The 55,022-nt window shown below is 42.3% G+C and carries 71 protein-coding genes, 1 tRNA gene, 4 pseudogenes and 1 riboswitch (1 of these 77 running past the window's edge); of the genes and pseudogenes, 46 read left to right on the top strand and 30 right to left on the bottom strand.

What is annotated here, in order from left to right; translation table 11 throughout:
* Together MKP07_RS36950 and rimO are read right to left on the bottom strand one after the other, a co-directional pair.
* A protein-coding gene (locus MKP07_RS36950; protein WP_240853022.1) for a DinB family protein crosses the window boundary here: on the bottom strand, positions 1–192 show its 5' end (the start). 270 nt of this gene lie to the left of the window's left edge; only the first 192 of its 462 coding nucleotides appear in the window; it begins with the start codon at positions 190–192; its stop codon lies off the left edge, out of view.
* Positions 193–337: 145 nt separating this feature from the next.
* Positions 338–1,648, bottom strand: coding sequence for a 30S ribosomal protein S12 methylthiotransferase RimO (gene rimO / locus MKP07_RS36945; RefSeq protein ID WP_240853021.1), 1,311 nt, complete (start codon positions 1,646–1,648; stop codon positions 338–340).
* A gap of 214 nt (positions 1,649–1,862) precedes the next feature.
* Between rimO and MKP07_RS36940 the strand changes: the two genes are divergently transcribed.
* From MKP07_RS36940 to MKP07_RS41825, 6 genes are all read left to right on the top strand, one after another.
* Positions 1,863–2,486 carry an ABC transporter ATP-binding protein gene (locus MKP07_RS36940; protein WP_240853020.1) on the top strand — a complete coding sequence of 208 codons (624 nt, stop codon included), beginning with the start codon at positions 1,863–1,865 and terminating at the stop codon, positions 2,484–2,486.
* Positions 2,479–3,597 carry a hypothetical protein gene (locus MKP07_RS36935; RefSeq protein WP_240853019.1) on the top strand — a complete coding sequence of 373 codons (1,119 nt, stop codon included), beginning with the start codon at positions 2,479–2,481 and terminating at the stop codon, positions 3,595–3,597. The genes MKP07_RS36940 and MKP07_RS36935 overlap by 8 nt, the downstream gene beginning before the upstream one ends.
* A gap of 75 nt (positions 3,598–3,672) precedes the next feature.
* On the top strand, positions 3,673–4,311 hold the full coding sequence (locus MKP07_RS36930) for a FadR/GntR family transcriptional regulator (RefSeq protein WP_240853018.1): 639 nt from the start codon (positions 3,673–3,675) through the stop codon (positions 4,309–4,311).
* Between the two features lie 56 nt (positions 4,312–4,367).
* Positions 4,368–4,628: a hypothetical protein gene (locus tag MKP07_RS41835; RefSeq protein WP_317236274.1), complete on the top strand. Its 261-nt coding sequence runs from the start codon at positions 4,368–4,370 to the stop codon at positions 4,626–4,628.
* 160 nt (positions 4,629–4,788) lie between these two features.
* A complete protein-coding gene (locus MKP07_RS41830) occupies positions 4,789–5,058 on the top strand; it encodes a hypothetical protein (protein ID WP_317236273.1) in 270 nt (89 codons plus the stop codon).
* 26 nt (positions 5,059–5,084) lie between these two features.
* Positions 5,085–5,681, top strand: coding sequence for an MFS transporter (locus tag MKP07_RS41825; RefSeq protein WP_317236272.1), 597 nt, complete (start codon positions 5,085–5,087; stop codon positions 5,679–5,681).
* A 4-nt stretch (positions 5,682–5,685) separates the two neighbouring features.
* Here the strand turns inward: MKP07_RS41825 and ftsY are convergent, their stop codons facing one another.
* From ftsY to rpmB, 4 genes are all read right to left on the bottom strand, one after another.
* Positions 5,686–6,651, bottom strand: a complete 966-nt coding sequence (gene ftsY / locus MKP07_RS36920) for a signal recognition particle-docking protein FtsY (protein ID WP_240853017.1) — start codon at positions 6,649–6,651, stop codon at positions 5,686–5,688.
* A 141-nt stretch (positions 6,652–6,792) separates the two neighbouring features.
* Positions 6,793–6,966 carry a DUF4295 domain-containing protein gene (locus MKP07_RS36915; protein ID WP_114788942.1) on the bottom strand — a complete coding sequence of 58 codons (174 nt, stop codon included), beginning with the start codon at positions 6,964–6,966 and terminating at the stop codon, positions 6,793–6,795.
* Between the two features lie 85 nt (positions 6,967–7,051).
* The gene (gene rpmG, locus MKP07_RS36910; RefSeq protein ID WP_114788943.1) at positions 7,052–7,240 is read right to left on the bottom strand and encodes a 50S ribosomal protein L33; all 189 of its coding nucleotides are present in this window, start codon (positions 7,238–7,240) and stop codon (positions 7,052–7,054) included.
* 20 nt (positions 7,241–7,260) lie between these two features.
* A complete protein-coding gene (rpmB, locus tag MKP07_RS36905; protein ID WP_114789674.1) occupies positions 7,261–7,497 on the bottom strand; it encodes a 50S ribosomal protein L28 in 237 nt (78 codons plus the stop codon).
* Positions 7,498–8,269: 772 nt separating this feature from the next.
* Here rpmB and MKP07_RS36900 point away from each other — a divergent pair.
* The 3 genes from MKP07_RS36900 to MKP07_RS36890 are packed head-to-tail and all read left to right on the top strand — an operon-like array spanning position 8,270 to position 9,624.
* Positions 8,270–8,779, top strand: a complete 510-nt coding sequence (locus tag MKP07_RS36900) for a DinB family protein (RefSeq protein ID WP_240853016.1) — start codon at positions 8,270–8,272, stop codon at positions 8,777–8,779.
* Positions 8,780–8,788: 9 nt separating this feature from the next.
* Complete coding sequence (locus tag MKP07_RS36895) at positions 8,789–9,244, top strand: hypothetical protein (protein WP_240853015.1); 456 nt, start codon at positions 8,789–8,791, stop codon at positions 9,242–9,244.
* 17 nt (positions 9,245–9,261) lie between these two features.
* Positions 9,262–9,624, top strand: coding sequence for a sugar phosphate isomerase/epimerase family protein (locus tag MKP07_RS36890; protein ID WP_240853014.1), 363 nt, complete (start codon positions 9,262–9,264; stop codon positions 9,622–9,624).
* A gap of 90 nt (positions 9,625–9,714) precedes the next feature.
* On the opposite strand, the gene MKP07_RS36885 is transcribed toward MKP07_RS36890, so the two are convergent.
* Together MKP07_RS36885 and MKP07_RS36880 are read right to left on the bottom strand one after the other, a co-directional pair.
* Complete coding sequence (locus tag MKP07_RS36885) at positions 9,715–10,509, bottom strand: PhzF family phenazine biosynthesis protein (protein WP_240853013.1); 795 nt, start codon at positions 10,507–10,509, stop codon at positions 9,715–9,717.
* Positions 10,510–10,570: 61 nt separating this feature from the next.
* Entirely contained in the window at positions 10,571–11,524 is a 954-nt protein-coding gene (locus MKP07_RS36880) for a bifunctional helix-turn-helix transcriptional regulator/GNAT family N-acetyltransferase (protein ID WP_240853012.1), read from the bottom strand.
* A gap of 337 nt (positions 11,525–11,861) precedes the next feature.
* Here MKP07_RS36880 and lpdA point away from each other — a divergent pair, with 337 nt between their 5' ends.
* The 7 genes from lpdA (at position 11,862) to MKP07_RS36845 (ending at position 19,205) form a co-directional block, all read left to right on the top strand.
* Positions 11,862–13,265 carry a dihydrolipoyl dehydrogenase gene (gene lpdA, locus MKP07_RS36875; RefSeq protein WP_240853011.1) on the top strand — a complete coding sequence of 468 codons (1,404 nt, stop codon included), beginning with the start codon at positions 11,862–11,864 and terminating at the stop codon, positions 13,263–13,265.
* Positions 13,266–13,391: 126 nt separating this feature from the next.
* Entirely contained in the window at positions 13,392–14,093 is a 702-nt protein-coding gene (locus MKP07_RS36870; protein ID WP_240853010.1) for an alpha/beta hydrolase, read from the top strand.
* Positions 14,081–14,218, top strand: a complete 138-nt coding sequence (locus tag MKP07_RS36865; protein ID WP_240853009.1) for a hypothetical protein — start codon at positions 14,081–14,083, stop codon at positions 14,216–14,218. The genes MKP07_RS36870 and MKP07_RS36865 overlap by 13 nt, the downstream gene beginning before the upstream one ends.
* A gap of 99 nt (positions 14,219–14,317) precedes the next feature.
* Positions 14,318–14,710 carry an energy transducer TonB gene (locus MKP07_RS36860; RefSeq protein ID WP_240853008.1) on the top strand — a complete coding sequence of 131 codons (393 nt, stop codon included), beginning with the start codon at positions 14,318–14,320 and terminating at the stop codon, positions 14,708–14,710.
* A gap of 148 nt (positions 14,711–14,858) precedes the next feature.
* Entirely contained in the window at positions 14,859–16,412 is a 1,554-nt protein-coding gene (gene lepB, locus MKP07_RS36855; protein WP_240853007.1) for a signal peptidase I, read from the top strand.
* A gap of 364 nt (positions 16,413–16,776) precedes the next feature.
* A riboswitch (TPP riboswitch) is annotated at positions 16,777–16,883 on the top strand.
* 49 nt (positions 16,884–16,932) lie between these two features.
* Positions 16,933–18,405 (top strand): TonB-dependent receptor plug domain-containing protein, encoded by a 1,473-nt coding sequence (locus tag MKP07_RS36850; protein WP_240853006.1) that lies wholly within the window; start codon positions 16,933–16,935, stop codon positions 18,403–18,405.
* Positions 18,402–19,205: an outer membrane beta-barrel protein gene (locus MKP07_RS36845; protein ID WP_240853005.1), complete on the top strand. Its 804-nt coding sequence runs from the start codon at positions 18,402–18,404 to the stop codon at positions 19,203–19,205. Before MKP07_RS36850 ends, MKP07_RS36845 begins: the two co-directional genes overlap by 4 nt.
* A 61-nt stretch (positions 19,206–19,266) precedes the next feature.
* On the opposite strand, the gene MKP07_RS36840 is transcribed toward MKP07_RS36845, so the two are convergent.
* The 4 genes from MKP07_RS36840 to MKP07_RS36825 all read right to left on the bottom strand — a co-directional run bounded on the left by MKP07_RS36840 (position 19,267) and on the right by MKP07_RS36825 (position 21,998).
* Entirely contained in the window at positions 19,267–19,461 is a 195-nt protein-coding gene (locus MKP07_RS36840) for a rhodanese-like domain-containing protein (RefSeq protein WP_240853082.1), read from the bottom strand.
* A 195-nt stretch (positions 19,462–19,656) separates the two neighbouring features.
* Positions 19,657–20,433: a PASTA domain-containing protein gene (locus MKP07_RS36835; RefSeq protein ID WP_240853004.1), complete on the bottom strand. Its 777-nt coding sequence runs from the start codon at positions 20,431–20,433 to the stop codon at positions 19,657–19,659.
* A 100-nt stretch (positions 20,434–20,533) separates the two neighbouring features.
* Positions 20,534–21,520, bottom strand: coding sequence for a D-alanine--D-alanine ligase (locus MKP07_RS36830; RefSeq protein WP_240853003.1), 987 nt, complete (start codon positions 21,518–21,520; stop codon positions 20,534–20,536).
* A gap of 130 nt (positions 21,521–21,650) precedes the next feature.
* Positions 21,651–21,998: a 4Fe-4S dicluster domain-containing protein gene (locus MKP07_RS36825; RefSeq protein ID WP_240853002.1), complete on the bottom strand. Its 348-nt coding sequence runs from the start codon at positions 21,996–21,998 to the stop codon at positions 21,651–21,653.
* A 161-nt stretch (positions 21,999–22,159) separates the two neighbouring features.
* On the opposite strand from MKP07_RS36825, the gene MKP07_RS36820 reads away from it, so the two are divergent.
* From MKP07_RS36820 to MKP07_RS36810, 3 genes are all read left to right on the top strand, one after another.
* On the top strand, positions 22,160–23,164 hold the full coding sequence (locus tag MKP07_RS36820; RefSeq protein ID WP_240853001.1) for an acyl-CoA reductase: 1,005 nt from the start codon (positions 22,160–22,162) through the stop codon (positions 23,162–23,164).
* Positions 23,165–23,371: 207 nt separating this feature from the next.
* Positions 23,372–23,785, top strand: a complete 414-nt coding sequence (locus MKP07_RS36815) for a hypothetical protein (RefSeq protein ID WP_240853000.1) — start codon at positions 23,372–23,374, stop codon at positions 23,783–23,785.
* Positions 23,710–24,933: a trypsin-like peptidase domain-containing protein gene (locus tag MKP07_RS36810; RefSeq protein ID WP_240852999.1), complete on the top strand. Its 1,224-nt coding sequence runs from the start codon at positions 23,710–23,712 to the stop codon at positions 24,931–24,933. The genes MKP07_RS36815 and MKP07_RS36810 overlap by 76 nt, the downstream gene beginning before the upstream one ends.
* Here the strand turns inward: MKP07_RS36810 and MKP07_RS36805 are convergent.
* The 3 genes from MKP07_RS36805 to MKP07_RS43985 form a co-directional block, all read right to left on the bottom strand.
* A complete protein-coding gene (locus MKP07_RS36805; RefSeq protein WP_240852998.1) occupies positions 24,930–25,853 on the bottom strand; it encodes a DUF4886 domain-containing protein in 924 nt (307 codons plus the stop codon). The two genes, MKP07_RS36810 and MKP07_RS36805, sit on opposite strands and share 4 nt — an antisense overlap.
* A 163-nt stretch (positions 25,854–26,016) precedes the next feature.
* Positions 26,017–27,027, bottom strand: a complete 1,011-nt coding sequence (locus MKP07_RS36800; protein WP_449589542.1) for an alpha-amylase family glycosyl hydrolase — start codon at positions 27,025–27,027, stop codon at positions 26,017–26,019.
* Entirely contained in the window at positions 26,994–27,467 is a 474-nt protein-coding gene (locus tag MKP07_RS43985) for an alpha-amylase family glycosyl hydrolase (RefSeq protein WP_449589541.1), read from the bottom strand. Before MKP07_RS43985 ends, MKP07_RS36800 begins: the two co-directional genes overlap by 34 nt.
* 195 nt (positions 27,468–27,662) lie before the next feature.
* Between MKP07_RS43985 and MKP07_RS36790 the strand changes: the two are divergent.
* A pseudogene (locus tag MKP07_RS36790) lies at positions 27,663–28,723 on the top strand (4-hydroxy-3-methylbut-2-enyl diphosphate reductase).
* A 20-nt stretch (positions 28,724–28,743) separates the two neighbouring features.
* On the opposite strand, the gene MKP07_RS36785 reads toward MKP07_RS36790, so the two are convergent.
* From MKP07_RS36785 to MKP07_RS36765, 5 genes are all read right to left on the bottom strand, one after another.
* Positions 28,744–29,001, bottom strand: a complete 258-nt coding sequence (locus MKP07_RS36785; RefSeq protein ID WP_240852995.1) for a hypothetical protein — start codon at positions 28,999–29,001, stop codon at positions 28,744–28,746.
* Positions 29,002–29,071: 70 nt separating this feature from the next.
* On the bottom strand, positions 29,072–30,121 hold the full coding sequence (locus MKP07_RS36780) for a response regulator (RefSeq protein ID WP_240852994.1): 1,050 nt from the start codon (positions 30,119–30,121) through the stop codon (positions 29,072–29,074).
* 2 nt (positions 30,122–30,123) lie between these two features.
* Complete coding sequence (locus tag MKP07_RS36775; RefSeq protein WP_240852993.1) at positions 30,124–30,315, bottom strand: histidine kinase dimerization/phospho-acceptor domain-containing protein; 192 nt, start codon at positions 30,313–30,315, stop codon at positions 30,124–30,126.
* Positions 30,312–30,821, bottom strand: coding sequence for a hypothetical protein (locus tag MKP07_RS36770; protein WP_240852992.1), 510 nt, complete (start codon positions 30,819–30,821; stop codon positions 30,312–30,314). Before MKP07_RS36770 ends, MKP07_RS36775 begins: the two co-directional genes overlap by 4 nt.
* Positions 30,815–31,375: a CHASE3 domain-containing protein gene (locus MKP07_RS36765; protein WP_240852991.1), complete on the bottom strand. Its 561-nt coding sequence runs from the start codon at positions 31,373–31,375 to the stop codon at positions 30,815–30,817. Before MKP07_RS36765 ends, MKP07_RS36770 begins: the two co-directional genes overlap by 7 nt.
* Before the next feature lie 187 nt (positions 31,376–31,562).
* On the opposite strand from MKP07_RS36765, the gene MKP07_RS36760 reads away from it, so the two are divergent.
* The 9 genes from MKP07_RS36760 to MKP07_RS36720 all read left to right on the top strand — a co-directional run bounded on the left by MKP07_RS36760 (position 31,563) and on the right by MKP07_RS36720 (position 37,698).
* Positions 31,563–31,724 carry a hypothetical protein gene (locus tag MKP07_RS36760; RefSeq protein WP_240852990.1) on the top strand — a complete coding sequence of 54 codons (162 nt, stop codon included), beginning with the start codon at positions 31,563–31,565 and terminating at the stop codon, positions 31,722–31,724.
* Positions 31,725–31,861: 137 nt separating this feature from the next.
* Positions 31,862–31,935: transfer RNA gene (locus MKP07_RS36755), tRNA-Arg, on the top strand.
* Between the two features lie 406 nt (positions 31,936–32,341).
* The gene (locus tag MKP07_RS36750) at positions 32,342–33,691 is read left to right on the top strand and encodes a serine hydrolase domain-containing protein (RefSeq protein ID WP_240852989.1); all 1,350 of its coding nucleotides are present in this window, start codon (positions 32,342–32,344) and stop codon (positions 33,689–33,691) included.
* A 152-nt stretch (positions 33,692–33,843) separates the two neighbouring features.
* On the top strand, positions 33,844–34,134 hold the full coding sequence (locus MKP07_RS40775) for an NAD(P)H-hydrate epimerase (RefSeq protein WP_262920248.1): 291 nt from the start codon (positions 33,844–33,846) through the stop codon (positions 34,132–34,134).
* A 23-nt stretch (positions 34,135–34,157) separates the two neighbouring features.
* A complete protein-coding gene (locus MKP07_RS36740) occupies positions 34,158–35,339 on the top strand; it encodes an NAD(P)H-hydrate dehydratase (RefSeq protein WP_317236279.1) in 1,182 nt (393 codons plus the stop codon).
* A 175-nt stretch (positions 35,340–35,514) separates the two neighbouring features.
* Positions 35,515–36,315, top strand: coding sequence for an NAD(P)/FAD-dependent oxidoreductase (locus tag MKP07_RS36735; protein WP_240852988.1), 801 nt, complete (start codon positions 35,515–35,517; stop codon positions 36,313–36,315).
* A 238-nt stretch (positions 36,316–36,553) separates the two neighbouring features.
* The gene (locus MKP07_RS36730; protein WP_240852987.1) at positions 36,554–37,186 is read left to right on the top strand and encodes a peroxiredoxin; all 633 of its coding nucleotides are present in this window, start codon (positions 36,554–36,556) and stop codon (positions 37,184–37,186) included.
* Between the two features lie 10 nt (positions 37,187–37,196).
* On the top strand, positions 37,197–37,511 hold the full coding sequence (locus MKP07_RS36725; protein ID WP_240852986.1) for a thioredoxin family protein: 315 nt from the start codon (positions 37,197–37,199) through the stop codon (positions 37,509–37,511).
* The gene (locus tag MKP07_RS36720; protein ID WP_240852985.1) at positions 37,492–37,698 is read left to right on the top strand and encodes a DUF6952 family protein; all 207 of its coding nucleotides are present in this window, start codon (positions 37,492–37,494) and stop codon (positions 37,696–37,698) included. Before MKP07_RS36725 ends, MKP07_RS36720 begins: the two co-directional genes overlap by 20 nt.
* A 98-nt stretch (positions 37,699–37,796) precedes the next feature.
* Here MKP07_RS36720 and MKP07_RS36715 read toward each other — a convergent pair whose 3' ends face one another.
* Positions 37,797–38,297: a phosphoribosyltransferase family protein gene (locus MKP07_RS36715; RefSeq protein ID WP_240852984.1), complete on the bottom strand. Its 501-nt coding sequence runs from the start codon at positions 38,295–38,297 to the stop codon at positions 37,797–37,799.
* A 175-nt stretch (positions 38,298–38,472) separates the two neighbouring features.
* Between MKP07_RS36715 and MKP07_RS36710 the strand changes: the two genes are divergently transcribed.
* The 4 genes from MKP07_RS36710 to MKP07_RS36695 are packed head-to-tail and all read left to right on the top strand — an operon-like array spanning position 38,473 to position 39,912.
* The gene (locus MKP07_RS36710) at positions 38,473–38,877 is read left to right on the top strand and encodes a hypothetical protein (protein ID WP_240852983.1); all 405 of its coding nucleotides are present in this window, start codon (positions 38,473–38,475) and stop codon (positions 38,875–38,877) included.
* Positions 38,814–39,476: a hypothetical protein gene (locus MKP07_RS36705; protein ID WP_240852982.1), complete on the top strand. Its 663-nt coding sequence runs from the start codon at positions 38,814–38,816 to the stop codon at positions 39,474–39,476. The genes MKP07_RS36710 and MKP07_RS36705 overlap by 64 nt, the downstream gene beginning before the upstream one ends.
* Positions 39,476–39,688: a 4Fe-4S binding protein gene (locus MKP07_RS36700; RefSeq protein WP_240852981.1), complete on the top strand. Its 213-nt coding sequence runs from the start codon at positions 39,476–39,478 to the stop codon at positions 39,686–39,688. The genes MKP07_RS36705 and MKP07_RS36700 overlap by 1 nt, the downstream gene beginning before the upstream one ends.
* The gene (locus MKP07_RS36695) at positions 39,673–39,912 is read left to right on the top strand and encodes a (Fe-S)-binding protein (RefSeq protein ID WP_240852980.1); all 240 of its coding nucleotides are present in this window, start codon (positions 39,673–39,675) and stop codon (positions 39,910–39,912) included. The genes MKP07_RS36700 and MKP07_RS36695 overlap by 16 nt, the downstream gene beginning before the upstream one ends.
* Before the next feature lie 7 nt (positions 39,913–39,919).
* On the opposite strand, the gene MKP07_RS36690 is transcribed toward MKP07_RS36695, so the two are convergent.
* The 3 genes and pseudogenes from MKP07_RS36690 to MKP07_RS36685 all read right to left on the bottom strand — a co-directional run bounded on the left by MKP07_RS36690 (position 39,920) and on the right by MKP07_RS36685 (position 41,271).
* Positions 39,920–40,576 carry a LysE family translocator gene (locus MKP07_RS36690; protein WP_240852979.1) on the bottom strand — a complete coding sequence of 219 codons (657 nt, stop codon included), beginning with the start codon at positions 40,574–40,576 and terminating at the stop codon, positions 39,920–39,922.
* Positions 40,577–40,617: 41 nt separating this feature from the next.
* A pseudogene (locus tag MKP07_RS40770) lies at positions 40,618–40,813 on the bottom strand (protein-L-isoaspartate O-methyltransferase family protein); the annotation flags it as partial.
* Positions 40,810–41,271 (bottom strand): protein-L-isoaspartate O-methyltransferase family protein, encoded by a 462-nt coding sequence (locus tag MKP07_RS36685; RefSeq protein ID WP_262920246.1) that lies wholly within the window; start codon positions 41,269–41,271, stop codon positions 40,810–40,812. The gene MKP07_RS36685 and the pseudogene MKP07_RS40770, both read right to left, overlap by 4 nt.
* A 159-nt stretch (positions 41,272–41,430) precedes the next feature.
* Between MKP07_RS36685 and MKP07_RS36680 the strand changes: the two genes are divergently transcribed.
* The 13 genes and pseudogenes from MKP07_RS36680 (at position 41,431) to purU (ending at position 48,469) form a co-directional block, all read left to right on the top strand.
* Positions 41,431–41,895: a glycosyltransferase family 4 protein gene (locus MKP07_RS36680; protein ID WP_240852978.1), complete on the top strand. Its 465-nt coding sequence runs from the start codon at positions 41,431–41,433 to the stop codon at positions 41,893–41,895.
* An 11-nt stretch (positions 41,896–41,906) separates the two neighbouring features.
* Positions 41,907–42,560, top strand: a complete 654-nt coding sequence (locus MKP07_RS36675; protein ID WP_240852977.1) for a glycosyltransferase — start codon at positions 41,907–41,909, stop codon at positions 42,558–42,560.
* 23 nt (positions 42,561–42,583) lie between these two features.
* Positions 42,584–43,000 (top strand): GxxExxY protein, encoded by a 417-nt coding sequence (locus MKP07_RS36670; RefSeq protein ID WP_240852976.1) that lies wholly within the window; start codon positions 42,584–42,586, stop codon positions 42,998–43,000.
* Between the two features lie 9 nt (positions 43,001–43,009).
* On the top strand, positions 43,010–43,309 hold the full coding sequence (locus MKP07_RS36665; protein WP_240852975.1) for a hypothetical protein: 300 nt from the start codon (positions 43,010–43,012) through the stop codon (positions 43,307–43,309).
* 47 nt (positions 43,310–43,356) lie between these two features.
* Positions 43,357–43,710, top strand: a pseudogene (locus MKP07_RS36660) (GHMP family kinase ATP-binding protein); the annotation flags it as partial.
* The gene (locus tag MKP07_RS36655) at positions 43,698–43,913 is read left to right on the top strand and encodes a hypothetical protein (RefSeq protein ID WP_240852973.1); all 216 of its coding nucleotides are present in this window, start codon (positions 43,698–43,700) and stop codon (positions 43,911–43,913) included. The pseudogene MKP07_RS36660 and the gene MKP07_RS36655, both read left to right, overlap by 13 nt.
* 119 nt (positions 43,914–44,032) lie before the next feature.
* Positions 44,033–44,611, top strand: coding sequence for a D-sedoheptulose-7-phosphate isomerase (locus MKP07_RS36650; RefSeq protein ID WP_240852972.1), 579 nt, complete (start codon positions 44,033–44,035; stop codon positions 44,609–44,611).
* 60 nt (positions 44,612–44,671) lie between these two features.
* Entirely contained in the window at positions 44,672–45,631 is a 960-nt protein-coding gene (locus MKP07_RS41820; protein WP_317236271.1) for a glycoside hydrolase family 32 protein, read from the top strand.
* 163 nt (positions 45,632–45,794) lie between these two features.
* Entirely contained in the window at positions 45,795–46,319 is a 525-nt protein-coding gene (locus MKP07_RS36640) for a hypothetical protein (RefSeq protein ID WP_240852971.1), read from the top strand.
* A gap of 14 nt (positions 46,320–46,333) precedes the next feature.
* Positions 46,334–46,495 carry a hypothetical protein gene (locus tag MKP07_RS36635; RefSeq protein ID WP_240852970.1) on the top strand — a complete coding sequence of 54 codons (162 nt, stop codon included), beginning with the start codon at positions 46,334–46,336 and terminating at the stop codon, positions 46,493–46,495.
* The gene (locus MKP07_RS36630) at positions 46,464–47,624 is read left to right on the top strand and encodes an HAD-IIIA family hydrolase (RefSeq protein WP_240852969.1); all 1,161 of its coding nucleotides are present in this window, start codon (positions 46,464–46,466) and stop codon (positions 47,622–47,624) included. Before MKP07_RS36635 ends, MKP07_RS36630 begins: the two co-directional genes overlap by 32 nt.
* 15 nt (positions 47,625–47,639) lie before the next feature.
* Positions 47,640–47,882: an ACT domain-containing protein gene (locus tag MKP07_RS36625; RefSeq protein WP_240852968.1), complete on the top strand. Its 243-nt coding sequence runs from the start codon at positions 47,640–47,642 to the stop codon at positions 47,880–47,882.
* Positions 47,879–48,469 (top strand): formyltetrahydrofolate deformylase, encoded by a 591-nt coding sequence (purU, locus tag MKP07_RS36620; protein WP_317236278.1) that lies wholly within the window; start codon positions 47,879–47,881, stop codon positions 48,467–48,469. The genes MKP07_RS36625 and purU overlap by 4 nt, the downstream gene beginning before the upstream one ends.
* A gap of 20 nt (positions 48,470–48,489) precedes the next feature.
* Here purU and MKP07_RS36615 read toward each other — a convergent pair whose 3' ends face one another.
* The 6 genes and pseudogenes from MKP07_RS36615 to MKP07_RS36600 form a co-directional block, all read right to left on the bottom strand.
* Positions 48,490–49,023, bottom strand: a complete 534-nt coding sequence (locus MKP07_RS36615; protein ID WP_240852967.1) for a GNAT family N-acetyltransferase — start codon at positions 49,021–49,023, stop codon at positions 48,490–48,492.
* A gap of 254 nt (positions 49,024–49,277) precedes the next feature.
* Positions 49,278–49,907, bottom strand: a complete 630-nt coding sequence (locus MKP07_RS40765) for an efflux RND transporter permease subunit (protein ID WP_262920245.1) — start codon at positions 49,905–49,907, stop codon at positions 49,278–49,280.
* 20 nt (positions 49,908–49,927) lie between these two features.
* Entirely contained in the window at positions 49,928–50,362 is a 435-nt protein-coding gene (locus MKP07_RS40760) for an efflux RND transporter permease subunit (RefSeq protein ID WP_262920244.1), read from the bottom strand.
* Positions 50,344–52,317, bottom strand: a pseudogene (locus tag MKP07_RS40755) (efflux RND transporter permease subunit). Before MKP07_RS40755 ends, MKP07_RS40760 begins: the two are co-directional and overlap by 19 nt.
* A 47-nt stretch (positions 52,318–52,364) precedes the next feature.
* Positions 52,365–53,390 carry an efflux RND transporter periplasmic adaptor subunit gene (locus MKP07_RS36605; protein ID WP_240852966.1) on the bottom strand — a complete coding sequence of 342 codons (1,026 nt, stop codon included), beginning with the start codon at positions 53,388–53,390 and terminating at the stop codon, positions 52,365–52,367.
* 77 nt (positions 53,391–53,467) lie between these two features.
* Positions 53,468–54,829 (bottom strand): TolC family protein, encoded by a 1,362-nt coding sequence (locus tag MKP07_RS36600; RefSeq protein ID WP_240852965.1) that lies wholly within the window; start codon positions 54,827–54,829, stop codon positions 53,468–53,470.
* Positions 54,830–55,022: the final 193 nt, after the last annotated feature.

Below are 55,022 nucleotides of genomic sequence, written 5' to 3'. Positions count from 1 at the left end.
ATGGAGAATCCCTTCCAGGTAGTAGTTAATATGAAAGGTTAGCGCAGCTATGGTATTTAGATCACCCACCTGCTTAATCGCTTGTTCGCGGTTTACCGATAGCAACTGGTCTTTATAATTGGTATTAGCAATCCAGCGGCCGTTTAAATAAACTTCTCTCAGCCGGTTGGCCAGGAAAACAGCTCTTTCCATTCTTGTATTATTTCATGCAAAGTACGTAAAGAAAAAGACGTGGTATACACGTCTGTCATTTATTGAAACTTAATTAGTAAAAACCCCTACTTACTACTTACTACTTACTACTTACTACTTACCACTTGCTATTCCCTACTTACCATTACGGCACTACCACGCCCTCCAGATCATAATCGTAAGCCTTTTCTATCTTCACGTTGTAAAACTCACCGATCTTCAGTCTCTGGCTGCTGGTGATGATCACCTCATTATCTACCTCCACGCTATCAAACTCGGTACGGCCAATATAACGGCCCGCTTCCTTTTTATCGATGATGGTTTTAAAAACCTTGCCTATTTTTTCCTGGTTCAGCTCGTAAGATATTTCCTGCTGGTGCTCCATTACTTCCTGGGCTCTGCGCTCCTTCTCTTCCTGTGGCACATCATCTTCAAACTGGTAGGCACCTGTATTTTCTTCATGCGAATAAGTAAATACGCCAACCCGGTCAAAGCGATGTTTATCAAGGAAAGATTTTAACCCGTCAATATCTTCCTGTGTTTCGCCAGGGAAACCAGCTATTAAAGTAGTACGCAAACAAATACCGGGAACTTTTTCACGGATAGTAGCAATTAATTCGTCCATCTCCGCTTGTTTGATCTGGCGCTTCATGGCATCCAGCATCCTGTCAGAAGCATGTTGTAATGGAATATCGAGGTAATTACAGATATTATCCCGCTCCCGCATTACATCCAGTATTTCCAATGGGAATTTAGTAGGATAAGCATAATGCAGCCTGATCCACTCCAACCCTTTTACATCTGCCAGGCGGTGCAACAATTCTGACAACATCCGCTTTTTATAAATATCCAGGCCATAATAGGTCAGCTCCTGGGCAATAAGCATTACTTCCTTTACGCCCATACGCACCAGTTTCTCCGCTTCCATTACCAGTTCATCAATCGGCTTGCTGACGTGTTTTCCGCGCATCAGCGGGATGGCGCAAAAAGTGCAGGTACGGTTACAACCTTCAGAAATTTTCAGGTATGCATAATGTTTGGGAGTAGCCAGCAGGCGCTCTCCCACCAATTCTGTTTTGTAGTCTGCCTCAAACTGCTTCAATATAGAAGGCAGCTCCATGGTGCCAAAAAAAGCATCCACTTCCGGTATCTCTTCCTCCAGGTTGTTTTTATAACGCTCACTCAGGCAACCGGTTACATATACTTTATCCAGCCGACCGCGTTTTTTCAGCTCCACCTGCTCTAATATTGTGTTGATACTTTCTTCTTTGGCTTTATCAATAAAACCACAAGTATTGACAACCACTATATTATGATCCTTTTTCCTGTTCTCATGCACTACATCAATATCATTAGCCAGTAGCTGACCACTCAGCACCTCGCTATCCACCATGTTTTTGCTACAACCCAGTGTAATGATGTTAACCTTATCCTTTTTTAGCGTTCTTACTTTCAATATCTGTTTTTTAAGGACTGCAAAGGTACAGCATTTATCCAACTCGCTGACCAACGGCGCGGTTAGCTCCAATCAATAACCGGGGCTCTCCTCGCAGAGTCAATTTTAGTTTGTTCAGGCCCATCAGAATAAAGTTATTATTCTTCAGCCGGCGCTCTCACCATTTCTCTCAAAAAGTAGCACTGAATTGTATATTTACATCTAAAGTTGAGATATGCTGCTTATCCATTCTTTACATAAGTCATACGGCAATTACGAAGTGCTCAATATCGGCTCCTTCCGTTTCGATAAAGCTATTTACTGGATCAAGGGTGCTAATGGCAGCGGAAAATCTACTTTTTTAAAAGCCATTGCCGGTCTTATTCCTTTTAAAGGTGATGTGCTTTTGAATCAAAAGATCTCATTAAAGAAAAATCCTGCTGCTTACAGGGCCGCTGTTAATCATGCACCCGCCGAACCGGCCTACCCATCTTTTTTAAAAGGTGAAGAGCTGGTTCGATATTATATGCAGACAAAAGGTGGAAACCGGGAACAGGTAGACGCCATTAAATCCGTATTAGGTATTGATCATTACCTGGATAATCCCTGTGGCAGCTATTCAAGCGGTATGCTAAAGAAACTATCCTTATTACTGGCATTTATGGGCAACAGCAAATGGATTTTCCTCGATGAACCTTTCACAACCCTGGATATAGCAACACAACAAGCCCTTCAGGCACTCATACAAAACAGTACGGATAAGGGTTTTATTATTACTTCCCACCATAATATACCTGGTGAAGCTATCACCTTCAAAGGCATCTATGGCATTCAAAATAAGACGCTTGAAATTGAATAGCATATCTTATCTATTATACCGGTCTGTTGTCACGCCGTTTTACAGGCAAATTGCGGGCGCCATTTATTTTTTATTCTTTGTTCTGTTTGGCATACAACCCAATTTTAAGCAGGCCCTGGATACGCATTATTATATCATAAAAAGCATAGCCTACACCCCCGCCGCCTTTAGCCTGTTTATACTAATGTGCTCGTTGTACTCCATCAAGTGTATTTCTTTTTATGCCAGCAGGAGCACCAAAAATGAATACCAGTTTCTACAGCTTATTAATAGCATCACTTTTCGCAAACGGCTACCTCATTTTGTTTTTACGGCCTCCGCATTATTACTTCCTTCCATCCTGTATACCTTATGCATTGTGGTAGTTTGTATAGCGCACCAACGATGGTATGCGCTCATAGCACCCGTTACTTTTCTGGTATCGCTTATAACGCTGGTAACACTTTCCTTTGTTATGCTTAACAGGAACCCAGCTATATGGAAAGAAATTGCGTTCCCAAAAATCATCAACCTCCCCTCCAGGCTATGGCAGTTTATGCTTCGCTATATTTTCCGGGAACAAATCTTTTCATTAGTCATCCTTAAGCTGATCAGCTTTTGCTGCCTGTATTTTTTCGTTATCACCGATCCTTCGGTTTTTGAAAGCCGCATGTTATGGCTCATTTACACGCTTTGTCTTGCCGGGCATTGTGTCATCATTTATAAAACCTTTTATTTTTTAGAAAACAAATTATCGTTTTACCGCACATTGCCCATGCAACCGTTTCGCATATTAGCCGCTTTTTTCCTGTGTTACCTGGTGCTGCTGCTACCTGAGTGCTGGGCTTTAAGAGCCCTCGCGGTACAACACCACCAGGAGTATGAATATAGCTGCATGATCATTGCAGGGCCGGCTATTCTCTGCTTGTTGCATGTACTGCTATATACGGATGATTTCAAAATGGATGGCTACCTGTCCTTGGTATTCCTGGTATGGATCCTATTTTTCTTTTTAAGCTTTTCTGAAAACAAATGGCTCCTACCCGCTACAGCGATCGCAGGTGTACTAATCGTATTTTACACTTCATTCAGGAGCTTTGAGAAAAAAGCCACTGTAGAAAAACTGGAGTAATTCAGACAAGATACTGATGGCTGATATAAAAAGAGTATTATATTTGCAGTCATCTGATGATATGATGATATAATAATGGAACCCATTCAACGAAAATCGCTGGCACAGGAAGTAGCGGATGCTATCAGGGAAAAGATCCAAACAGGTTTCTTCGCCCTGAACGCAAAGCTTCCAACGGAACCGGAGCTAATGAGAAGCTTTTCGGTGGGAAGATCTACTATAAGAGAGGCAACAAGGTATCTGGCACAGTCAGGATTTGTACAGGTAAAGCAGGGCATTGGAAGTTTCGTAATCAGTGCTTCGGGTAACCAGGGATTAGATGATAAAATTGAGAAGGCAGGATTTGCTGCTATATTCGAAGTAAGACAACTCATCGAAATGCAGATTATTGAAAAAGCAGTCAGCAACCGAACGCAACGACATTTAACGGCTATGCGAAAAAGCCTGAAAGAGCGGGCCGCATTTGCTGCAGCCGGCGACCTCGAAGCTTGTATAAAGGCCGATATAGCCTTTCACACGATAGTCGCCGAAAGTTGTGGCAACTCTATACTAACCGAGCTCTACAAAACCCTCTCGGGCCATGTATCCAGGTCCTTTTCCGAATCCTACTCCAATACTCAACCATTTGTACATTCTCAAAAGGAGCACGAAATGCTTTTAAAACATATAGAAAGCGGTAATAAAATCAAAGCGCTCGACTCCGCTAAAAAATAATCGGCCATTTATAATTTTTTTAACTTAAGTCATCAGATGACCTGATGTTTAAAATCATGAAAGCAACAAATTCCACTTCAGCAACTTTAACAGCAACTCAAACGGTTTATCCTATTCTTTTTGCTATCAGCCTGTCACATTTACTGAACGATCTGATTCAATCGGTGATACCGGCAGTGTACCCGCTGCTTAAAACTAATTATGCGCTCAACTTTACACAAATTGGTATCATTACCCTGGTGTTTCAGCTTACCGCTTCTATACTTCAACCTTTTGTAGGTTCGTATACAGATAAAAACCCAACCCCAGGTCACTAGTGATCGGAATGATCTTTTCGCTGGTAGGGCTCTTATTCATTGCATTCGCCAGCAACTTTTACTACATTCTCGTGTCGGTGTGCCTTATAGGGATGGGCTCCTCTGTATTTCATCCCGAAGCCTCAAGAGTGGCGCACCTGGCCTCCGGTGGTAAAAAGGATTGGCGCAATCTATTTTCCAGGTAGGCGGTAATGCAGGAAGCGCCGCAGGGCCATTACTTGCAGCGTTGATCGTTATTCCTTTCGGCCAAAAATATATCAGCTGGTTTGGTTTGTTAGCCCTCCTGGCAATCGCTGTACTAAGTTTTGTAGGTAAGTGGTATCAGCAAAATATACAGCCAAGGGCTGAAAAAAGACGGTGCTCACTGGGCCGGGTGCTCCTCAGGCAATTTCAAAGAACAGGGTTATTATATCTATCATTATTTTATTAGTATTGATCTTTTCAAAATATTTCTATATGGCTTCCATGACCAGCTACTTTACATTCTACCTGATAGATAAGTTTCATGTGAGCGTACAACATTCGCAGATATACCTGTTCATCTTCCTGGCGTCAGTTGCAGCGGGCACTATTCTGGGTGGACCCTTGGGTGATCGTTACGGTCGTAAGCTGATCATATGGATTTCCATATTAGGCGCTGCACCTTTTACTTTATTACTCCCCCATGTAGGCCTTACGGCCACCATCTTACTTTCGGTATTGATCGGGCTGATCATTTCTTCGGCATTCTCAGCCATACTGGTTTATGCTACTGAACTGATCCCCGGTAAAGTGGGAATGGTAGCCGGGCTGTTCTTTGGTTTTGCTTTTGGCATGGGAGGTATTGGTTCAGCGGTACTGGGCTCGCTGGCAGACAAAACCAGTATCGAATATGTATTTTCCATTTGCGCCTATTTACCGCTGATAGGAATCATTACCGCTTTCTGCCCAATATTGAGGGAAAGAAATCCAGGTAACAAAACCATTCGAAGACCAGTAATCATCCGTTCTTCTCCTATAAAAAAAGTGGCTGCCCGTGTTTACGAGACAGCCACTTTGCTATTGTATAGATAATTTATTACTGTTCTTTCAGGCTGAACAAGCTATCCACAAATTCATGTTTATCAAATACCAGCAGGTCTTCAGCCTTCTCTCCTACACCGATAAACTTAACCGGTATTTTAAACTGGTCTGCAATAGCCAGTACTACGCCACCTTTAGCTGTACCATCCAGCTTGGTAATAGCCATCGCCGTAACATCTGTAGCAGCTGTAAAATGCTTGGCTTGTTCCAGTGCGTTTTGTCCTGTAGAGCCATCCAATACTAAAAGTACCTCGTGAGGCGCTTCTGGTATAAATTTCTGGATCACCCTTTTGATCTTATTCAGCTCGTCCATTAAATGCGCTTTATTATGTAAACGACCGGCTGTATCGATCAATACCACATCGCTTTGGCGGCTTACAGCGCTTTGCGCTGTATCGAAAGCAACAGCCGCCGGATCGCTGCCCATGGCCTGTTTTACGATCGGCACTCCTACTCTTTCGCTCCAGATGGTTAGCTGATCCACTGCGGCAGCACGGAATGTATCCGCAGCTCCCAGCAATACCGATTTACCGGCCTTCTTAAAATTATGTGCCAGCTTTCCAATGGTAGTGGTTTTACCTACCCCGTTTACTCCTACCACCAAAACAATATAAGGTTTCGCTGGCATAGGACTGTCGAAAGTGTAGCTGTCTGCGCTGGGGGCATCCACCAGTATATTTTCGATCTCCTCCTGCAGCATTTTATTCAGTTCAGATGTGCCCAGGTATTTATCACGGGCTACTCTTTCCTCAATCTTTTTAATAATGCGTACAGTAGTTTCTACTCCTACATCTGCGCTCACCAATGCCTCTTCCAGGTTATCCAGTACTTCCTCATCTACCGTACTTTTTCCCGCAATAGCTTTGGTGATCTTACTGAAAAAGCCTTCCTTGGTTTTTTGCAAACCCTGGTCCAGCGACTCTTTTTCTTTTTTCCCAAACAGCTTTTTTAAGAAACTCATGCTAAAAGTTTAAAGTTTTCTATTTAAAGTTCAATATACAAAACCCAATTTGAAATATTAAACCCAATAACCTGCTACCCAAAACAACAAAAGCCATCCGCATTCACGAATAGCCTTGCTAAATATTATGATCAGCCAAAATTACTTTTGAGCTAAAAAGTCTTTTACTTTCTCTTTGTGAACAATCTGCTCTTTAAAAGTGTAAGCACCTGTTTTAGGGCTACGCACAGCACGGATCACTTTAGTCCAGTTCTTACTTTCTGCTGCTGCTTTGGCGTCTTTTACCTTCGAGTTTTTAGAAGCTGCTTTTGCCATTTTGTGTTAAATTGAAAAGTTAAATATGTTGATATGTTGATAAGGTATAGCGTTAACTTGTTAACCTGTTAACTTATCAACTAAATTACTTGATCTCTTTATGAACAGTCACTTTCTTCAAAATCGGGTTGAATTTTTTCAACTCCAATCTTTCAGGATTGTTCTTTTTATTTTTTACGGTAATATAACGGCTTGTACCAGGCTGTCCGCTGGTTTTGTGCTCGGTGCACTCCAATATTACCTGAACTCTGTTGCCTTTCGCTTTCTTTGCCATGGTATGTTGCTTTTAAAAAATTAGATTTTCTCGCCTTTCGCGCGCAGTTGTTTTACTACAGAGTAGAGGCCGTTTTTGTTAATGGTGCGGATAGCATCAGTAGACAATTTCAACGTAATCCATTTATCTTCCTCAACCAGGTAAAACTTCTTAGTCTGTAAATTTGGTAAGAATCTACGCTTAGTTTTAATGTTTGAGTGAGATACTTTATGACCACTCACTGGCGTCTTACCCGTAACCTGACATACTCTTGCCATAATAAAAAATTTTTGGATTGCAAAGGTAAGGGATTTCCGGGGTAATGAAATCTATTTTAGAAAGATTTTTTTCATCCAGTTATTTAGCTCTTGAAAGTAACTAAGTAGCTAGTCGCAAAACTAGAAATATTATTCTCGATACTAAAATATTAAGCTGATCCAAATATCAGGAAATAAATAATTTCGAACGTATATTTGGTGCGTTGCTTGAAAAACATGCAGCATAAAAAGTAGAAAGCTAAAGTTTTATGAAAAAATATCAACACTGACCTTCCTAATACTAACTATTATAGCGTGCGATAAAAAAATGAGAAAGATTCTCTTGAAAGCACTGGTCCACTTACAGGCAAATGGTTATACGTAGAAAATTATAGATCGTCCGGACCTCCAGGAAGCTGGAACAAAGTAGAGAACGGCGCTATTATGAATATTTATGCCGACTCTACCTACGAGATTCTAGCTGCTACAAACATCAATTATCCTCTTTTAAAGACATTCGCAACGGCCCATAAAGGTTCTCTAAGTAATAAACCAATTGGAAATAGTCAATTCACGTCTTTTGGCCATCTTATTAGAAAGAAACAACAGATACAATGTATCTACTTCGAAAAATAGTTAATAACGGCGGTGTTATAGAAATTTCTCTGCCATGTTATGAGGGCTGTATTTACCGATTTGCAAAGCAAAAAAATTAATTACTCTGTTTGTAATAGTTTGCCATATTGTCAATGATTTACAATTCAGGGCTTATCCTGTTATATTTACCCAAAAAATGCGTCCACAAACCGGCGACTACCCTGCCTTTTACGATACTTATATCAGTCTTGCGGCTGGTACCGATGTGCAAAGCGTTCTTTCCCGGTCATTAAAAAGCCTGGAAGGTTTTCTCCACACAATCCCCGACACCTTGTCTGATTTTGCCTATGCCGAAGGTAAATGGACGGTAAAAGAGGTTTTACAGCATTGTATTGATACTGAGCGCATTTTTGCTTACCGGGCCTTATCTCATGCGCGTGGTGAGCAACAGTCATTACCAGGTTTTGAGCAGGATGATTACGCGGCTACCGTAGCAGTCAATCGCAGAACATTGGCAAGCCTGGTAGAAGAGTTTTTACTGGTAAGGCGTACTACCCTCCTATTATTTGAAGGCCTTACCCGGGAGGACCTTGAACGAACCGGTATCATTAACAGGAATCCTATTAAAACGCTTTGCTGGGGATTTATTATCGAAGGCCACTGGCTTCATCATCAACGAATTTTAAAAGAAAAATACGGCCTCTAAACCATCATTATGATCCAAAAGATTGCCTGCCTTATTGCCAGCTTGCTGGCTTTACCCTGTTATATATTTGCGCAGGAGGTTCCGCTATTGGGTGTTTGCGCCAACCTCGACAAATCAGCAGTGGTTAATAAATACGACTATGCCTTCATACAGCCAACGGTGTCTGATGCTTTGCAGCCTTTACAGGCGGATAGTATTTTTAATAACGGCGAAAAAATTAAAAAGTCTGATGTTAAAGTTTTAGCAGCCAATGTATTCATTCCGGGCTCTATTAAAACCACAGGCCCCGAGGTGAATGAGCAAAGAATTATCGCTTATGCCACAACTGTTTTTAAAAGAGCCCAAAGCCAGGGTATTCCCATCATTGTTTTCGGCAGCGGTGCCTCCCGCATGATCCCTGAAGGCTTTTCAAAAGACTCCGCTTTTAAACAGTTTGTGTCCATCGGAAAAAGCTGGCACCCATAGCTGCCCGCCATAATATTGTGCTGACGCTGGAAAGCCAGAACAGGGAAGAATGTAATTTCCTGAATACAATAAAAGAGTGTATCGAGGTAGCCAGGGCTGTTAATCATCCTAATTATAAAATTTGCGTGGATATTTATCACATGATGCGTGAAAATGAACCGGCATCTATTATCCTGGAAGGCGGCTCCCTCGTTTATCATTGCGATATCGGCGAAAAAGCCACCCGTTCGGCCCCGGGCATAGCCGGCGATGACTTTACTCCTTACTTCTACGCTTTACAAAGAATTGGATACAAAGGAATGATTGCCCTAGAATGTCGTTTTACCGATCTGGACAAGGAGCTTCCCCTGGCCCAAAAACGATCAGGGAACAATGGATAAGGGCGCTAAAACGCTAACTCTTCAGTGGCTTTAGCGAGATTTGCAAAGGAGCAATAACCTTTAAACGATAGGTTTACCAGGTTATAGGAGTTAGTGATCTCCCAAAAATATTTCTCCTTTCATGTACAGCACAGCTTCGCCAGAGAGTTCTACCCTGTCTCCTTCTAAACGACATGCTATTTCCCCGCCCCGTTTAGAAAGCTGACAGGCTTTCAACCCGGTTTTATGAAGCTCGCCTGCCCAATAGGGTGTCAATGTAGTATGAGCAGAACCTGTAACAGGGTCTTCATTTACGCCAACTGCGGGTGCAAAAAAGCGGGAAACAAAATCATGGATTGTACCTTTTGCAGTTACAATGATCCCTCTTGCATCTAAACCTGCTATCGCTGGCAAATTGGGTTGCATCATCTCAATATCTTCCTGTTTTTCAAATACCAGCATGTAGTCAGTTTTCCCCTTGAAGGCCGCTATAGGTCTGCCGTTGGTCATAGCTGCGAATTCTTCTGTTACTGCTATTTCCACAAATGCATCTGCCGGAAAGTTCAGCACGAACTTATTTTGACAAACGGTTACGGGTAATGAACCACTTCTCGGAGAATAAAAGTTAATGGTATTTTCCCGGTAGTTTTCGCAATGGTGCAAAACAAATGCAGCAGCCAGGGTAGCATGTCCGCAAAGATCAACTTCGGTAGAAGGCGTAAACCAGCGTATTTCAAAACCGTTTTCATTCGGAACATAAAAGGTGGTTTCAGCCAGATTGTTTTCTGCTGCAATTTCCAACATAAGATCATCCGGCAACCACTCTGTAAGCGGGCATACTGCAGCCGGATTTCCTTTAAATACGGCATCGGTAAATGCATCAACCTGGTAAATAGTTAATTTCATGATTTTTATTTTTGCTGATTCAACCGTATACTCCCACAGCGCTAATGTACTACCTGTGTTACTATTTAAGCGCTAACACCATCTGAATATTGCAACGCTTGTAAGGCGTAGGGAGACCCATAACTTTTTTGAATCCCATTTTATAATACAGGTTAATAGCTGGCTTCAACATCGTATTGCTCTCCAGGTAAATGGTAGAAGCCCCCATTTCCCTGGCACTATGTATAACAGCCTGACCCAGTAACCAACCAATATTTTTCCCCTGCGCCTTAGGCGATACCGCCATTTTGGCCATCTCGAAATCATAGGCCGAATCCTTCATTTTGATTAGGGCACATACACCCACTGGTTCACCTTGGTAGAGCGCTACCAGTATTTGTCCGCCCGGATCCAATATGTATTCCTTGGGGTTATCCAAAGCCTTATGGTCGGCCTCTTCCATTTCAAAGTACCTCGATATCCATTCTTCATTCAATGCTTTAAAAGCAGACTGATACCCGGGTTGATACGGAACGATGGCTACATCTTTACTTTCCCTCAGCTTCTTCTGCTCCTGCACTCTGCTAAGCAGCGATTTTCGATCCAGCAGCTCCTCCCACTCTGCCAACGCCTGCCAGAGATCGTGAGTGGCTTCTGCCATCATATTCTCAATAGCGAGGTCTATATCACCTCCCTGTACTTCAATTTTAGCAGCCAGTTTTTTACCTTTTTCACTCAGCCCCGTAATATTTCTGCGTTTATCATCTGATTTAAGGTTATCCTTTACCAGGCCGGCCTTAGCCATTTCCTTAATAATTTTCGTTACCGAAGGTTGTGAATGACCAATTTCTACAGCAATTTCCGTGATGGTCTTTCCTCCATCTTCAGCCAGGATAAAAACACACGGAAACCACTTGGGCGAAAAATCAACCCCGTACAATTGATAAATGCCCTCGGCATCCGCTGTAACCTTACCGGCCAGTAAACGCAAGCGGCTCCCTAAAGCCATTTTACCTGTTCTTTCAAAAAAATCCATAACTATATAATTAATTACATAACCAGTTATACAAAAATAGGTTTTTTCTTTTTCCCGGCTTTAATTTCTGTACAGAGGATGTAGTTTCCCCTTTTCTGATGGTATTTATCACTAAGATTCCAGCCACTGTTGTACCCCTTTGTCATTTACTCTAATTCAGCTAAATTCGCAGGGTTTAATACTCGTTGTTCAGGCCGCCAATTGTTCGAAACCGGGTCTGTGACAAAAAGGGTTCGGAAAACGCCTTTGAAGAGTTCTTAAACAAAAAGGGCCGGTTTTAAACTGCCGGTACTAAAAAATTGTTCTTACTATCAAATTAAAATAAAATTAATAACACATGGCATACGATGTAGTAGTGTTGGGAAGCGGTCCGGGCGGTTACGTAGCGGCTATCAGGGCATCTCAACTGGGTTTAAAAACCGCAATTATTGAAAAGGAAAGCCTGGGAGGTATTTGCTTAAACTGGGGTTGTATTCCTACTAAAGCTTTATTAAAGAGTGCGCAGGTGTACAACGACATTAAGCATGCGCAGGATTTTGGAATTGAAGCGACGGGTAAACCCAACTTCGAAGCTATTGTAAAACGTAGCCGTGGTGTAGCAGATAAAATGAGCAAAGGTGTTCAGTTTTTGATGCGTAAAAATAAAATTGACGTGGTAATGGGCTTTGGTAGCTTAAAAACCAAAGGCCAGGTAGAAGTAAAAGGCGCTGACGGGAAAACACAGATTGTAGAAGGTAAACATATCGTTATTGCAACAGGTGGCCGCAGCCGTGAGTTACCTGCTTTAAAGCAGGACGGTAAAAAGATCATTGGTTACCGCGAGGCAATGGTGTTACCCCAGCAACCTAAAAGTATTATTGTAGTAGGTAGTGGCGCGATAGGTATTGAGTTTGGTTATTTCTATAACAGCATTGGTTCTAAAGTGACCGTGGTAGAATTTTTACCGCGCATTGTTCCGGTTGAAGATGAAGACATTTCAAAAGAACTGGAGAAAAACCTGAAAAAACAAGGTATTGATATCTTAACCAGCAGCGAAGTTACTTCGGTAGATACCAGCGGTAGCGGTGTAAAAGCTAAAGTAAAAACGGCTAATGGTGAAGTAGTGCTGGAAGCAGATGTGGTATTGAGCGCTGTGGGCGTTGCTGCAAATATTGAAGGTATTGGTTTGGAAACTGTAGGTGTTAAAACCGAAAAAGGAAAAATCAACGTAGATAAATTTTATAAAACCAATGTAGCGGGCGTATATGCTATCGGGGATTGTGTTCCCGGCCAGGCGCTGGCACACGTAGCGAGTAAAGAAGCGATCATTTGTGTTGAGGCGATTGCGCATGCTGAAGGCAAGTACAAACATCAGCCTGAAGCCATAGATTATAACAATGTACCAGGTTGTACTTATTGCTATCCCGAAGTAGCAAGCGTAGGCTTTACAGAAGCAAAAGCGAAAGAAGCTGGTTATGAAATTAAAGTAGGTAAATTCCCGTTAAGCGCCAGCGGTAAAGCCAGCGCCGCGGGTCATGCTGAAGGTTTTGTAAAAGTGATCTTTGACGCCAAATACGGCGAATGGTTAGGTACACACATGATCGGTTACAATGTTACAGAGATCATTTCTGAAACAGTGGTAGGCCGTAAACTGGAAACTACTTACCATGAAGTATTAAACGCCATTCACCCGCACCCCACTATCAGTGAGAGTGTGAAAGATGCTATTGAAGTAGCTTACGGTGAAGCAATACACTTATAATAATTGAATTGGGTTAATAAGTAAGCCTCCCTTCCGGGAGGTTTTTTATGCCCGGCAGATCCTTATCTTTAAACTATTCTGACTCATTCATGCAATCGTTTTGGTAAAGTGATTAAAAAAGCAATAATGAAAAAATCAGTGATTCTGACCGTGTTGTTGGGTATAGCATTTTTCTCGCATGCCGCCACCGTTGATACGGTTAATATATACAGTGATGCTATGAACAAAAGTGCGGCCTGCGTAGTGATCAAGCCCCAAAGCTATGCGAAGGCCAGCGCGTTCCCTGTTGTGTACCTGCTGCATGGAGCTGGTGGAAAATACGCCACCTGGATCATCCGGGTGCCCGAATTGCAGGCTTATGCCGACCAGTACCAATTGATGATAGTATGCCCTGACGGAAGTGCTGACAGCTGGTATTTTGATAGTAAAATAAACCCCGCTATTCGGTACGAAACCTATATCAACAAAGAAGTACCAGCTTACATTGACGCCCATTATAAAACACAGCAAAACCGGCATGGCAGAGCTATTACTGGTTTGAGCATGGGTGGGCATGGAGGCTTATTCCTGGGCTTTCGTCATGCGGATACTTTTGGAGCCTGCGGCAGTATGAGCGGCGGCGTGGATATAAGGCCGTTTGCTAATAAATGGAATATACAGCATCTTATCGGCAATCCTGACTCGGCGGGCTTTGACTGGAAAGATTATACAGTAGCTGAAGCCATTGAAAACTATCCGAAAGATTCCATTGCTATTATTTTCGATTGTGGTGTGGATGATTTTTTTATGAAACCAATAAAGCCCTGCATCAAAAAATGCTGGCGCTAAAAATTCCGCATGACTATACGGAGCGGCCCGGCGGCCATGCCTGGCCATACTGGAAAAATTCGATCAAACATCAATTGTTATTCTTCAGAAGCTATTTTGATGAAATGAAAATCAGGAAACCATAAATAAAAACAGGTTGCTGTGATGCAGTTTTACTATATTAGTCTTCTATATTAAAATCTTATGAGTAAAAAACACCATTGTGTACTTCAATATTTTTGTTGATGAGTTTGTTGTATTATGCAAACCTAACCGCACAAGTTTCAAAGGCAGACACTACTGTTTTTAAGGCTGACTCTACCATTTATGAGAAGGTGGATCAAAAAGCGGCTTACCGGGGCTCCTGGCTAAACCATGTGCAAAGGAACCTCAACATGCGGGTACCCGTAAATAATGGAGCACCTTATGGAACTTATACTGTGGTAATTGGTTTTGTTATCAATACTGACGGCTCTTTGACTGATTTCTCGAAACTTACTGATATGGGCTATGGTATGGAGGAAGAAACTATTCGGGTTATCAAAAAGTCCGGCAGATGGATTCCAGCTTTGCTTAATGAAAAAGCGGTTAGATCTTATAGAAAGCAACCGCTTACTTTTCTAATTAACCGAATGTAAATTCACTCAGTGAGGAGAAAGATTCTCATTTCGGATAGTCGCTAACCATTGCGAGAAACTCGATATGCCTTATCAGTAATGTTAATTAAGCTGGTTCGCACCTCAATATCATTACTTTCCAATAAATTTGCCGCTAAAATTCTGGCCGATGCCTTTCAATCAATTATTAGTTGTATACCTGATTAGTTTACTGCTTGTTTTACTACCGTCGTTTGGTTTATCTAAATTATTCAAGAAAGCCGGTCACGAGTCGTGGAAAGCCTATGTACCTTTTTACAATACCTGGATCATGCAGGAGATTGCGCAACGGCCCAAACACTGGGTGTTCTGGCAGTTTATACCCGTTGTCGGCTGGTTTATCACTCCCGGCATCTTTATTGAATTTGCAAAGGTATTCTGCCGTTTTTCTTTTGGCGATCACGCTGCTGCATCTTTACTGGCGCCCTTTTATTTTCCCTGGTTAGCTAATAATAAAGATGCGCGTTTTATAGGCGCGGAAGGAGTGCGAAAGCATAAAAAGCCAGGCTGGCGCGAATGGGTAGATGCGGCTATTTTTGCGGTAATTGCAGCTACCCTCATCCGTACTTTTATTTTCGAAGCCTATACCATCCCTTCCAGCTCCATGGAGAAAACCCTGCTGGTAAGAGATTTTCTTTTTGTAAGTAAGTTCAGTTATGGTCCGAGAATACCCAATACACCACTGTCGGTTCCATTTGTACACAACTATTTACCCGTTACCAATGGTAAATCATATACTACTTTAATTGAGTTACCTTATATCCGTTGGTTTGCAGCACCTGTAAAAAGAAATGACTGCGTAGTATTTAACTTCCCCGCGGGAGACTCGGTGATACATCGTCCTGAATTTGAATCGGCCAATCCTTATTATGATATCAAAAGAAGAGCGGCAGCAGGATCAGAGACAGATCAATACATATTGAGCAACCCCGATGAATTCCCTGTTGTTTCTCACCCACTGGATAAAACAGATAACTATATCAAACGTTGCGTAGGTATTGCCGGCGACTCATTAAAGATTGTAGAAGGTATTGTTTACATCAACAACAAACCTGGCTACGTATCTCCTACCTCGGCAACCTACTACACTTTTAAAACCAAGAACAACCTGCAGGTTGATGAAGATTTCCTGAGAGATGCGGGTATTGCGTTGAATATGGAAAGCGGCAGCCCCGACTTCAGCGCATGGCAGGACGGTATTTATCATATCAACCTCACTTTACCAGAGTTGGAAATATTAAAAAAGCTACCCGCTGTAGATGCTGCCAGCATTACCAAAGAAGTAGCTCGTGGTGATGCCAGCTCAGAAAGTCTTTTCCCCTATTATGATGTAGCTCATGCCTGGACCGTAGATAATTATGGCTCCATCTGGATCCCTAAAAAAGGAGGCACCGTAACTTTAAATGCGGAGACCTACCCCGTGTATGAGCGGGCCATCCGCACTTATGAGGGCAATACCCTGGAGAACAGGAACGGCGCTTATTTCATCAACGGCCAACAAACCAATACCTATACCTTTAAAATGGATTATTACTGGATGATGGGCGATAACCGCCACAAAAGCCAGGATAGCCGCTTCTGGGGCTTTGTACCCGAGAGCGCTGTGGTAGGTAAGGCATGGATGATCTGGTTCAGTTATGATAATGGCCCCAGATGGAAGAGACTGTTTAATATTATTAAGTAGGGAGACAGATGACAGATCACAGATGACGGTTGACAGCTCTAATCATTCTGGATGTATTTAGAAATGCTCAGCTTTTCCATGTACAGTTGAATCTCCAATGTCTATTAAAGAGCCCGCTTTCATTTAACCGCCAGGAGGCAAGGACGCTATGTATCGGATAAACTGAGTACTGGTACCTCTGCTTTTATTGAGTATGTAAACAAGCATATCTGTTAAACGAGCTGAAAAGTAGGTAGTATCGGTTACCATTATATGCTCTTCCCCCTGTCAACTTATCAACCAGTCAACTTATCAACCTATCAACAAGTCAACTATCTAACTATTCAACTAAAACAACTACCTTCGCACCGCTTTTAACAAAGCACAGCGTTTCCCGGGTGCCGATCCGCCAGACTGGCGGCTAAGCTGAGATAATACCCGTAAAACCTGATCAGGGTAATGCCTGCGCAGGGAAGGAAGAACTTTCTAATCCTTTCTCATTTCAGCATTTCCCTCTCATTAATTTTTTAACCCGCCTGCCTTGAGGTATGGCAAAACAGAAAAAACAAATGAAGAGGATTTTCATGTTCATTGGCTTGTCATGTACAGCCGGTTCATCTCTTTTCGCTCAAGGGACAGTATCCCGTCAGACAGTGTTCAACTCTTAACTCCTGTTGAGGTGCGTTCTACCCGGCTCAACGAAAAATCGCCCTTTGCTGTAAGCAATATTGGCAAAAAGGAAATCGCCAAACAGAACCTGGGGCAAAATTTTCCTTACCTGCTCAACCAGATACCTTCGGTGGTAACCAGCTCCGATGATGGTGTAGGCGTAGGCTATTCGTCTATGCGGATCAGGGGTACGGATATAGCCCGTACCAACGTAACGTTCAATGGCATTCCGGTTAACGATCCCGAATCACAGGGCGCCTTCTTTGTAAACTTCGGCGATATCGCCTCCTCCTCCAGTTCGATTCAGCTGCAACGCGGCGTGGGCTCTTCTACTAACGGCGCCGGTGCCTTTGGCGCGTCTTTAAACATTTACAATATTGAACAAAATAAACAGGCATTTGCCACCATCAGTAATGCTTATGGCTCCTTCAATACCTGGAAACACACCCTGCAAGCCGGTACAGGCCTGTTACGGGGCGGGTTCCAGTTTGATGTACGTTTGTCCAAGATCAACTCAAGCGGTTATATACAACGATCTAACAGCGATTTAAAATCATTGCAGTTTTTAGCCGGCTGGACCTCTAAAGACGAAATGACCAATATCAAATTCAACCTCTTATCGGGTAAAGAAAAAACCGGTCAGGCATGGAACGGTATTGGCACTATTTTCTTTGAAGGGCAGGGTGCTGAGGGGCTGAATTATAGTGAACAATTAGACCTCGCCGGAAGACGCACCAACACGCTTGGTAAAATGGCCGATGGAAATTATTATGATGACCAGACAGATAACTATCAGCAGGACTATTACCAGTTGTTCCTGAATCACAAATTCAATCAATACTGGTCGTCTAACTTAAGCTTCTTCTTAACCCGGGGTAAAGGCTACTATAACGAATACAGAAAAGGCGATCCGTTTTCTGATTACGGATTACAAAATCCCGTGATCGGCGATTCTGTAATCACCACCACCAATCTTACCCGCCAGCTTTGGCTGGACAATCATTATTATGGAACCGTTTTTTCATTAAACTATAGCAGGAATAATACAGACATCAATATAGGCGGTGCTTATACCCAATACGACGCCAGGCATTATGGATTTATACGATGGGCCGATGTTGGGGTTCCGGTAAACTACCAATGGTATAATCTTCCTGCATCTAAAAATGATTTTAATATTTATGCCAAACTGCAACAGCAACTCTTTACTAACTTTTACGGGTTTGTAGACGTACAGCTAAGATCAGTAGATTATGTCATTAATGGCTTCAGGAAAAACCAGGGATTAAAATCAGGGGACAATACACTTTCTTTAACCCTAAAGCCGGTGTCAGCTACATTATGAAGCACGCCAACACAGCCCAGAGCAAAGTTTATGGATCGGTAGCGATTGCCAACAAGGAACCCAACCGGAACGACTTTGAAGCAGGTGCAACCCAGGTGCCCAAACACGAGCAATTAACCGATATCGAATTGGGCTACCAGTTTAATTCGAGAAAGTTGGAAGCCGGCATTAACGGCTATTATATGAAGTATAAAAACCAACTCATTGCTACAGGAAAGATCAATGATGTAGGCGCTGATGCCCGTATTAATGTAGACAACAGCTACCGTGCGGGTATTGAGCTAACCACAGCGTATCGACCTGCTTACTGGCTGCAAGCCAGTGCTAATGCCACTTTCAGCCGTAATAAAATAAAAAACCTGGTGCAATATAATGTTGATTATGACAATGACGGTCAGCTCAGCGAATCTTATAACAATACGGATATTTCGTTCTCCCCTAATATTGTAGCAGGAGCTTCGGTAACATTTGAGCCTTTTACAAAGCCGGAAAGCAAACAGCACTTCTACCTGGATCTGCTTGAAAAATATGTAGGCAGACAATACCTGGATAATGCACAAAACAAGCTCAGGAGCATTAACCCCTACGCGTTAACGGATGCAAGGGTTCGCTACCAGTTTTCATCCAATACTTTTAAAGACATCAGCATCATATTGATGGTGAATAATGTTTTCGATAAAAAGTATGAAAACAATGGTTATACCTATAGTTATTTGTACGATGGTGTAATGACTACGGAAAACTATTACTTTACACAGGCAGGCACTAACTGGAATATTGGACTAACGTTCGGTTTCTAAAAATATAAAGACCAGCAGAACTAATAGCTCTGCTGGTCTTTACTATATCAAATATCACTACTTATTCTGCCTCAAACGCATCCCTCCAAGCCAAAACACCACCTTCTACATTCACTGTTTTTTTGAAGCCCTGCGAATCGAGGTACAAACAGGCAGCAGCACTTCTTTTGCCACTACGGCAGTGTATAATAATTTCTTCGTCCTCTTTACCCTCTAGCGGCCCCAGGTCTCCATTTTGTATATTTCCCAGGGGAATTAATGTTCCTCCTATATTATACTCTTCGTATTCGGCCGGTTCCCGGCAATCGATGAGGTTTTACTTTTTCACCATTGTCAATTTTTTCTTTTAATTGCTGAACGGTAATGGTTTCCATAATATTTAATGTTTGCTTTTATATTTATTCAATTTCTACGCTATCGGGGCGAGCCGGGGTTTGCCCTCCTAAAGAGTCTACAACCGCGCTGTAGCACTTACCCAGATATCCATCACCTGCCCGGCCCTGATGCTGATGATATGCCCCTCGTCATCGAAACGCTCGGGGCTCTGCCTGTAAACATACGCATTGGCAGTGTCGCGCACTCCCGGATCAGGAATAATAGAAGCCAGCTCAATGCCTTTTTCTTTTAATAATGCCCTTGCCTGCGCCATGGTAAGTCCGATTAAATTAGGTATGGCATATGCAGTATTACTTAATTCAGAACCAATCACAAGATCAACCTTGCTTCCCATGCGGATCTGAGCTCCCGGTTGAATCAATACACCATTATATAATTGTTCGAGTACAGAATTTTTTGCAAAATCCGGTCTGAAAGTGGTGTCTCCCAATTTCAACCCTGCCGCTTCCAGCTCTCTTAGGGCATTGCGAAAACTTCGGCCTACAATATTGGGCATCTGTGTATAAGGAGGCTGCGACATATTATAAGTAATATAAACCGTACGACTCGATTTTACCACTTCCAGCTCATCGGGCACCTGCCTGATCACCTGCAGCGGCGCAATGGTATCCTGGTACACGCTGTCCTGTATTTCTACGGTAAACCCGGCTGCAGTTAAAATTCTTTGTGCTTCTGCCAACGACTTACCCGTTACCCCAGGTACGGTTTTGGCATCATCATGATTGGTGAACCAACCTAAAGAACTGATTAACGCAACAAATAAGATCACCGCTAAAAGAAATCCAACCAACAGGTTTACCCAAAGAGGCCTGCCCGTAATAAATCTAAACATTCGACAAATTTATATAGTAAACGTACATAATTTTTTGTTGCCAATTTCAATTACCTCTTCCCGCAGAAAATTTTATGCCAGTTATATCCTCGTCATTCTGCTATACGAAACATTCTTCTACCAACAGGCTGTAAAAGTCTTTTAAATTACCGCCGGCTGCAGCTACCTGTTGCGGTATTAAGCTGGCAGCGCTCTGGCCGGGAATGGTATTTATTTCCAGCATAAAAGGCGCCCCAATCGCTTCACTATAAATAAAATCGACACGAATCACTCCCCTGCAATTAAATGTAGCATATACCTGTCGGGCTGCCGCTCTTATTTTCTCAGCAATCGCCTCATCTACCCGGGCAGGTGTCACTTCGGTAGACTTACCTTCATATTTCGCTTCAAAATCAAAAAACACTTTGGAGGCATCTGCCTGCACTTCTGTCATCGGAAGGGTAATAATTTCGCCCTTAGACTTATAAACACCAATGGTAAACTCACGTCCTACAATCATCTCCTCTACCAACACCTGGCTATCTTCTTTAAAAGCCTTTTCTATTGCCGGCTGCAATTCTTCCGGCTGCAATACCTTACTCATGCCAATGCTCGATCCGCCACTATTGGGCTTTACAAACAATGGTAACTGCAGTTGCTGCAAAATTTCAGCTGCTTCAACGGGAGAATGATCAAATAACAAGACAGATTTTGCCACATTAATGCCCGATTTGCCCGCCACACCTGTTGTGTAGCTTTTATTCATGGTAAGGGCCGATGTAGCAGCGCTGCACCCGGTGTAAGGAATGTTAAGCATGTCGAAATACCCCTGAAGTTTACCATCTTCACCCGGCGTGCCATGTAAAGCAATGAGCACCGCATCAAACCGGATCTTTTGACCTTCCTGCTGTATGGTGAAATCATTTTTATCGACAGCTACCGGATCACCCTGGCCGGGCTCATAATACCAGCCTTCACGCGTAATATTTATTTTATAAACATTATACTGTTCCTTGTCCAGGTTGTTTTGGATGGTGGTGGCGCTTTTATAAGAGATCACGGCTTCGCCGGAATACCCACCTGTAACCAATGCAATATTCTTTTTCATGCTGAATTATGTATTTAAGGTTTGCGGACCTCCCAATAGCAGGCCTGACTTTTTTGTTATGAAAAACCTCACAGGCGGTATACCCTGTGAGGTTTTAAGCGTAGCTCGATAAAGAACACGCTATAATTTCTTAAACGTGTAATTTATCTTTCTTCTCCATCAGCTGATCTACTGTTTCCTGGTACATTTCGTCAGGCACACAGCAGTCTACCGGGCAAACCGAGGCACATTGAGGCTCTTCATGAAATCCCTGGCATTCTGTGCATTTATCGGGAGTAATATAATAAGTATCTACTGCAAAGGGTTCATTTTTAAAATGTGCATCCACCACGTTTCCATTCATTAAAGTAAATGCTCCGTTTACCGATGTACCGTCTGAAATAGCCCATTCTACCCCACCCTCATAAATTGCATTATTTGGGCACTCAGGTTCGCACGCTCCACAGTTTATACACTCATCTGTAATTTTTATTGCCATATCCTATTGTTTGTTTTATGAAACTATATTTGTTCTTATAATCTGCAAAATTACTGAATGGACTTGAAATAGGCGTTACCAACCATCAAACAAAATTCATATAAGCGGCTCATGACCGCTAAATTCGCTTTTTGAAGAGCGAATCAACAAAAAACAAAACAATGATTCTACAAAAACGTATTGAAATATTAGTGCAGCTAGGACAGTATATGCAGGAGAACAGCGAAGAGTGGCAACAGGTAAAGCAAAAGGCTTATGTGCATAACGGGTGGTTCCTGCCCGAATTTATTGATCTGAGTGTTAATAATATCGTCAGCTACTTCCTGCAGCAAGAGGCATTAGAAAACTGGGTCAGCCAGTACCCGGGTTTGGCGCAGGAGCCTGCATCGCCCCAATTGGTGGGCATTGTTATGGCTGGTAATATCCCTTTGGTTGGTTTTCACGACTTCCTATGTGTATTTATCAGCGGACACCGCAGTCTTATTAAACCATCGTCGAAAGATGAGGTGCTGATTAAGCACCTGGTGGCTAAAATGATTGAATGGGTGCCGGAGCTGGATGAATGCATAGCTTTTGCTGAGCTGCTCAAAAACTGCGATGCCTATATTGCCACAGGCAGCAACAGTACGGCCGGGCATTTTGAATACTATTTTGGCCGTTTCCCTCATATTATCCGTCGTAACCGCACTTCTGTGGCTATTCTTACCGGCAATGAAACGAAAGAAGAGCTGGAGCAGCTGGCTGATGACGTTTACCTGTACTTCGGCATGGGTTGTCGCAATATCACTAAAATATATGTGCCCGGAGACTATGATTTTGAAACGCTCATCAATATTTTTAAGAAGTATGAATACCTGGCAGATCATCACAAATACAAAAATAATTACGATTACAACCTGGCCCTGCACCTGCTGAACCATAACTTTTACATGAGTAATGCTTCACTGCTGTTAATTGAATCAGGCAGCCTTTTTTCACCCGTGAGCCAGTTAAATTATGAAATTTATGACGATATCGAAAAAGTAAAAGAGTCACTCAGCAGTAACAGCGATGTACAATGTATAGTAGGCAGTGGCTTTATACCTTTTGGCCGTGCTCAATACCCGTCACTGACCGATTATGCCGATGGAGTGGATACTATGCAGTGGGTGGCCACCCTTGGCTAAGTTGGGACCTTTAACATATAATTGATGATAGAAGCGAAATAAATGCTTATCATTCAGCGTCAAACAAAACAATTCACAAAGTACGAAGACTTTAGTAAAACTTTGTTAAACTCAAATCTGACAAAAAGAAATACATCTGACAATTTGTTATTTTGTGAAGGAATAGGAATAGTTTTTGAATAACTCATTAAAAAAGTGAACAAGAGTATGAAAGTTAAACAGTTAGTATTGGTAGTGCTAGTTAGCGTACTATCAGCTTTTGCGGGAGTTTACATTTATGGAAAATTTTTCAGGGGCGGTTCTGCCGGACTAGGATTGCCCGTTGATGGAAAACTACCCGTTAATTATGCCAGTTTTTTTGACAATAAGGGAAATGCTGCCGAGCCCACAGATTTCACCAAGGCTTCGCAGTCTGCGGTTCCGGCGGTAGTACATATTAAAACCAAAATACCGGCTAAGCAGGTTACCAATGATCTGCCTAACAGCAGGGGCGGTGGCCGCGATCCGTTTGAAGATTTTTTGGAGATTTCTTTGGCGGCGGTGGTATGGGCCCGCAAATCATTCCTGAGCAAAGAGCTTCCGGTAGCGGGGTTATTATTAGCCAGGACGGGTATATTGTAACCAATAACCACGTTATTTCTGACAGAGATGGCAAGGGCATTGCACCTGAGATCAAGGTAACATTAAATGAAGGAAGAAAAACCTATACGGCGAAAGTTGTGGGTCGTGATCCAAGTACCGACCTGGCTGTTTTGAAAATTGAGGCTACCAGTCTGCCTTATCTTATTTATGGTAATTCTGACAACCTTCAGTTAGGACAATGGGTATTAGCAGTGGGCTATCCATTTAACCTGGAAGCTACTGTGACAGCAGGTATTATCAGCGCAAAAGGCAGAAGCATTGGTATTAACAGCCAGCAAAGCCAATCACCGGTAGAATCATTTATTCAAACCGATGCTGCTGTAAACTCCGGTAACAGTGGTGGTGCTTTAATTAATACCAACGGGGAACTGATCGGTATCAACTCAGCAATATTGGCTCCTGGTGGTACCTATGCAGGATATTCTTTTGCGATACCTTCTACCATTGTTAGAAAAATAGTAAATGACATTGTGAAATTTGGTGATGTGAAGCGTGGCTACCTGGGTGTTACCTATTCCCCTCAGTCTGCCCAGAACGAAGAATACCTGAAAAGAGCAGGTTTACAGGATGGTGTGTATGTATTGGGTACCGATCCTGACGGAGGTGCCGGTAAAGCGGGTATTAAGAAAGGTGATATCATCACCAAAGTAAATGGAAGGGATATTGTTTCGGGACTGGAAATAAGCGGAGCTATTGCAAGTGCACAACCTGGCGATAAAGTAAAGCTTACTTATGTTCGCGCCGGCAAAGAATCTACTGTTGATGTAACCTTATCGGCTCAATCGAAAATGGTACAGATTACTTCAGCTGAGGCTATTGGCGATCGCCTGGGCGTGGATCTGAAAAATGTTGAAACGCAAAGAGCTACCCAATTGAAAATAAAAGGTGGTGTAGAAGTAACCAATATTAAATCTGATGGTCCTTTGAGAAGAACACGTATGGAAAAAGGATTTATTATTACTTCGGTAAACGGAAGAGAAATCAAGAACGTAGATGAGTTTGCTCAGATGCTGGGACAGGCTAAGGGAAGTACCATCGAACTGGTGGGTATCTACCCGGGCTATAGCGGAAGGTATAGCTACCAGATAAATTTATCGGGAGATGAAGCCGATGGTGGAGCATTCTAAAGAATGTTATTAAAAATATCAAAGAGCCCGTGGTTTGCAACCACGGGCTCTTTTTGTATTACTGCGCCAATAATTAAAGGTTTACTTGAAACACGAAAAGGCTTTTTAACTGCTTTATGTGCTGCTGTTTTAGCAATGGTAGCCTGCAGGTCAGAAAGCTTTTCAGGCTTGTAGCTATTTTTGCGAACATCGGCATTAAACAACTTTTCATACCACGTGCAGGCCGCTGTAAAACGCCCATAATCCAGGTTTAAATGATAGCCGTCCCTGGTGTAATGATCACCAATGCTTGAGGTTCGCCCGTTTTGAACCGCAGTACCGGAGGGCACAATAAATTTAAACCAGCCTGACTTACTGAGCTTCTTTGAAACATCCACTATCTGTTCGTACATTATTTTCTGCTGCCTGTTATAATTGGCGAATCCTGTGTGCTTAGAATCCTGCTGATAGGCCCAGGTTTGGTGATAGATGAGGGCCACACCGGGAGCTTTGGATTTTACATAATTGATCAGCAAGGGTAAGTGCTTCATAATAACATCGTACTTTCCCGAAAGCGGGCTGGCCTGTTGTAAGCTGATATAATCCCAATTCTCATCAGCAATAGCTTCTTCTATGCTAACATTCCTCCTGGTTATCTTTTCTCCATCCAACTGCGTCTTACGGTAGTCATAGGCTCTTTTATTACTATCAGCATTTTTTACATGCAGATCAATAGGTGCACCGCCAATATACATATTACCGATAACTATTTTTTTATTATTGGCTTTCGCCAGATCATATAAATAGTTCTCCAGCGCATCCTGCGAAAAGCTGTTCCCAATAGCTAAAACTTTTAAAACATCAGGATCTTTTGCTGGTTGAGCTGCTAAAGAATAAACCTGAAAAACAATAAGGGCAATTAAAACAATACATTTTTTCATAGGGTTAAAAGTATAACTTTTATACAGTTAACAAACATCGGCCGGCCACTCCTGTACCAGACAAGGAAATGATACGGTTTGCTACCCGCCCCATTATTACTGAGCAGACATGAAAAAACCCGGCGTTACCGGGTTTCTACTATCAGCTTGCTAACTTATTTTTTCACGTAAACCAGGTATTCCCAGGGCTGCATATCAAAGCTTTTGGAGGAACTGAAATCATTGGATGCTTTCGAAAAAGCATTTTCAAATGAGCCATTGATGGCATTATCGGTAATATCAAATCTCGCTCCTCTCTTGACAGGTTGAGTACTACCAGCACTTCATCGGCTCCATTCTTTCGCAGGTAGGCAAAAATTTTATCGTCTGCCGTAGTAGACAATTTATGCGTTTGCACGGCAGGGTCGCCTCCTCTTAAAGCTGTATGAGTAGCATGCAAGGTCAACAAGGTTTTATAGAAATCGTGCAGCTCGTATTTCCCGGTCCAGGGAATAGGGTCTTTATCAAAAAACTTTAACCGTTTGTCTTTCAACGGCAGTTCCTGTCCACTATAGATGAGCGGCACACCATTCCAGGTACAGCTAAATACGGCAAGCGCTTTAGCCATATCACCATATTTTTCATACTCTGTTCCGTTCCAGCTGTTTTCATCGTGGTTAGTGGTAAACCAGGCTCTCATGCTGCTGTCGCCGATATGGCTATATTGCTGCAACAGATCCAGCAATTCATGTAAAGGCTGGTGTTGCTGATAGAAATCTTTGGTCTTATGCATCCATTTCCACGAATAGCTGGCATCGAACACCTTACCATAGTCGGGGCCTTCTAATTCATCAAACTCGCCCAGCCAGAATAAAGGCTTTACTGCATCTACCTGCGGTCTTGCTTCCTGCCAGAAATCCACTTCCACCCAGGATGCCAGGTCACACCTGAAACCGTCAATATCACATTCCTGAACCCAGTATTTCATCGCATCGATCATAGCCTTGCGCAGTTCAGGGTTTTGAAAATTCAACTCAATAATATCATCCATACCGCTGGCTACATGAAAAGTGCCGGTAACAGAGTCATGCAGGTAATAATCGGGGTGAGATTTGGTCCAAACATGGTCCCAGCCCGTATGATTAGCCACCCAATCGATAATTACTTTAAAACCCAGTTCATGAGCCGTATCCACCAGTTTTTAAAATCTTGCAGTGTACCAAATTCAGGATTGATAGACGTATAGTCGGAGCATGCATAATAGCTACCCAGCGAGCCCTTCATTTTCTCTTTCGCAATAGGTGTTATAGGCATAAACCATAAAACCTGCACGCCCATATCCTTAAGCCTTGGAAGCTCTTTTAAAAAAGCGTTAAAAGTACCTTCCGCTGTATACTGCCTCACATTTACTTCATAAATATTGGTTGCATGTTTCCAGTCTGTATTCGTTGTTGTTACTGCCATTGTACCGGTTTTATTTTGTTGTTTGTCTTTTTCTTCTTTAGGCATTAGCTTACAAGCGCTTAACAACATCATACCTACTGCTAAAACTGCGAGTTTGCTCATAAAGAAATCTTTGAAATTGAAGATAGGGAAATATTTGTATTGAGTGGTATTGCTTTTATACCGGTTCATTTATCTTGTTTTCCTGTTTATCTTTGCATTTATGAAGCAGTTTGACGTACCGGTTTTTTACAGGAGTTCTCTTATATCTACTATTAAAAAGCTACGGAAGGAAAGAGATAAGTTGAAAAAGATTTTGCTCCCACCCTGCTTGACTTCGGACCCGTACAAATATATCTTGCCCGGCATTTTGGCTTTTGTTATGGCGTGGAAAATGCCATAGAAATTGCTTTTAAAACAGTAGAGGAAAACCCCGGGAAACGCATCTTTTTGTTAAGCGAAATGATCCATAACCCACAGGTAAATGCAGATCTAAGCCAGCATGGTGTTCAGTTTCTGCAGGACACCTATGGCAAAGAACTGATTCCTTTCGATACCCTTACCGGTGATGATATTGTGCTGATACCCGCATTCGGAACCACCCTGGCAATAGAAAAGAAGTTAAATGATATTGGTATTCCCACCGAAAAGTATAATACTACCTGCCCTTTTGTAGAGAAGGTATGGAACCGGAGTGCAGCCATTGCAAAAAAGATTATACCATTATTATACATGGTAAACCATCGCACGAAGAAACAAGAGCTACTTTTTCGCATGCTGCTGCAGGCGCCCCTTCAATAGTGGTGAAGGACATGAAGGAAACAAAAAGACTGGCCTTATACATTACCGGCGAGCTGAGCGCAGCTCATTTTTATGAGGAATTTAAAAACCAGTATAGCGAAGGCTTTGATGTAACCAGAGACCTGGAGAGAATTGGGGTGGTAAACCAAACTACCATGCTGGCCAGCGACACGCAAGCTATTGCCGATTATTTAAAGCAAGTAATGATCGACAAGCACGCACTTACCAAAGAAAACCTGGCAGAGCGGTTTGCAGACACCAGGGATACGCTTTGCTATGCTACCAATGATAACCAAACCTCTGTTTCGGCGATGCTTGAAACGGATGCGGACCTGGCTATCGTTGTTGGTGGATACAACTCGTCCAACACCTCTCACCTGGTAGAACTTTGCGAAGAAAAACTGCCCACTTATTATATCAATAGTCCCGATAAGATCGTCTCTTCTAAAGAGATCATCCATTTTAATTTTCACACCAACCAGGAGCTACTAACCGCTGATTATCTGCCCCGGCGGGAACCGGTGAAAATACTAATTACCAGCGGTGCATCCTGTCCCGATATATTGGTGGAGAAAGTAATTGAAAAAATAACGGGCTTTTATACCAATGCCCTGCCCGTGCAGGAAGTGGCGCAACAATTAGTTTAACCTTGTTTAGGATAATTGATTTAGTACGAGGTTTCCAATAGCTGCTCTAACTGGCTAATTCCTTTTGATAAAATGCTTTTGATAATCTGGTAGCTTCGCAGGGCATTCTCGGGCAGTTCATCTTTTATGGCTTTTTCTTCCAGCAGTTCAAAATGCGGCATCAGCTTTTTGCCAATCGTAACTGCTGTAGACGATTTAAGCTTATGCGCCAGCATTTTTATCTCTTTATAATTTCGTTCGTTAATTGCATTGTCTAATTCCTCCATTTGTCCCGGCACCTGCGATAAAAAAGTTCTATCACCTCTTTTTCAAACTCCTTATTATTATCAGAAAGCTCCCTGAGATAACTCAAGTCAACGACGCTATTATCTGTTGAAAAAGCTTTTGCGAAGGGCTGCTTGTTGCAACTTTTACCGGGATCTCTATAGGCGCACTAAAGTCCCTGGATACCAGGGCGCTTATTTTTTCAAATAACTGCCGGGTATTAACCGGTTTGGTCAGGTAATCATTCATGCCTGCCTCCAGGCATTTATCTTTTTCACCTGCCAATACGTGAGCTGTTAGTGCAATAATAGGCAGCTGCAGATTGAGCTCTTTCCTGACGATCTTTGTCGTGTCATAACCGTTCATATCAGGCAACTCTATATCCATTAAAACGATATCATAAAAATTCTCTTTTAACTTATCTATAGCCTCGAAGCCATTCTCCGCCACATCTATTTTCACATTGGTTCCAAGGAAAATTCCATTAACCAGTTTTATATTGAGTGAGTTATCTTCCACCAGCAAAATCCTTAAGTCATCTAAAAACGACAGGTCGGTTACAGTTTCAATCGGTGCGGATTTGTCCAGTTCCGATTCATCAAAATTGGCAAACTCCATGGTGAAGCTGAAAATAGACCCTACCCCCAACTCACTGGTTACGGTAATCTCGCCGCCCTGGCTTTGAACAATATGTTTGGCAATGCTTAACCCCAATCCTGTACCGCCATACAACCTGGTAGTTTCCACTCCCGCCTGCTCAAAGCGTTTAAAAACCCTTGATAGCTTATCTTTTGAAATACCGATTCCTGAATCTTTGATCCTGAACTCGATAACAGAAGTTTTTTCGTTGGAAGCAATCATCTTCGCGAAGATCAATACACTGCCTTTGGGCGTAAACTTAATCGCGTTGCCTACAATATTAGTGATCACCTGCGTCAATCGTACCGGGTCTCCCACCACTACTTCCGGCACATTACTATTACATTCATAGCTCAATGTAATACCCTTGTTACGGGCTTTGGGAAGGTATAATACACAAATAGAATTTAAAATACCATCAATGCTAACCGGGTGTTCTTCAAACACCATCATATTCGACTCCAGCTTCGAAAAATCAAGAATATCATTTAACAACCTCAGGAGGTTCTCCCCGCTGAGCGGATAATACGTACGTATTCGTTTTCCTCTGTGCCAATATCTCTTTTACCCAATAGCTCGGCAAAGCCCAGTATCGCATTAATAGGCGTCCTAATCTCGTGGCTCATATTGCTAAGGAAGGACTCCTTTAAACGCAACGATTCTTCTACCAGTTTTTTGGCTTCGATCAATTCATTTTCAAACTGCTTGATATTGCTGATATCATCAAAAACAGAGATGGCATACTCCAGCTGGTTTTTTTCATTGTAAAGCGGATAGCGCTTACCCTCAACGGGATCTGCTTCCCGTTCACTTCTACCGTAGTTTCATTAAAGCCTATATTTTCTTCACCATGTATGGCATGGGTAATAAATAATTTATCCCGCAGATCATCTTTCAATGCACCGCTGAAAGTATAGGTGTGATCGAGGGCCTCAAATACTTTACCATCTGAGAGTAATTGTTGATCGAGTAAGGTAACCGCTTTTTGATTAGCATGGTATTCATTACTTTTAGTGTTCACGATAATTACGCCCACCGGTAATTTATCTAATATACTCTCAAGCCTTATCTGCGATTTCAATAACAGCTTTTCCGTATCAACCAGTCGCTGGTAAATCTTGCGGATGTAAACAAGCGTAAGCATAATAATCAATACGGCTACAACCACGCTCATGATCACCACATAGATCACCATATTGAAACTATCATTTTCTTTTTCAGTTTTCCTGACTGCAGGGCTTTTTCGGTATTGATAAAGTTCAACACATTGTACCGGAGCTTATTCACCAGCCTTGTTTCATCGCCCCTGTTCAAAAAATTCCAGGCTTCTAAAAAAGATACGTATCTACGCTTTACAATGATGCTGTAAGCCACTTCTTTCTGGTCGCTGATCAAACCAGCAATGCTGTCCAGTAATAAGCGTTGCTTATAGATCATGGGCAGGCTTTTTAAGGAATTGATGCGGGTATGCAATATGCGACTCGAAATACCGAAAGATTTCAGGAAGGAAGAATCATTGGTGATGATATACCCGCGGTAGGCTGCCTGCAAATCCTGTATGTCGTTGAGAATATCCTGCGAACGGGTGATGATAATACCAGACAAATTAACATCCCGCATGGATTGCTTATACCGGATGGTTCGTGAATTAGCAAAAATACCCAACCCTATCAGGATAAGCGCACTCACGCTTAAAGCAATAGTAATCTTAACCTTTTCAGATAATGTTATGGGTTTTCCCGAATTCACTTTTAATTAAGTTATTCCAATATTCCTCAGGTTTAGCTTTGCTTCAATTGCTATAAGCTACGCTAGACTTGGTTAGAAGGTAGCTGTAAATGTATGAATTAATTAAAACATCACCAATATTAGTTAGATGACGTGAAAATTAAACTTTCTATCTTTGACATCGGAAACGACTATAAAATCTATGTTTATGAGAAACGCTATAATTATACTAATTACCTGGGGACGAAAAGCCCTGTTGCTCGGTAACCGCAAAAGCGGCAAAAAAGAGCCCCGCTTTACCATAGAAAAAAGTGGTGGATGGGTGAAGATCTTTTTATCGATCAAAACCAATTCATTACCAATACATTGAAAAATAGGCCGATTACAGGCTAGAAGCAAGCTTGTTATCTGTCCTAATCTGCTTCTTTACAAATATTTTTGATTTTTTACTCAATCGCTTTGTTAGAATTGCATTTTTCCTTAACTTTGCTCTCCCTTATGGGAAATGGCTGCGTAGCTCAATTGAATAGAGCATCTGACTACGGATCAGAAGGTTTTAGGTTTGAATCCTAACGCGGTCACAAGAAGTCGTCTATCAGGCGGCTTTTTCTTTTTTGCACTGTCTGTTGCCTTCTATTTCCACCAAAATGTTTCGCAATAATATTCAACCCGTTTCGCAAACCAACAGGTTAAGTAATTTTATGAAACCAAGCTTCATGAAATTGAGGGGAGTATACTTCAGGCAACTCAAAATGAGCTGCCTATAAACAACGAGTTGTTTTTTTGTGCTTATCATACACCTTACCATACAGTTGAAGGATCAAGTTGAAAAGGGATGGAAGGAATCGCTATAAATACCGCCAGATCCGATAAAGGCTGTGAGAATTGATATTGCTAGCGCTGTAGCTTGTTAAAATCACCAAATATTTATCAAGATAGGCGGATTCAAAAATCGATACGATTACATTTGCAGGCTTAAATGAATGAATGTTGAGAAGACTTATAGTTTCCCTTTGCCTGGCTTTAGTTTTTGTTGCCTGTAAATCAGGCTCTTCCAATCCCACCCTCGCCCCGGAAGATGCGGATTCTCTGGGTATTGCGCTCGCTGCACCTGAGAAATTAAAGGAGGGCGAACTGGCCATGTACCAGGCCCGGCTAAATGAACTTTTCGACAAACACCTGGTTAACCGAAATTTCAACGGAGCCATATTAGTAGCAAAAGGGGGCAATATTCTTTATGAGAAATATGTGGGTTTTACTGATCCTAAGGCAAAGATCACACCTATTACGGATAGCTCGTCTTTTCACCTGGCCTCTACCAGCAAGCCATTCACAGGGGTAACCATCTTAAAATTAATACAACAGGGAAAAATACAGTTAACAGACGACCTTACCAAATACTTCCCCGGCTTCCCCTATCCCGGTGTAACGGTTAAAGACCTCTTGAGTCATCGTAGCGGCTTACCTAATTACCTGTATTTTATGGAGGATAAAGAAAAATGGCCGGCCAGGCAAATGGTAACTAATACAGATGTGCTTAATTTCCTGGTACAATACCAACCCAGTCTCAGCTATAGAACCGGTAGCCGGTTCAGCTATTGCAATACCAACTATGTACTTCTGGCATTGATCATTGAAAAGGTAACCGGCAAACCCTATCCACAATACCTCAGTGAAACCATTTTTAAGCCCCTGGGCATGGAGCATACATTTGTTTATACGCCAACAGATAGTGGTCGCGTGATGATGTCCTATAAACCATCCGGCGTTTTATGGGACCAGGATATTTTTGATCATACTTATGGCGATAAAAATATTTACAGCACCCCACGCGATATGATGAAATGGGATGCCGCTTTATATAATAATGCATTCATCAGGCAAACCCTGCTGGACTCTGCCTACCAGCCACTCAGTAACGAAACACCTTCTACGCACAACTATGGCTTAGGGTGGCGCCTGCTGAATCTGCCTAATGGCAAGAAAGTAATCTACCACAACGGTAAATGGCATGGCTTTAGTCCCGCGTTCGCAAGATTAACCAACGAAAAAGCCGTGATCATCATCTTAGGTAACCAGTACAACAGCAGCATTTACAAGGCGGCCAAACTGGCTTACAATGTGTTTGGCGACTATATGCAGAATGATACACAGGCGGAAGAAGAACCCTCTGTTACCCCCACACCTCTGCCCGTGGTAGTGGAAAAGAAAAAACCGGTTCTGCCACCTGCCAAAAAATACGCGAAACACCGAATAAAAACAATAAGGCAAAGGTGGAAGCCAAAGCTATCCCTAACAAGGCATCCAAAGCAAAAACTACTACCGCTAAACCCGTAGTCAAAACAACAAAAACGACAAAGCCAGCCGCCAAAAAGCAAACAAGCACTCCGAAAAAAACAGAGCCGGTTAAAAAGAAAAAAAGCTAGTTTAATCTGGCTGGTCCGTTCGCATTGTAAGGCATTATTTATCTTTAATGCTTAATACCGGCCATGCAACTACTCAATGCCTCACAAATACGGGAATGGGATCAATATACCATTCAACAGGAATCGATTCGCTCCATTGACCTGATGGAAAGAGCAGCAGTTGCTTGTACAGACTGGATATGCAAGCATTTTCCCGGTCATTCATTTGACATCGTTTGCGGCATGGGTAATAATGGAGGTGATGGATTGGCAATTGCCAGGCTATTGACCATCTTGCGTATTCCGGTACGGGTATTTATCGTAAACACTGCCGGTAAAAAAGCACCGACTTTCTTACTAATCTCGAAAGACTAAAGTCAACTCCGGCTACAGACCCTATTGAATTAAACCCAGGTGCACCGCTCCCTGCATTCTCTTCATCCGGTATCATAATCGATGCCCTACTGGGCACAGGCTTAAACAGGCCCATAGAAGGATTTACCGGAGAGATCATCAATTACATCAATAGCCTGTCCAACCAGGTAATTGCAATTGATATGCCTTCCGGGTTGCAGAGTGATGCCTATTCAGGTGCCACCCCTATTATAGAAGCTGACCATACTTTAACTTTCCAAAATTTTAAGCTGGGCTTACTGATGCCCCGCAATGCGATATATTTTGGTCAGGTTCAGGTGCTGGATATTGGCCTCGATCCCCATTACCCCACAACTGTCGGGTCCCGGTATGAATTAATAGACCAGGTACTCTTTCAATCTTTTTACAAGCCACGAAAAAACTATGCCCATAAGGGTAATTTCGGACATGCCCTGATTATAGCCGGAAGCTATGGTAAAATGGGTGCGGCAGTGCTCAGTACCAAAGCTTGCCTGCGAAGCGGCGCCGGACTAGTGAGTGCTCATATACCTGGCGAAGGCATCAACATTATGCAGATCAGCGCACCCGAAGCTATGTGTAACGCAGATAGTGAAGCCAAAATTATATCTGCCATTGACTATGCGTTAGCCGGATATTCGGCGATAGGTATTGGTCCGGGAATAGGTCTTCATCCATCTACACAAAAACTCTTACAATTTGTATTAAGCAACTATAAAAGCCCGCTGGTGCTGGATGCTGATGCGTTGAATATCCTGTCTGAAAATAAAAACTGGTTAAACCTTATTCCTGAAAGCAGCATTTTAACACCTCACCCTAAAGAATTCAGTCGTCTTTTTGGGGAGGCATCTAACGACTTTGAACGAATAGAAATGGCCATGGAGCAGGCAGTTCATTTAAAGATCATTATCGTTTTAAAAGGTCATCGAACTTTTATTGCTACACCGGCCGGCAAAGGCTACTTTAATACCACCGGTAATGCTGGCATGGCCACGGGAGGAAGCGGCGATGTACTTACCGGCATCATTACTGGTTTACTGGCGCAGCAATACACACCTGCTGAAGCAGCAGTAATGGGTGTTTACCTTCATGGATCAGGGGGCGACAAAGCAGCAGCCCGCTACGGAATGGAAGCTATGATTGCCGGTGATCTTATAGAAAGCCTGAAGTTTATTGATGCTGATTAAATTCTCTTACATTCATTTTATGCAACATTGTTGCATTTTAATCCTTATCAGCTATCTTTGCCCGAAAAGATAGTTATGGAAAATTTTGACGTGATTATAATCGGAGGAAGCTATGCGGGCTTGTCAGCAGCCATGGCCCTGGGCCGCTCGCTCCGTACGGTTTTGGTAATTGATAGTGGGCTCCCCCTGCAACAGGCAAACACCCAAATCCCATAATTTTTTAACGAGGGATGGCGAGCCACCGCATGCGATAGCGGCTATTGCAAAGGAGCAGGTGCTTCGTTACCCAACCGTTCGTTTTATTGAAGATACCGCCACAACGGCGAAGCAGCTTGAAGCGGGCTTCGAAATCGCCACACAAACAGGCCAGTCTTTTACAGCCAATAAGCTTGTCATTGCCTCGGGGATTAAAGACATATACCCGGATATCAAAGGTTTTTCTGAATGCTGGGGTATATCAGTCATTCACTGTCCTTACTGCCACGGATACGAATTTCGCGATAAGAAAACAGCAATTATGGCCAGTGGAGAAAGAGCTACTCATCTGGCTATGCTCGTAAGCAACCTTACCAGCGAGATATCCTTGTTAGCCAATGGTGCAGCAGTCTTTGAAGCAGAACAGCTACAAAAGTTCGGGCAACACTATATAACCGTTATCGAAAGTAAAATTGTAGAAATTGAACATACCAACGGATATCTACATCAGCTAATTCTTGAAGATGGCAGTACCCAGGCATTCGATGCTGTATATGCAGCTCTTCCCTTTATCCAACATTCTGATATACCCACACAGCTGGGATGCGAATTAACAGAACAGGGGCATATAAAAACAGATGGGTTTCAAAAAACCAACCTACCAGGCGTTTTTGCGTGTGGTGATGGCGCCTCTCCTGTTCGCTCAGTTGCCAACGCAGTGTATAGTGGTAACATGGCCGGAGTTATGATCAATGCGGAGTTATGTAAGGAGCAATTTTAAAACACCCATTTAGATTATCTGATTTTTACAAGTAGCAAGACAGGTAACAAACCATCATTAAAAACTATAAATATATACAAACAAATAGATTTTATTGATAGTGCTATTTATAATTACAATATAGTTTTAAGCCCAAAACCTTTGATGCGATGAATGGATGAGATACTTTTGCGCCATCAACGAATTGCCGCCATAGTGAGAAGATCATTATTGATTTTTAATTTATAAAACTTATACAATGGCATTAACAGGCAAAAAAGCGCCTCACTTTATTTCCGGCGCAGTGATCAATGGCGAAGAGATCGTAGACAACTTTTCATTAGACCAATACCTGGGCAAAAAACATGTGATCCTGTTTTTCTACCCTAAAGACTTCACTTTTGTATGTCCAACAGAAATTCATGCTTTCCAGGAAAAACTGGCTGAATTTGAGAAAAGAAATGCAATAGTGATTGGCTGCTCTACCGATACGGAAGAAACTCACCTGGCATGGTTAACCACCCCAAAAGAGAACGGCGGCATTGAAGGCGTTACTTACCCTATTATTGCAGACGCTGCTAAAACCATTGCGATGAATTATGGTGTATTAGCCGGAGAGTATTCATTTAACAACGACACCAGGCAGTGGTCTTTTAGCGGAGTCCCTGTAGCGTTTCGTGGCACCTTCCTGATCGACAAAGAAGGCATTGTACGTCACGAATCGATCAATGATTTACCATTGGGCCGTAATATCGATGAATATCTTCGTTTACTGGACGCACAATTACATGTTGAGCAATATGGCGAGGTTTGTCCCGCTAACTGGGAAGAAGGTGAAGCAGCAATGAAAGCCACTAACGAAGGAGTTGCTGATTATTTTTCAAGAAACTAAACAAAGATTTATGTTAATAGAACTGGAACAGGATAACCTGGAAGAAATAGTAGCGCAGCATCCAAAGGTAGTGGTACAATACTCAGCCGGATGGTGTGGTAACTGCCGCTTAATGAAACCGAAGTTCAAAAGACTTTCGGGCGAAAATGAGTCTACCGTATTTGTGATCGCTGATGCTGAAAAGTTTCCTTTAAGCCGGAAGCTGGCGGCGGTAAATAACCTGCCCACTTTTGCAGGTTTTACCAACGGCGCTTTGGTAAACCAGGTACAAACTAATAAAGAAGACCAATTAAAAAACCTGATCAATGAAGTTACCAGTAATTAGGCAGATACAAAGAAACTGCTCCCCGGCACAAATAGAAAATACTATTGCCGTGCTGGAAAGCATTAGTGAGGCTTCTTCTATTAAAGAAGAAGAGTTGGATATAATAGGTGAACTGATCTCTAATTGCTGTGGTGCGCTAGAAGTACATGAAATGGTAGCAACGGGAGAAACCGAGAAGGATGCCTAAACGGTTTTATGAAAAAGTGATGGGATCTATCGATCAGTAAGCTTTTTCAATATCTTTTACAGCCTGCACTTTGATGCAGGCTGTTTTGTTTGATACCTTTAAGCCAGATAAGCACCTGTAATGGTGTCACCTGCAGACTCTACAATGATGTGCTCCTGTAAAGTAGTTGCCAGCGACAACCCTTTATAGTTAGCACTGATAGGAAACTGTGTATGAGACCGCTCCACCAACACCAGTGTCTGTATTTTTTTAGGATGAAATGCCAGAAAGGGTTTGATCGCATAAAGAAGAGTTCGCCCACTATGGGTAACATCATCCATAATGATAACCACCTTATCATTAAAATTGCCTTGTACGCTTAGTTCGATTTCAGTTGGTTTTGCTTTGTCAAATTTTATAGTAAGCAATTCCACTTTAACATCAGCAAATTTCTTTACAAGCTTCTGCAGTTTTTTGGCCAATAGAACGCCCTTTTCATCTATCCCCGCAAAAACCAATTCTTTTTCCTCGATATTATTTTCAATAATCTCCAGCGCCAGGCGGTTCAATTTCTTTTCTATAATATCGCTTTGTAAAATATATCTTTTTTCCTTTACCATTTTTTCGTTTTAAATATTCAAACGTCTGCTATTCCATTAAACAATCTCTGTCAACATTTAAATCCTAATAAAAATAAACGTTGAATTGTACGTAAGCTGTTCTTAATCTTTGTCAACAAAAATATAAATACTCATTAACATGGCGTAAATTAGCAATAAAGTTGTTTAAACGTTCTTGTTCGTAGAGAAAAAGCTGTTAGCCGGAACCAGAAAGCCTGCCGGATCTTATGAAATAAAAAGACCTGCATTTCATTTGACATTCGTAAGCAGTTTAAACAAATGGATAATTAAAGAGTTTGCTATGCAAATAGTTCAACAAATTGTATTCGCCTTGCTTGCAGTATTTGCTCTATTGCTTTTTTCCAGGAAAGCTTTACAAATACGCCGCAATATCAACCTGGGTCGCGAAGAGGAGATTAACGACAATAAAGCGCAACGCTGGAATAATGTGCTGTTACTGGCTTTGGGACAAAAGAAAATGTTTCGTAACCCATTGGTAGGCGTACTACATTTTTTGTGTATGCAGGTTTTATTATTATCAATATTGAGGTTTTGGAAATTGTGTTGGATGGCCTGTTAGGCACTCACCGGCTTTTTGCCGGCTTCTTAGGCGGATTCTATACTTTCCTGATCAATGCTTTTGAAATACTGGCTTTCCTGGTAATTGTAGCTTGCGCCATATTCCTAATCCGGAGAAATATTATAAGGTTAAAACGATTTGCCAGCAAAGACCTCAACGGATGGCCAAGAAGCGATGCCAACTATATTTTAATCACAGAGATTGTTTTGATGTGCCTGTTTTTAACGATGAATGCATCAGACACCTTATTACAGTCAAGAGGTGCTGAACATTACGCAGCGGCTAACACAGGCAACTTTGTTATTTCACAGTACCTGCAACCCTGGTTAGATCCTTTAAATAACGCTACACTAGGCTTTATTGAAAGACTTTGCTGGTGGCTGCACATAGCAGGCATTTTTACCTTCCTGAATTATCTCCCCTACTCTAAGCATCTGCATATTATCCTGGCTTTTCCTAATGCTTATTACAATAAGCTGGCTCCAATGGGAAAAATGGAAAACATGCCGGCAGTACAAAATGAAGTATTGTATGCCATGCAGCCCGAGCTGGCACCGGCTGATGCTGCCCTCCGGCCAAATTTGGCGCAAAAGATGTGATGGACCTTAGCTGGAAAAACCTGCTGGATGCCTATTCCTGTACGGAATGTGGCCGTTGCTCGGCTGCCTGCCCAGCCAATATGACGGGTAAAAAACTATCTCCCCGCAAAATAATGATGGACACCCGCGACCGGGCGGAAGAAGTAGGAAAAATATCAGCGCTAACAAAGAATTTAAAGACGATGGCAAAAGCCTGTTGCATGATTATATAACTGTTGAAGAGTTGAGAGCCTGTACCACCTGCAATGCCTGCGTGCAGGAATGCCCGGTGAGTATTAATCCCCTGGATATTATTTTACAATTGCGGCGCCAATTAGTAATGGAAGAAAGTAATGCGCCCCAGGAATGGAATGGAATGTTTAGCAATGTAGAAAACAATTTTGCACCCTGGAAATTCAGTCCTGATGACCGGGACAAGTGGACGGAAAAGGCTTGAGTTAGCGCTAATGATCTAACTGCCCTTCACGCTTATCTTCCTCATCATGTATTTTTTCTACTACACTTTTCTTCTTAATAAACATCCGCCACATTTGAACCAATGCCGTAATCACGAAAATACCGGCAATTACATAGTTCATGACAGATTGGTTATTCTGAATTTTTGAAGCAATCAAACGTCCGCCGAAAATAAACAGGCTATTCCCGATCAGCGTTCCTATACCAATACCTATGGTATAGAAATTGAAATGATGCTTATTAGGCAGTAATATTTTTTTGGTGAAAAGAACCGTGCTCCAGCCAAACCAAAACGGTATCTGCATAGGGTTTACTGCACCCATGGTCATGCCTAATAGATAGGCCGGGAGGTTACTGTTAAGAATGATATTTTTGTTTTCATGCGGGTGTGCCGCTGCAATAAAACTGGTAACAGCGAGCGCTACAACGATCAAGAGTGTCAACCATTCCAGCATTTTAAAGATCTTTTCCTGCTTTCTTACCCAGTCCATAGCTAACAATGATATGCGCACATAAATCATTTCTGCGGTAAGTGCTCCCAAAGAGAACAACATAGCGTTGCGCACCGACTCCGTTATGGCAATCTGCATGGCGGCTATATTGAGTGTACCGAGCGGTAAAGTACCCAGAAAACTCACTAACATTCCTGTAAAAAAATCCGGACTGTCCCTTTCATCAGCAAGTATTAAGCATTTTTACCTTGTAACATAGGCACAAAAGAGAAATTATCAAAATATTCCACTTCTATACCCTGCTCCAGCTTGGTTACTCTCCGCATCTGCTGTGCAGTTCCATTATTCACAGGTATCACCATTTTCCCTCCTACTTTCATCTGTTCTATAAGCCTGGGGGAATCTCGGCGCGGCAGCGGTTACAATTACTTTATCAAAAGGACCATAAGTGGGTAGGCCCTGGAATCCATCTCCGTAAAAAACTTGATATTCGGATACTGTTTAAGGTAAGCAAATAATTTATTTTCATCGAACAGCTTTTTCTGCCGTTCAATCGTAAACACTTTTGCCCCCAATGCAGCCAACACTACTGCCTGGTAAGCGCTACCTGTACCAATCTCCAACACTTTATCATTCTTCTGTATTTGCAGCAATTCGGTTTGATACGCAACGGTATAAGGTTGGGATATTGTTTGCCCTTCTCCTATCGGAAATGCTTTGTCCACGTAGGCAACATCTAAAAACGCAGAATCCAGGAAAAAATGCCTGGGCACACTATTAATGGCTTCCAACACGTTTTCATCTTTGATACCTTTCTCTCTTACGGTATCTACCAGCTTCTTTCTAAGCCCTTTATGCCTGTAACTATCTTCTAAACTGCGCCTCATGCCGCAAATGTAATTGATAGTTGATAAGATTACAAGTTGGAAGATTGAAAAGAAAATGTTACTGATACTATAAAATAAACCCAATTATAATTCACAATCAGCCTATTGTATTGCCTGGTTTTCGCCCTAACTCATTCAAATACTATATTTGCTGCCGATATGGCTAAAATAATTATCCTGGGTCCGGCGCATCCGCTTCGTGGTGGTGGAATGACGACTTTCAATCATCGCCTTGCCAAAGAGTTTATTGATTTGGGCCACAGCTGCTCTATTTATTCTTTTAGCCTGCAATATCCCGATTTTCTTTTCCCGGGAAAGTCGCAGTATACCGATGAGCCCGCCCCGGAAAACCTGACGATACATAGCGTAGTCAATTCTATCAATCCTATAAATTGGATTAAAGTAGGGAAACGCCTGAAGAAAGAGCGCCAGGATATCATTGTAGTGCGCTATTGGCTGCCTTTAATGGGCCCTGCATTGGGCACGATCCTGAGACAGGTTAAAAAGAATAAACATACAAAGATCATCTGTATTGCGGACAATGTAATTCCGCACGAAAAAGACCTGGCGACAAACCCTTCACGCAGTATTTTCTTAAAGCCTGCGACGGTTTTATCACCATGAGCGAAAAAGTATTGAAGGACTTAAGAACTTTCACTACTCAACAGCCTGCAGTTATGGTACAGCATCCGTTATATGATAATTTCGGGGCAATCGTTTCTAAGGAGGCAGCCCGGCAACATCTGAATATTGCACAAGCTGGTAAGATCATTTTATTTTTCGGCTTTATCAGAAAATATAAAGGACTTGATATATTACTTCAGGCTGTTCAACGACTAAAATCTGAAATACCAGATTTTAAATTACTGGTTGCAGGCGAATTTTATGAAGATGAAAAGGGCTACCAGGAACTGATTGATGAACTGGGCATCAGGGATCAATTGATCCTGAAAACAAATTTCATTGCAGACAATGAAGTAAAATACTATCTCTGCGCGGCTGATGTACTGGTGCAGCCTTATAAAAATGCCACGCAAAGCGGTGTTACTCCACTAGCTTATCATTTTGAAAAGCCAATGATCGTAACAAATGTAGGTGGCCTGCCGGCTCTTGTGCCGCATGGTAAATCCGGGTTAGTTTGCGAGCCTGATCCGCAGTCTATTATGCTGGCGATAAAAGAATTTTACGAATTAGGAGAAGATCATTTTATTCCACATCTTCGCAGCGAAAAACTAAAGTATAGCTGGACGAATATAGTGGAAGCGATTATTACGTTGTCTGAACAGTGATTTGTTTGATTCTTATGATTAATATGATTGATAATAAATACAAATATTCAGACATCACTTCAGAAATTATTAAATGCGCGATGGCGGTCCACAGTTCACTCGGAAATGGTTTTCAAGAGGTGATTTATCAGCGTGCACTTGGGATAGAAATGGGACTTTGTGGCATTTCTTTTCATAGGGAATATGAAATGCCCATTTATTACAGGGATCATCATATCGGAACAAGACGTGTAGACTTCTTAGTTAATAATCTTATTTCTGTGGAGCTCAAAGCCGTAAAATCTTTAGAAAATGTACACTTTGCGCAAGCAATTAACTACCTGGAAGCATATAATCTTGAAATTGGGTTACTTATAAATTTTGGAGAAACCAGTCTTTGTTTTAAAAGATTAACGAATAAAAAATTTCAGGAAAATCAATTTAATCAGAAAAAATCATAGTTCAGACAAATGATATACAGAAGTAAGGCACCTTTAAGAATAGGTTTAGCCGGTGGCGGCACCGATGTGAGTCCTTATTGCGATGAATTTGGTGGCGCTATTCTGAACGCTACCATTTCATTAAACGCCAATGCCACAATTGAACCTCTAGAAAGCGACCAGATCATTTTAGAAGCTTTTGACAGGAACGAGACGGCGTCCTTCGATTGGAACACTGCTTTACCAATTGACGGACATCTCGATCTATTGAAGGGTGTATACAACCGAATTCAAAAAGATTATCCCTTTAAAAAAGAGGATTTAAACTAAGCACTTTTGTAGATGCTCCTGCGGGATCGGGTTTAGGTACTTCTTCTACGCTGGTAGTAGCCATTGTGGGCGCGTTTACGGAAATGCTGCAGCTCCCCTTAGGAGAATATGACATTGCTCACTATGCTTATGAAATAGAGAGAAGCGATCTGAAACTGGCCGGTGGCCGGCAGGATCAATATGCCGCAACTTTTGGCGGATTTAATTTTATGGAGTTTTACAACGATGATAAAGTCATCGTGAACCCGCTACGCATCAGGCAACGTTACCTGGATGAATTGGAGAATAATCTTTTGTTATACTACACTTCTACCAGCAGGGAGTCGGCTAAGATCATTGAAGAGCAAAGTAAAAACGTAACAGAAAAAAGCAAACATCCATTGAAGCCATGCACCAGCTAAAGCAACAGGCCCAGATGATGAAAGAGGCTTTACTAAAAGGTCAGCTGCATGAAATAGGACATATATTGGATATTGGCTTTGAGCAAAAACGCCGTATGGCGCAGGGCATCAATAACCAGCTGATAGATGATATTTACTATGCAGCAAAAGAAGCGGGTGCAACCGGTGGCAAGATCAGTGGCGCGGTGGTGGAGGCTTTATGATATTTTACTGCCCGGGCAATGCAAAATATAAAGTACAGCAAACCCTGGATCAATTTGGCGGCGTGAACCGAAACTATCAATTTACTAAACACGGATTAAAAACCTGGAGTGTATAAACCATGAGCAATCAGATAAAAGAATTAATACAGTCTTCTATCAGTACCAAACAACAGGTACTGGAAAATGCCGAACTCATTGATGTGGTTAACCATATTGTAGATATAATTGTGAGCGCATTTAAAAACGGCAACAGCGTTTATTTTTGTGGCAATGGTGGCAGCGCTGCGGATGCGCAACACCTGGCAGCAGAATTCAGTGGTCGTTTTTATAAAGACCGGAAAGCGCTGCCTGCGGAAGCGTTGCATTGTAATACCTCTTACCTCACCGCCGTAGCCAATGACTACAGCTTCGACCTTATATACGCACGTCTTATACAAGGTCTGGGAAAACCGGGTGACATTTTGATAGGACTGAGCACGTCCGGTAATTCAAAAAACATAGTACAGGCTTTTGAAACAGCACGCGAGAAACAAATGACGACTATTGGCTTCACTGGTTTGAGCGGCGGATTGATGAAGGCTTTCAGCGATCACCTGGTTAACATCCCCTCAACCGATACGCCAAGAATCCAGGAATGTCATATGCTACTGGGTCATATTATATGCCAGCTGGTGGAAGAAAAGTATTTTACCGAATAGCTCCCCTAATTACACCAACCTTCTAAATTTAAATTTAGCTCTATAACATTACAAGCCGATATGAAAAAACTTTCTATACCATTGCTCCAGGCAGCATTATTGCTGGGCGTTAGCACTGCTGCCTCTGCTGCAGATACAACCATAACGATCACCAAACCTTATTTGAACCTGCCGGTATCGCAGAAAGCCGACAGAAAACAAATGCAATTTGAAATAAGCGGAAAACAGGAGCGCTTTTTTAAGATCCGTTTAGCCGATGCCGAGCCGGAGTACTGGGTTTTTTGTGATGTCACCCGTCTCAAAGGGAAAACGATCCATATAAAATACGATGGCAACGCAGCGGGTATTAAGAAGATCTACCAGGATAATAGCATTGCTGGACAAGACTCGCTATATAAAGAAAAGAATCGCCCGCAATTTCATTTTACCACCCGCAGAGGCTGGATCAATGACCCCAATGGTCTTATTTATTTTGATGGGGAATACCACCTGTTCTACCAGCACAACCCATACGAAAAAGAATGGGAAAATATGCACTGGGCACACGCTGTGAGTAAGGACCTGGTGCATTGGAAAGAATTACCATTAGCATTAAGTCCGGATAGCCTGGGGACGATGTTTTCCGGATCAACTGTAATGGATTATAAAAACAGTGCAGGATTTAATAAAGGCAACCAGCCTGCCATGATCGCCGCTTACACCGCTGCAGCCGACCAAAAGCAAACCCAGTGTATTGCTTACAGCCTCGACAAGGGAAGAACCTGGACCAAGTACAAGGGCAACCCGGTTATCGACTCCAAAGAGAAATGGAACAGCGTTGACACCCGCGATCCACGAGTATCCTGGTATGAGCCGGGTAAACACTGGGTAATGGTTTTAAATGAGCGAGACGGGCATTCTATTTATACCTCAACCAACTTAAAAGACTGGACCTATCAAAGTCATACAACCGGTTTCTGGGAATGCCCTGATCTTTTTGAATTGCCGGTTGACAATAAATCGGCACAAAAAAATGGGTGATGTTAGGCGCCTCCAACTCCTATATGATCGGGAGTTTCGATGGTAAAAGTTTACTCCCGAATCGGGCAAACATTATTTTTCAACAGGAACGATTTATGCTGCGCAAACTATTACCAACATACCAGACGCCGACGGAAGACGTATACAAATTGGCTGGGGACGTGTGGCACATCCGGGTATGCCTTTTAATGGCATGATGTTAATGCCTACTGAACTCACTTTAAAAACAACCAAGAACGGTGTACGACTTTTCAGCAGTCCTATAAAAGAGTATAATCAGCTTTTTGAACCACAATACAAATGGACCAATATCAATGCCCGGCAAGCGAATGATCACTTGAAGATCTACAATGATCAAGATCGGCTTCGCATCAAAACCACCATTCATCTGTCTCATGCAACCAGTGCAGGCATTAGCTTATTTGGTCAACGCATACTGGATTACGACATGAACAACAACCTGGTTAACGGCGTATTTTACTCGCCTGAAGATATGACCAGCATGGAGATATCAGCAGACATATATATCGACAGGACGTCTATTGAAGTATTTATTGATGGCGGAGCCTACTCCTACTCTATGGAGCGGAGAGCTTTAAAAGACAATAAAGAAGGACTTCACTTCTGGGGAACCAATATCGAAGTAAAAAACCTTGAGGTCTTCAATATAAAGTCTATATGGAACTAATCCAATAAAAAACAATGGCAACATCAGATATTAATAGAAACGTAACAGAGATGGAGGCTTTACGGGAAGCAATCATTTTAGCCGGAGGCCTGGGAACCAGACTTCGCGCTGCAGTTCCCGATCTGCCCAAATGTATGGCCCCCGTTGCCGGTCAGCCTTTTTGTTTTATGTGGTGAACTACCTCCGCATGCAGGGTATATAGAGAAAATCATTTTCAGCCTGGGGTATATGCATGAGGTTATCCTGAACTGGCTGCAGCAGGAATTTCCTACACTTAATTTTGATTATGTAGTAGAAGATGAGCCGCTGGGAACAGGTGGCGCTATTCAGCTGGCCCTTACCAAAGCAGTAACTGCTGATGTTTTTATCGCTAATGGAGACACCATGTTCAGGTTTGATGCAGCAGCAATGCTCAACCAGCATATTGAAAAGAAAGTGGAGTGCACCCTGGCATTGAAGCCCATGCAGCATTTTGACCGCTATGGCGTTGTTGAGATCAATGACCAGCAGCTCATTACTTCGTTCAAAGAAAAACAATATTATGAATCGGGATTGATCAATGCAGGACTCTATCTTATCAACAAACAATCCTTTCTTGCGAGGAACTTTCCCGTCAAGTTTTCTTTTGAAAAAGATTACCTGGAACAATTTGTTGTAGATCATATTTTCTCAGGGCTAAGCAGGGGCGCCTATTTCATTGATATAGGTATTCCGGAAGACTATAACCGGGCTCAATCAGAATTCAGTAAACCGGAGCTTCATCTTTCTGCAATTGATAAAAGCTGGACCTTATTCCTTGACAGGGATGGCGTTATCAATCATGATAATCCCGGTGGCTACATTACTAATGCTGAGGAGTTTAGATTTACAGATGGCTCACCGGAACTTTTTGAGAAATTGACCGGTATATTCGGACGCATTATTGTAGTAACCAACCAGCGTGGTGTTGGCAGAGGTATTATTCAATACGATGATTTGCTGGCAATGAATACTAAAATGTTGGAAGGAATAAGGAAGGCGAACGGATCGGTTGAAAAAATTTATTTCTGTACAGACATTGACAATACCGCTTTTGGCAGGAAACCTAATCCTGGCATGGCTTTGCAGGCCGTAAAAGATTTCCCTGATATAGACCTTGGTAAATCTATCATTGTAGGAAACAGCCTGAGCGATATGAAATTTGGCCGCTACGCCGGATTGCACACCATCTTTGTAAGTACCACCAATAAAACGGTTTCACTCCCGCATCCAGACATAGACCTTATGTTTGAGGATTTAAGTAGCTTTACCGCATCTTTGAAATAAAACAGATCATCTCCAATGGTAATATTATTACAGTGTAGTGACCGGGTGGGCCTGGTGGCCGATATATCCGCAGTAATGGCAACAGCCGGGCTGAACATCATTTCTATGAAAGAATTTGTGAACGTGGATGAGAACCGTTTTTATATACGTTTAGAAATACAGGGAGCTACCAACCCCGAACAATTGCAGCAACAGCTAAAAGCAAGACTACCTGAAGATACTGAGATCAGCATCAGGCCTTATGAAAAAAGAAAATAGCTATCCTGGTAACAAAGGAACATCATTGCCTGGGAGACATCCTGCTAAGAAACTATTTCAATACATTAGGGGCTGAGGTGCAATGTGTAATTGGCAACTATGACACACTTGAAGCACTGACTAAAAAATTTGATATCCCTTTTCATTATATCAGCCATGAGGGAAAAGAAAAGCATGCCTTTGAGCACGAAATACAAGAGGCGCTTTCAGCTTATGAGTTTGACTATATCATACTGGCCAAGTTCATGCGTATTCTTTCTCCTGAATTCAATTCAAAATATGCATCCAGGATCATTAATATTCACCACTCCTTTTTACCGGCATTTATCGGTGCACACCCCTACAAACAGGCTTATGAACGTGGTGTGAAACTCATTGGTGCTACAGCCCATTTCGTTACTAATGTACTGGATGAAGGTCCTATTATTGCACAACAAACCATACACGTCAATCACACGCATTCTGTAAAAGATATGGTGAGACTGGGCAGAGAAATTGAAAAATCCGTTTTAGCTAATGCATTGCAGTTAGTATTACAGGATAAGGTGCTGGTATATCATAACAAAACCATTGTATTTGAAAATTGATCAAAGCTTAAACAACCTCATTATTTATTAAGCAGGGCGTATAGGTGCAGACTGATAAACCGGCCATTCTTCACTTCAGCATCCTGCATGGTTCCTTCCAACAAAAAGTTCAGCTTCTGCATTACCTGCATACAACTATTATTGGCAGTTTCTACCACCGCTTCTATACGATGTATTCCCATTTCAGAAAAAGCATGATCACAAATAAGCCGGGCAGATGAGGGTATAATGCCACGGCCCCAGTAATCGGGTAATAGCCAAAAACCAATTTCAGCCTTTTGGTGTATTTCGGACAAATTGTTAAATCCGCAGGCTCCATAGAAAACGCTACCGTCAGGCGAACTAATGGCCCACCACACACCGCTCCCTTCTTCTTCCAGCTGCTTATACCAATCCATCTGCACCATCGTTTCTTCAAGCGTTTGATAGCTAACGCCATAATACCTGATCACATCGGGATGGGAAAGCCCCCTATATACATGCTCCAGATCGGATGCGATAATAGGCCTTAGAAGAATATTGCCAGCAAGCAATTGAGAAGCACTGATTTTCATGATCAACTTTTTATATCGTCAAAGGTATAACCATTTTAACGCACCAGACAATCGTACCTTAAAGAAAAATGCCGCATCCTTTTACAGATACGGCATCCACCAAAACACCAACCCTCAACTTTATAAATGCGTAGGCGTAAATCCATCTTCACTCAAAGCCCTGTGTTCATAATCCGCCACCATTAGTTCATCAATTGATTCCTCTTTTTTATTCTTATTGAATCTAGCAATCAGCTTATCAAAAATGGAATACATCACCGCACTACGATCAGCGTCAGGAATAACGAGCTTAATAAACCACCAATGATTACCCAGGCCAGACCGTTCTTCCACTCTGCACCTGCACCACTAGCCAACGCAATCGGCAACATACCGATTACCATGGCAATCGTAGTCATCAGGATCGGCCTCAACCTGGCATGATTAGCCTGTATCAACGCATTGTAAGTGGTCTCCCCTTCTGCTTTTCGCTGGTTGGTAAAATCTACCAGGATAATCGCATTCTTAGCCACCAAACCGATCAACATAATTAAACCCAATATGGTGAATATGTTCAACGAATTATTGGTTAACGCTAACGCAAGCAAGGCGCCTATGATAGATAAAGGAATAGAGAACAGTACCACGAAAGGATACACAAAACTATCATACAAAGCCACCATAATTAAATACACCAATACAATGGCAATTAATAGGGCTATTCCGAGCGTACCAAAACCTTCGCTTTGATTTTCCATATCACCACCCCAGATGTAGTTGACACCGGTTGGCTTTTGTATGTCCTCAATAGCTACACCCCATTCAGCAGCAATAGTACCTGTAGGTCTACCAACCGATTGCGCCTGTACAGTTACAGATGTACTTTTATCTCTTCTCTCCAGCATGCTCGGCCCTGAACTTTCTTTCACCGTAGCAAATTGAGATAAGCGTATCTGCTCTCCCTCTCATTTACAAACAGGAGGTTATTTACATCCACAATACTCTTACGATTAAAAGCACTGTAACGCATATTGATATCATACTCATACTCACCGGCACGATACTTTCCATCGGTATTTCCACTAAAAGCAGTCTGCATAGTAGCACCTACGGTTTGCAGGCTTAAACCCAGTGCAGCCATCTTATCCCTGTCCACCTGTACATTGATCTCAGGGTTCCCTGTCTCTACTGATAACTTAATTTCGGTAGCGCCTTTTATACCGGCCAGTTTATCTTTGGCAGCATTGGCAAAACGCATCACACTATCCAGGTTGGGTCCTGTTACTACTAAACCCAAAGGGGCATTTTCTGCCGAGCCTAAAATACTAACCGGCACCGTTTTTACCTTAGCACCAACCAATATCTTCTCCAGTTCCCTTTTTGTTTTAGCTGCGTATACATTCGCATCATCTTCCCTCTCTTTTTCTCCACCAGTCGTACGCTGATCTCCGATTTATAAGCAGTAGCCTGCGAAGCCCCCATACCATCGCTACTCTGTCCAACAGTTGTAATCAGGTTGGTTACTTCTGGTTTTGTTTTAAGAAATGCTTCTGCTTTTTGAGTCATTTGATTGGTTTGCTCAATCGAAACATCTTTGGGCATTTCTATCTGCACCAGGAACTCTCCCCTGTCACTCTTGGGAAAGAAGTCGGTACCCACAAAGCCCGCACCAATCATAGTAAAAGACGCAATCAGTAATACGAATACTGCGGCTAAAGTTGTTTTCTTGTATTTTAAACTCCATTTTAAAATGCCTGTGATAGCATCGGTAAATTTGTTCAGCCCTCTTTCGAAGCTTAGTATTATTTTACCAAACCAGCTTTTTCCTGTAATATGCTCCAGCTTACCAAAGCGTGAACTTAACAACGGTACAATAGTGAAAGAAGATAAAAGCGACAATACTGTTGCCAATGCTACTGTTACACAAAACTCCCTTAAGATATCCGACACCAATCCGGTACTGATCGCAATAGGAATAAATACTACCACAATTACCAGGGTAATAGCGGTAACCGTAAAGCCGATTTCTTTAGTAGCGTCAAATGCAGCTCTCACTTTGTTCTTACCCATCTCCATGTGGCGGTAAATGTTTTCCAATACCACAATGGCATCATCTACCAGTATACCCACAACTAATGAGAGACCCAGTAACGACATCAGGTTTAAAGAATACCCCAGCAAGCTCATACCTATAAAAGTGGCTATTAGAGAAGCAGGGATGGCTACCATTACGATTAAAGCGTTTCTAATACTATGCAGGAAGAACAACATTACCACTGCCACCAGGATAATCGCTAACACGAGGTCATGTATTACCGCGTCAGCAGAACTCCAGCGTATAAACGGATGCGTCATTGGCGATAGTTAATTGTAAACCCGATGAAGCGTACTCTGATTGCAGCCGGTTTACAATGGCCTGTACCCCTTCGCTCACGCTAACGCCATTAGCGTCAGACTGCTTCAATACCTGCAATGCAATAGATGATTCATTATTTACCCTGGCCAGCTTCTCTACATCTTTCTGCGCATCCTGAACATCGGCCACATCTGCTAAGCGCACCTGCCCGCCTGCAGCAGAAGTTTTTACCACCAGGCCTCTTAGCTCTTCGATGCTTTTAAATTTACCAGCCAAACGAATGAGAATATCCTGCTCCCTTGTTTGTACACTACCGGTAGGAAAATCCAGGTTGGCTGCCAACACCGCCTGCTGCACCTGTAATACAGAAAGGCCGTTAGCTTCCAGCTTTGCGGCATCGAAGCTCACCTGAATTTCTCTTTCCTGCCCGCCAATTAGATTCACCTGGGCCACACCGGGTACACGCGAAATAACCGGCCCGATCCTTTTATCCATTAGATCAAAAAAACTTGCCTCATCCAATTTGGCTGTAGCCGACAAAGTCACTACCGGCAAATCATCCAGAGAAAATTTGTTTAAAGATGGCGGATCAACATCATCCGGCAGATCTTTCAATATGGCGTTTACTTTTCTTTGCGCATCATTTAATGCATAGTCCACATCAGTACCACTATTTAGAGTAATGATAACCGTAGACAAGCTTTCGTAAGATTTTACATCTATCTTTTTAATGTTCTCCATAGAAGACACCGCGTCTTCTATTTTACGGACACCGTATTTTCGACCTCACTGGGTGATGCGCCCGGGTAAATAGTAGTTACCGATACTACTGAAGGGCTAAACTTGGGCAGTAGTTCGTAATTCAGGCTGGTATAACTCAGCATACCTCCCAGCGTTAGTATAGTGAAAAGCACTATAACCAACGAGGGGCGTTTAATGGATAATTCAGCAATTTTCATTTAAGAATATTTATATTATAGCAAGTGCATATCGCACTTCACCCAGGTTATTTAATAATGGCTACAGCACTTCCGTTCATCAGATTGATCTGGCCGGTAACAATTACCTGGTCACCCACTGTCAACCCTTGTAACACTTCTACTTTATCTCCTAAAATTCTACCCGCAACCACTTTGCGTAATTCAGCCTTCCCGGCATTTACTAAAAATATTTCGTTGCTGCTAACGCCGCCCACAAATGCAGCTCTTGAAATCAAAATAGCAGGGGCTTGCTGCGCAAATACGAAATGAGCCGATCCATACATACCGGCTTTCAGAGATTTACCTGCATTATTGGCTACCGCAATTTTTACCGGAAAATTCAGGTTGGCATCTGCCTTTGGTGCAATAAACTCTATTTTACCCGTAAACTTTTTATCCGGAAAAACACTGGCTGTAATATCTACGGCATCACCCACATTCAAATTAGCCACCTGTTGTTCTGCAACCGCTATATCCAAAGTCAGTTTGGATACATCTACAATTTCAAACAATTGCGTACCCGCTGCTAATACAGAGCCCGGCTCAATCATACGCTTGTTTACAATGCCGTTGATGGAAGCACGGATATTAGCATCGGTTACTTTAATACGCGCCTGCTGTACCCTTGCAGCCGCATTTTTTACTGCCAGCTCAGCCTGATCTACCTGCTGCTGCGTTACACCACCGGTACGCAATGCACTTTCGTAGCGTTGCCTGTCCTTCACAGCATTTTGATAAGTCTCGTTTGCATTCTGCACATCTACATTAAGATTATCAGTTTTGATGATAGCCAGCGTCTGGCCCTTTCTTACGTAGCTACCTTCATCTACTAAAACGCTAACTACTCGTCCGGCGGTTTCTGCCGAAAAATTAATTTCCTGCCCTGCGGCAAAGACACCGTTAGCCGCAAAGTCTATATTAAGATCTGTTGTTTTGGCGGTGTCGATCTTTACCGCAATGGCACTATTGGTTTCAGCCACCACAGCCGTTTTGGCTTCATTCTTCTTTTTATTATTGGTTAATACGTAGGCGATCAAAGCCAGTATACCCACAACAGCAATAATGGTGACAATAATTCTTACACTTTTTTCATCTGTTCGTATGTTTTATGTTTTTGTAGTTGGATGAGTTAGTTCATGAGGGTTTTCAACAACCCCTTGGATTTGATCAATTGTATTTCGGCCACACGGTAATTTAATGTTGCCGCCACATGATTATTTTGAGCTTCAGACAGTGCATTCTGCGCATCTAGCAGGTCGGTAAGTGGCGCCAGGCCCAGCTGGTAATTGCTACGTGTATTATCCAGCACTTTTTGCGCAAGCTCTACATTCACTTTTTGATTGTTCAGGATGATGATATTATTCCTGATCTGTGTTTTAGCATTTTCATAAGCCAGGTCTAAACTATTTTTAGTTTTGATCCGGTCTTCCTGCAATCTTTTCAACTCTACATTGGCCTGGTTAATTCTTGCCTTAGTAGCATGACCATTAAAAATGGGAATTTTCAGGTTTAGACCGATGGCTGCCACATCAAATGCGTTTCCATAACGTCCCGCTGCAATAGGAAACCGGTTAGACAGGCTCTGATAGCTGTAGTTGGAGGTTAAAGAAAGTGTCGGGTAATATTCTGCGACAATAGATTTTTTCTGATGTACTAAAAGCTCTTCCTGTTTATCCAGCACCCTTATCTCGGTGCGGTTGTTAGCGTTTAAGCTATCAGGCAAATCGAGTTGAAATACGGTTATGTCCAGCTGCTCCGGGTCTTCAATTGCAACAGACTGGGTAACCGGCATGCCGATATAAAACTTCAATTGGTTTTCGTACTGAGTAACAGCATTAGTTAGCTGCTGGCGTTGGCTTTGCAAATTGGCCAATTGAACGGTAACCCGATCCACATCTATTTGCTTGCCTAAGCCACTCTCAAACTGCCCCTTTATAATGTTAAAGGCCTTTTGAGTAGTACTGATATTACTATCCACATTCGCTATTTGCTGACGCTGAACAAATACCTGGTAATAGCTGGTAGCTACCTGTTCCAATACCTGTTCCTCCGTAAGCTGGTTGTTAAGCGTATAAAACTCTTTAGTGGTTTTAGCTGCTTTCAGACCTGCAAAAACCGATTGATCAAACAGGTTCTGTGTCAGGCTAACGCCTATGTTCGCATTCCACTTCTGTCCGAATGCAATCAGCATATCCTGTCCCGGATTAGCCGGGTTTAATGCGCCAGGCAAAACACTTTGTTGAAGCAACGGATTATAATTTAACTGCCCTGAGCCGCTTATTTGTGGCAATGCCCTGGAGCGTACTTCATCTACTTTGTATTGTGCATTTTCCAGATCAAGCCGGGATTTACGCGCGTCAGTATAATTTTGAACTGCGTAGTTTAAAGCGGCCTTAAGCGTTAAAACCTCTCCTGTTTGAGCCATTGCGCTACCGGCAACAATGCTCATGACCAGAGAAAGCAATAATGGTTTCAGATTTTTCTTGAACATATTGAATAATTAAACTTATACGATTGTTGAATATTGAGTTAAATGCTGAGTGGCCAGGTCTTCTCCCTCATGAGTTGTTATTCCATACACCAAACAGGCAACCAGCTGCTGCTGCACATCTTTTCCCGAATGCTGATGCCCGAGAAGCGTGATATCCTTATTATAGGCCATTAACTGGCTTAAAGACAGATGC

Origin of the sequence: Paraniabella hibiscisoli, assembly GCF_022512515.1 — a bacterium.
Lineage (GTDB): Bacteria > Bacteroidota > Bacteroidia > Chitinophagales > Chitinophagaceae > Niabella > Niabella hibiscisoli.
This window is presented reverse-complemented; position numbering and strand designations above follow the sequence as displayed.

What these genes read in the sequence shown, in the direction of transcription:
- MKP07_RS36720 (WP_240852985.1), top strand. Translation starts at nt 37,492, where the DNA reads ATGAAGTTACCAGTAATTAGGCAGATACAAAGAAACTGCTCCCCGGCA.
- MKP07_RS36830 (WP_240853003.1), bottom strand. Translation starts at nt 21,520, where the DNA reads ATGAAAAAGAATATTGCATTGGTTACAGGTGGGTATTCCGGCGAAGCC.
- lepB (WP_240853007.1), top strand. Translation starts at nt 14,859, where the DNA reads ATGCCTTTCAATCAATTATTAGTTGTATACCTGATTAGTTTACTGCTT.
- MKP07_RS43985 (WP_449589541.1), bottom strand. Translation starts at nt 27,467, where the DNA reads ATGAACCGGTATAAAAGCAATACCACTCAATACAAATATTTCCCTATC.
- MKP07_RS36915 (WP_114788942.1), bottom strand. Translation starts at nt 6,966, where the DNA reads ATGGCAAAAGCAGCTTCTAAAAACTCGAAGGTAAAAGACGCCAAAGCA.
- MKP07_RS36930 (WP_240853018.1), top strand. Translation starts at nt 3,673, where the DNA reads ATGGAACCCATTCAACGAAAATCGCTGGCACAGGAAGTAGCGGATGCT.
- MKP07_RS41825 (WP_317236272.1), top strand. Translation starts at nt 5,085, where the DNA reads ATGGCTTCCATGACCAGCTACTTTACATTCTACCTGATAGATAAGTTT.
- MKP07_RS36940 (WP_240853020.1), top strand. Translation starts at nt 1,863, where the DNA reads ATGCTGCTTATCCATTCTTTACATAAGTCATACGGCAATTACGAAGTG.
- MKP07_RS36690 (WP_240852979.1), bottom strand. Translation starts at nt 40,576, where the DNA reads ATGTTAGTGAGTTTTCTGGGTACTTTACCGCTCGGTACACTCAATATA.
- MKP07_RS36615 (WP_240852967.1), bottom strand. Translation starts at nt 49,023, where the DNA reads ATGAAAATCAGTGCTTCTCAATTGCTTGCTGGCAATATTCTTCTAAGG.
- MKP07_RS36865 (WP_240853009.1), top strand. Translation starts at nt 14,081, where the DNA reads ATGCTGGCGCTAAAAATTCCGCATGACTATACGGAGCGGCCCGGCGGC.
- MKP07_RS36760 (WP_240852990.1), top strand. Translation starts at nt 31,563, where the DNA reads ATGAGAAACGCTATAATTATACTAATTACCTGGGGACGAAAAGCCCTG.
- MKP07_RS36680 (WP_240852978.1), top strand. Translation starts at nt 41,431, where the DNA reads ATGGCTAAAATAATTATCCTGGGTCCGGCGCATCCGCTTCGTGGTGGT.
- MKP07_RS36750 (WP_240852989.1), top strand. Translation starts at nt 32,342, where the DNA reads ATGTTGAGAAGACTTATAGTTTCCCTTTGCCTGGCTTTAGTTTTTGTT.
- MKP07_RS36685 (WP_262920246.1), bottom strand. Translation starts at nt 41,271, where the DNA reads ATGAGGCGCAGTTTAGAAGATAGTTACAGGCATAAAGGGCTTAGAAAG.
- MKP07_RS36835 (WP_240853004.1), bottom strand. Translation starts at nt 20,433, where the DNA reads ATGTTTAGATTTATTACGGGCAGGCCTCTTTGGGTAAACCTGTTGGTT.
- MKP07_RS36600 (WP_240852965.1), bottom strand. Translation starts at nt 54,829, where the DNA reads ATGTTCAAGAAAAATCTGAAACCATTATTGCTTTCTCTGGTCATGAGC.
- MKP07_RS36655 (WP_240852973.1), top strand. Translation starts at nt 43,698, where the DNA reads ATGCACCAGCTAAAGCAACAGGCCCAGATGATGAAAGAGGCTTTACTA.
- rpmG (WP_114788943.1), bottom strand. Translation starts at nt 7,240, where the DNA reads ATGGCAAAGAAAGCGAAAGGCAACAGAGTTCAGGTAATATTGGAGTGC.
- MKP07_RS36845 (WP_240853005.1), top strand. Translation starts at nt 18,402, where the DNA reads ATGAAGCACGCCAACACAGCCCAGAGCAAAGTTTATGGATCGGTAGCG.
- MKP07_RS36895 (WP_240853015.1), top strand. Translation starts at nt 8,789, where the DNA reads ATGATCCAAAAGATTGCCTGCCTTATTGCCAGCTTGCTGGCTTTACCC.
- lpdA (WP_240853011.1), top strand. Translation starts at nt 11,862, where the DNA reads ATGGCATACGATGTAGTAGTGTTGGGAAGCGGTCCGGGCGGTTACGTA.
- MKP07_RS41835 (WP_317236274.1), top strand. Translation starts at nt 4,368, where the DNA reads ATGAAAGCAACAAATTCCACTTCAGCAACTTTAACAGCAACTCAAACG.
- MKP07_RS36730 (WP_240852987.1), top strand. Translation starts at nt 36,554, where the DNA reads ATGGCATTAACAGGCAAAAAAGCGCCTCACTTTATTTCCGGCGCAGTG.
- MKP07_RS36900 (WP_240853016.1), top strand. Translation starts at nt 8,270, where the DNA reads ATGCGTCCACAAACCGGCGACTACCCTGCCTTTTACGATACTTATATC.
- MKP07_RS41820 (WP_317236271.1), top strand. Translation starts at nt 44,672, where the DNA reads ATGAAAAAACTTTCTATACCATTGCTCCAGGCAGCATTATTGCTGGGC.
- MKP07_RS36880 (WP_240853012.1), bottom strand. Translation starts at nt 11,524, where the DNA reads ATGGATTTTTTTGAAAGAACAGGTAAAATGGCTTTAGGGAGCCGCTTG.
- MKP07_RS36885 (WP_240853013.1), bottom strand. Translation starts at nt 10,509, where the DNA reads ATGAAATTAACTATTTACCAGGTTGATGCATTTACCGATGCCGTATTT.
- ftsY (WP_240853017.1), bottom strand. Translation starts at nt 6,651, where the DNA reads ATGAGTTTCTTAAAAAAGCTGTTTGGGAAAAAAGAAAAAGAGTCGCTG.
- MKP07_RS40775 (WP_262920248.1), top strand. Translation starts at nt 33,844, where the DNA reads ATGCAACTACTCAATGCCTCACAAATACGGGAATGGGATCAATATACC.
- MKP07_RS36665 (WP_240852975.1), top strand. Translation starts at nt 43,010, where the DNA reads ATGATATACAGAAGTAAGGCACCTTTAAGAATAGGTTTAGCCGGTGGC.
- MKP07_RS36860 (WP_240853008.1), top strand. Translation starts at nt 14,318, where the DNA reads ATGAGTTTGTTGTATTATGCAAACCTAACCGCACAAGTTTCAAAGGCA.
- MKP07_RS36715 (WP_240852984.1), bottom strand. Translation starts at nt 38,297, where the DNA reads ATGGTAAAGGAAAAAAGATATATTTTACAAAGCGATATTATAGAAAAG.
- MKP07_RS36625 (WP_240852968.1), top strand. Translation starts at nt 47,640, where the DNA reads ATGGTAATATTATTACAGTGTAGTGACCGGGTGGGCCTGGTGGCCGAT.
- MKP07_RS36770 (WP_240852992.1), bottom strand. Translation starts at nt 30,821, where the DNA reads ATGGTGATCTATGTGGTGATCATGAGCGTGGTTGTAGCCGTATTGATT.
- MKP07_RS36810 (WP_240852999.1), top strand. Translation starts at nt 23,710, where the DNA reads ATGGGCCCGCAAATCATTCCTGAGCAAAGAGCTTCCGGTAGCGGGGTT.
- MKP07_RS36650 (WP_240852972.1), top strand. Translation starts at nt 44,033, where the DNA reads ATGAGCAATCAGATAAAAGAATTAATACAGTCTTCTATCAGTACCAAA.
- rpmB (WP_114789674.1), bottom strand. Translation starts at nt 7,497, where the DNA reads ATGGCAAGAGTATGTCAGGTTACGGGTAAGACGCCAGTGAGTGGTCAT.
- MKP07_RS40765 (WP_262920245.1), bottom strand. Translation starts at nt 49,907, where the DNA reads ATGCTGGAGAGAAGAGATAAAAGTACATCTGTAACTGTACAGGCGCAA.
- MKP07_RS36700 (WP_240852981.1), top strand. Translation starts at nt 39,476, where the DNA reads ATGGACCTTAGCTGGAAAAACCTGCTGGATGCCTATTCCTGTACGGAA.
- MKP07_RS36820 (WP_240853001.1), top strand. Translation starts at nt 22,160, where the DNA reads ATGATTCTACAAAAACGTATTGAAATATTAGTGCAGCTAGGACAGTAT.
- MKP07_RS36870 (WP_240853010.1), top strand. Translation starts at nt 13,392, where the DNA reads ATGAAAAAATCAGTGATTCTGACCGTGTTGTTGGGTATAGCATTTTTC.
- MKP07_RS36815 (WP_240853000.1), top strand. Translation starts at nt 23,372, where the DNA reads ATGAAAGTTAAACAGTTAGTATTGGTAGTGCTAGTTAGCGTACTATCA.
- MKP07_RS36825 (WP_240853002.1), bottom strand. Translation starts at nt 21,998, where the DNA reads ATGGCAATAAAAATTACAGATGAGTGTATAAACTGTGGAGCGTGCGAA.
- MKP07_RS36805 (WP_240852998.1), bottom strand. Translation starts at nt 25,853, where the DNA reads ATGAAAAAATGTATTGTTTTAATTGCCCTTATTGTTTTTCAGGTTTAT.
- MKP07_RS36725 (WP_240852986.1), top strand. Translation starts at nt 37,197, where the DNA reads ATGTTAATAGAACTGGAACAGGATAACCTGGAAGAAATAGTAGCGCAG.
- MKP07_RS36635 (WP_240852970.1), top strand. Translation starts at nt 46,334, where the DNA reads ATGGCAACATCAGATATTAATAGAAACGTAACAGAGATGGAGGCTTTA.
- MKP07_RS36670 (WP_240852976.1), top strand. Translation starts at nt 42,584, where the DNA reads ATGATTGATAATAAATACAAATATTCAGACATCACTTCAGAAATTATT.